The organism is Salipiger abyssi (assembly GCF_017311415.1).
GTDB classification, from domain to species: domain Bacteria; phylum Pseudomonadota; class Alphaproteobacteria; order Rhodobacterales; family Rhodobacteraceae; genus Salipiger; species Salipiger abyssi_A.
Genome location: NZ_JAEKIS010000001.1, coordinates 563660 through 619537 on the forward strand (window position 1 = coordinate 563660; position 55878 = coordinate 619537).

A 55878-nucleotide genomic window follows, 5' to 3' on the forward strand; every position below is an offset into this window, starting at 1 on the left:
ATCGGCCCTCCTTTGAAATCGCGGAGGGCCGGACCCGACCCTGCCGCAGTGGCAAAGCAAGGTCCCGGCGTTCAGGACGGATGGAACGGGCGTGCCTTGCGCGGCACCGGCGACGCCATCGCCTGCCCGACATGGACGATGCTGCGTCGCGCGCGATTTGGCAAGGGGGGGCCTGCGGCCCGGCAATGTGCCGCGTGGCGGGACCGGACGCCTCCGGCGGGAGTATTTTCCGGAAACATGAAGGCGTGTCAGGGACGCCCGAACCAGAGCTTGTATTGCAGCCGGGCGCCTTCGCGTGCCGCGAGGCGCAGCTTGCTCTGGAACAGGATAAACGCCTTATGCGGGTCGCGGTGATCGTCCCAGTTCTCGCCGGGCGCATCGGCGCCGAGGATTTCCCAGGAAATATCGCGGGGCGGCTCGTGCATGGTGAAGGCCGCCGCCTCCATCAGCCGGATGCCTTCGCCATGCGTGAGGGCAAAGCGCGCCAGCGCTTCGGCCTGTTCGGGGCGCAGCCAGGGCGTGCCGCCACCGGTCCGCGCCGCCGCAAGCCAGGCGAGGAGCTGCTCCTCGCCCGGGGTCGGGTCGGGCGCGAGAAAATCCTCGCGCGCCGGGCTCATACGCTCATGCAGACGTATTTCATTTCAAGGAAATCCTCGATGCCGTGATGGCTGCCTTCACGGCCGAGACCCGACTGCTTGACGCCGCCGAAGGGCGCCACCTCGGTCGAGATGATGCCTGTGTTGACGCCGACGATGCCGTATTCCAGCGCCTCGGCGACCTTGTAGACCCGGCTCAGATCCTTGGCATAGAAATACGAGGCCAGACCGAAGATCGTGTCATTGGCGAGCTCGATCACGTCGTCTTCGGTCTCGAACTTGAAGAGCGGTGCCAGCGGGCCGAAGGTCTCGTCGGTGGAGAACAGCATGTCCCTGGTGGCGCCGGTGACGATGGTCGGCTCGATGAAATTGCCCGCGCCCTGAAGCACGTCGCCGCCGCCCAGGATCACCTCGGCGCCCTTGGATTTGGCATCGGCGATATGCTGCTGCACCTTCTCGATCGCCTCGGTGGTGATCAGCGGACCGAGGTCAGTGCCCTCTTCCAGCCCGTCGCCGACCTTCATCTTTGCGACCGCCGCCTTCAGTTTCTCGGCAAAGGCGTCATAGACCCCGGCCTGCACATAGATGCGGTTGGCGCAGACGCAGGTCTGACCGTTGTTGCGGAACTTGCACATGATGGCGCCTTCCACGGCGGCATCCAGATCGGCGTCGTCGAACACGATGAAGGGCGCGTTGCCGCCCAGCTCCATCGAGCATTTCATCACCTGATCGGCGGCCTGGCGCAGCAGGATGCGGCCCACCTCGGTCGAGCCGGTGAAGGTGATCTTGCGCACCTTGGGGTTCTCGCAGAATTCCTTGCCGACCTCGGAGGCGCTCGACGAGGGCACCACGTTGAACACGCCCGCCGGAATGCCGGCGCGTTCGGCCAGCACCGCCAGCGCGATGGCCGAGAGCGGCGTCTCAGAGGCCGGGCGCGCGACAAAGGCGCAGCCCGCGGCCAGCGCCGGGGCGGCCTTGCGGGTGATCATCGCATTGGGGAAGTTCCACGGCGTGATCGAGGCGGCGACGCCGATGGGTTGCTTGATCACGGTGATGCGCTTGTCGCGCTGATGGCCGGGGATGGTCTCGCCATAGATGCGCTTGGCCTCTTCACCGAAGAATTCGATGAAGCTGGCGCCATAGGCGATCTCGCCCACGGCCTCGTTGAGCGGCTTGCCCTGTTCGGCGGTCAGGATGATGCCCAGATCCTTCTGGTTCGCCATCATCAGGTCGAACCATTTGCGCAGCGCCTGCGCGCGTTCCTTGCCGGTCCAGGAGGCCCATTCCTTCTGCGCGGCATAGGCGGCGTCGATCGCGGCCCCCACCTGCGCGCGCGACAGGTCGGCAACCTCGGCGATCACGTCGCCACGGGCCGGGTTGGTCACCTCGAAAGTGCCGGTGTCGCCGTCGATCCAGGCGCCGTTCACGTAGCCTTGGGTCTTCAGGAGGCTCGGATCGTCGAGAAGGGTGGCAAGGTTTGTGGCGGTGTGATCCAGCATGAGATCCTCCTAGAATTTCTCTGTGGTACAGGGCAGACCATCGGATAAGACGAAAGTCTAGCGCAAGAGGGGAGAAAAACCATGGACCTCAGCGATACCTATGCCAACGCCCCGCATATCCTCGATGCGGATCAATACCCTCCGCGCTGGGCAGCGTCGGCCGCTGCCTATCGTGACGAGATGACCGCGCGCGGTCGGCTGCGCGCGGGGCTTCCCTATGGCGCGGGCACACGCGAGGCCTTCGATCTGTTCCTGCCCGAGGGTCGGGCAAAGGGGCTCGCGATGTTTGTGCATGGCGGGTTCTGGCTGGCCTTCGGGCGCGAGGACTGGTCGCATCTGGCGGCAGGGCCGGTGGCGCGGGGCTGGGCGGTGGCGCTGCCCTCCTACGATCTTTGCCCGGCGGTGCGGATCTCGCAGATCACCACCCAGGTCGCGCGGGCGGTGACGGCGGCAGCGGCGGAGGTGGCGGGGCCGATCCGGCTGGCCGGGCATTCGGCGGGCGGGCATCTGGTGGCGCGCATGCTGGCGCCGGGGATGCTGCCCGAGGCGGTGGTGGCGCGGCTCGCGCATGTCATGCCGATCTCGCCGCTGTCGGATCTGCGGCCGCTGATGCAGACGGGCATGAACGAAAAATTCGGCCTCGACGCGGCGGAGGCCTGGGCCGAGAGCCCGATCGCGATGCCGGCGCCGGAGCTGCCGGTGACGGTCTGGGTCGGCTCGGAGGAGCGCCCGGCCTTTCTCGATCAGGCGCGCTGGCTGGCCGAGGCCTGGGGATGCGGGCTGGTGGAAGAGCCCGGCCGGCATCATTTCAACGTCATCGATGGGCTGACCGACCCCGAAAGCGCCATGACCGGCGCTTTGCTGGCATAGGTGCGGCACGCTTTCGCAAATCTGTAACCGGTCTGTCACGCGGACGTTACCCTCCGGGCTCAAGGCGATGCCGGAACCAACAGGGGGACCCTCATGACATTCCGCACGATCTGCCTCACCTCGGTGCTGGCGCTGTCGGCGCACGCCGCCGCCGCCGAGATGAGCTTCAACCGCATCGCGTCCTTTGCCACGCCGCGCAACATGGCGCCGGGCGAAGACACCGCCCGCGTGACCTCTGCCGAGATCATCTATGCCACCGAAGACGGCAATACGCTGGTCTATACCGACAGCCCGCTGGGCGTGATCGGCCGTATCGACATCACCGACGCCGCCAACCCGCAGCCGCTGGGCAATGTCGACATGGGCGGCGAGCCGACCTCGGTCGCGATCTCCGGCACCACCGCCTTTGTCGGCGTGAACACCTCGGAAAGCTACACCGCGCCCTCGGGCAAGCTGGTGGTGCTCGACGCGCTGTCGGGTGAGGTTGCTGGCGAATGCGATCTCGGCGGCCAGCCGGATTCGGTGGCGCTGGCGCAGGACGGCAGCTTTGTCACCATCGCCATCGAGAACGAGCGCGACGAGGATCTGGGCGACGGCCGCGTGCCGCAGATGCCCGCCGGCTATGTGGCGATCCTCGATGTCGCCGACGGCATGGCGCAATGCGACAGCCTGGTCAAAGCCGATGTGACCGGCCTTGCCGAGATCGCGCCGGAAGATCCCGAGCCGGAATTCGTCGATGTGAACGGTCTGGGCGAGATCGTCGTGACGATGCAGGAAAACAACCACATGGTGGTGCTGAACAAGGCGGGCGAAGTGCTGTCGCATTTCTCCGCCGGCAGCGTGGACCTGACCGGGATCGACGCCACCGACGAGCGCGGCGCGCTGATCTTCACCGAGAGCCAGGAAGGCCGCCTGCGCGAGCCCGACTCGGTGCAGTGGATCGACGACGACCATTTCGCCATCGCCAACGAGGGCGACATGGATGGCGGCTCGCGCGGCTTCACCATCTTTGCCAAGGACGGCACCGAGGTCTATGAGAGCGGCAACAGCTTCGAACACGCGGTGATCCAGGTCGGCCACTATCCGGACAAGCGCTCCGACGCCAAGGGCGCCGAGCCCGAAGGCATGGAGTTCGCCACCTTCGGCGATACGCCCTATCTCTTCGTGATGTCCGAGCGCGGCTCGGTTGTCGGCGTCTATGACGCGACCGATCCGGCCAGCCCGGTGCTGACCCAGATGCTGCCCTCGGGCATCGCTCCGGAAGGCGCCGTGGCGATCCCCAGCCGCAATCTCTTTGTCACCGCGAACGAGGAAGATCTGGTCGAGGATGGCGGCGTGCGCGCCCATGTCATGCTCTACGACTATGCCGAAGGTCCGGCGCAGTACCCGACGCTGACCTCCGAGGGTGCCGACGAGCTGATCGGCTGGGGTGCGATCTCGGGCATGGTCGCGGGCGATGACGGCATGCTCTATGCGGTCAATGACAGCTTCTACGGCTATCAGCCGACGATCTTCACCATCGACCCCTCGGCGACCCCCGCACGCATCACCGCCGCCACCCGCGTCACCCGCGCGGGCTATCCGGCGCAGAAGCTCGATCTCGAAGGCATCACCACCGACGGCGAAGGCGGGTTCTGGCTGGCCTCCGAAGGCCGCACCGACCGGGTGATCCCGCACGCGCTCTACCATGTGAACGCCGAGGGCGAGATCCAGGAAGAGGTGGGTCTGCCCGCCGAGCTGATGGCGGTGGAAAAGCGCTTTGGCTTCGAAGGCGTGACCATGATCGACGGCACGCTCTGGATGGCGGTGCAGCGTGAATGGGGCGACGATCCGAAGGATCACGTCAAGCTCGTCTCCTACAACCCGGCCAGCAAGGAATGGGGTGCCGTGCTCTATCCGAAGGCCGCGCCGGCCAAGGGCTGGGTCGGTCTCTCCGAGATCGTCGCGCATGGCGATTATGTCTATGTGGTCGAGCGCGACAACCAGATCGGCGCCGATGTGGTGACCAAGAAGATCTACCGCATTCCGCTGGCCGAGATGGCGCCTGCGGCGCTGGGCGGCGAGCTGCCGGTGGTGTCGAAGGAAGAGGTCCGCGACCTGATCCCCGACCTGCAAGGCTGGAACGGCTTTGTGGTCGACAAGGTCGAGGGTCTGGCGATCACCGGGGACGGCACCGCCTATGTCTCGACCGACAACGATGGCGTCGATGACAGCTCGGGCGAGACCTTCTTCTGGTCGTTCAAGCTGGACTGATCGTCTCAGAGCCATGACACCGGAGCGCCCCGCAGGATCCCGCGGGGCGTTTTGCGTTGGTGCATGTGCAGAGCGCGAGGTCCCGGGTCAAGCCCGGGACAGGGAGAGCCCACCGCCCCGGACCTGATCCGGGGGCTCACCGCAAACCGCCCCGCACAAACGAAAAAGCCCCGGCAGCGCGCCGGGGCTTCGCGGTTGACCGGGACGGGGTCAGTTCACCGTCTTGGCGTCCACCACATCCTTTTCGACACGCGGCTCCTCTCCCCGCGCGATGGCGATGCGGCGCGGCTTCAGCGCTTCGGGAATCTCGCGCTTGAGGTCGATATGCAGCATGCCGTTCTCATGCGTGGCGCCGGTGACGCGCACATGATCGGCCAGCGTAAAGCGGCGCTCGAAGGCGCGGGTGGCGATGCCGCGATGCAGATAGGTCTTGGCCTCGTCCTCACCCGCCTTGCGGGCGGAGACGACGAGCTGATGCTCCTTCAGCTCCACCGACAGGTCGGCATCCGAGAAACCGGCCACGGCGATCGAGATGCGCCAGGCATCGTCGGCGGTCTTTTCGATATTGTAGGGAGGGTAGCTGGGCTGGGCGACGTCGCTGGACAGGGCCCGGTCCATCAGGTCGGCGATCTGGTCGAAGCCGACGGTTGCGCGGTAAAGCGGTGCGAAATCAAAGTGACGCATGGGTCATCCTCCATTGAGCGATACCATATGTGATGCGCCTTCCCGGCATGGGACAGGCGGCTTTGCCTTGACCGGAGCCCTGCTGAGGCACCCCGGGTGCGATTTAGGTGGGGAGGGGTTTCGGGGGTTTCAAGCCCCGCCCGTCAGGGCCGGACGAAGCGCGCGCCGATATCCTGCCTTGCGCCGCCGCCCACGGTGATGCGCCGTGCCCCGGCGGTGACCTTGGGGCGGGCATCCTCGCGGTTCAGCCGTCCGGAGAGTTCGGGCACGAAGGCCTGTAGGCTGGGCCCGAAGGCCTCGCCCGCATCCGTGCCCGACGAGATCACAGACAGGATACGCAAACGTCCGTTCTCGCGTACGAAGACCGGGGCGCCAGACGAGCCGAAGGTCACGTCGCAATCGAAGCCCAGGATATCGCCGCGATAACGCTGGGTCATCTGACAATCGGGCTCGCGCGAGAGCACTTCCTCGCGCCCGCGCCCATAGGAGACGACGCTGACATCGGTGCCCTCGGCGGGCACCTCATGCACCCGGAACGGATCCGCTTCGGCGCTCGCCACCGGCGCTTCGAGTTTGAGCAGCGCGACATCGCTCGAGACTGCCTCGGTTCGGGTGGCCGAGCCCTTGCTGCGCATCACCGCCTCGTAGCGCTCCGGCACCACCCAGCGCAGCACGCGCCGGGCGGTGATCTCGGAGCCGCGATGATAGCCGGCGCGAAACACCATGCCCCGGGCGGGCCGTGGTGCGCCGGTTTTGGCATCGAAGACGCAATGCGCCGCCGTCAGCACCAGATCGCGCCCGATCAGCGCGCCGGTGCAGAAGCCGCCGGGCAGGTCGAGCCGCCCGACCGCCTCCCAGCCGAGCAGCTCGCCGCGGTTGTCCATGACGTCGAAGGCCGTGCGCTGCTGCGCCTCGGCGGCGGGCAGCGCGGCGCAGAGCGCGAGGCCGAACGCGGCGAGATATCTCAGGGACGGATGAATTTCGCCCCCGTTTCCCGCCGCATCCCTGCGGCGACCGTCTCGCGCACCGATTCCACCGACATGGCGTCGCGCAGCGTGGCGAGCGAGCTGTCGAGCTCGGCCCCCAGCGAGACCGGCATGCCTTCGGCATCGGCCTTGGCCGAGATCACCGAGACGATGCGCGGCGTGCCGTCCTCGAAGGAAAAGACCGGCGAGCCGGAGCTGCCGAAATCCACCTGACAGGAGAGCACGAAGGCGCGTTCCTGCCGGTCGAGCACATTACAAAGGCCCTGGAGCGAGGGCGCCTCGGAGCGGTCATGCGCGTAGGAGACCACGCTGACCTCGGCGCCGCGCCGCGGATGCGGGCCGGTCTGGAACGGCGTGATCGTGGTGTTGCGGATCGGCAGTTGCAGCTCGATCAGCGCGATATCCCTGCCGACGCGGTCGGCGCTGGCGGGCGCGTTGAAATCATAGTCGGGATGCGCCATGGCGCGGCGCACCCGGCGATAGGCCGAGGCGCGACCGCTGCGCCAGCCGGCGAGAAACTGGATGTCCTCCACCGCGACCGGCGCGCCGCTGGCGCTGTCATAGAGGCAATGCGCGGCGGTCAGCACCAGGTCGGGCGCGATCAGCGCGCCGGTGCAAAAGGCCTTGCCCGCCAGTTCCAGCCGGCCCACCGCCTCCCATTCGCGGCCGTCCTCACGGCTCTGCATCGAGAACAGCCCGCCATCGGCATGCGCCGCCGACGTCAGGCAAATCGCCAGAATTGCCAGAAATACCCGCACCGTCTTCCCCTCTGTCGTGCGACGGGGATAAAGGCGAGATTTGTCAAAAATTGGGCAGATGCGCCGCTTTCGGGTCTGACGCGGCGTTATCCCGCCGCGCCGAGCGCGCGCGGTTTCGGCCCGCCGGTCGCCCAGTCGAGCAGCTCGACCGTATGCACCACGGGCACGTCGGTGCCAGAGCCGATCTGCATCATGCAGCCGATATTGCCCGCCGCGATTATATCCGGGGCCTTGGCCTCCAGCGTGCGGATCTTGCGGGTTTTCAGCTGCCCGGAGATTTCGGGCTGCAACAGATTGTAGGTGCCGGCGCTGCCGCAGCAGAGATGGCTGTCGGCGGGCTCCACCACCTCGAATCCCGCGCGTTTCAGCAGGGTCTTGGGGTGGGTCTTGATCTTCTGCCCGTGTTGCAGCGAGCAGGCGGCGTGATAGGCGACGCGCGTGTCCTTCGCGGCGCCCTCCGGCAGCTCCAGCGTCATCAGCAGTTCGCTGATATCCATGGCCCGCTCGGAGACCCGCGCCGCGTCGGCGGCGAGCGGCTCGTTGCGGAACATATGGCCGTAATCCTTCACCGTGGTGCCACAGCCGCTGGTGTTGATGACGATGGCGTCGAGCCCCTCGCCGTCGATCTCGTCACACCAGGCGCGGATATTGCGCGCGGCGGAGGCGTGGCTGTCGTCTTCCTTGCCCATGTGATGGGTCAGCGCGCCGCAGCAGCCGGCGCCCTTCGCCACCACCACCTCGCAGCCGAGCCGGGTGAGCAGCCGGATCGTGGCGTCGTTGATATCGGTGTTGAGCGCCTTCTGCGCGCAGCCGGTCATCAGCGCCACGCGCTTCTTGCGCGGCGCACTGGGCGCAAAGCTCTGCGGATCGTCGTTGCGGCTGACCGGCGGGATGGTCTTCGGCGCCATATCGAGCATGGCGCGCAGCCGCGCATCGGGCATCAGACGCCTGAACGGCTGGCCGAGCTTGGCGCCCAGCAGCGCCAGCCGGAACCGCCCGGGATAGGGGATGATCCGCGCCAGCAGCCAGCGCAGGGCGCGGTCGCTCCACGGGCGCTGATAGCGTTTCTCGATATAGGCGCGGGCGTGATCGACCAGATGCATGTAATGCACGCCCGAGGGGCAGGTGGTCATGCAGGCGAGGCAGCTCAGGCAGCGGTCGATATGTTTGACCGTCTTCTCGTCCGGATCGCGGTCGTTCTCCAGCATGTCCTTGATCAGGTAGATGCGCCCGCGCGGGGAATCCAGCTCGTCGCCCAGCACCTGATAGGTCGGGCAGGTGGCGGTGCAGAAGCCGCAGTGCACGCAGGCGCGCAGGATCTCGTTGGCGCGCGCGATGCCGGGCTCTTGCAGTTGCTCTTCGGTGAAATTGGTCTGCATCTCGGCTCTCAGGACATCAGCATCCGGGCGGTGGCGAGCCCGAACCAGGGAAGGGTGGTGACCAGCAGGCCGATGATGGTGACGCCGCGCCGCAGCTGGGGCACGCGGCGGTGCAGGGTCAGCGCCAGCATGGCGATGGCGAGCACCCAGGCGAACCAGAGCAGCGCCAGCGCGGCAAAGAGCATGCCGCCCGCCTGCAACCAGATCGCCGCCAGTGCCGCGGCAACGACCCCCAGCGCCAGCGACAGCAGCAGGGCCAGCGACTGGCCGAGCTGGAGGATCAGCGCAAAGAGCAGCGGCCCGGCGACAAAACAGAGGGTGAAGACGGTGAGGGTTTCCGGCGTCATGCCATAAGCCCCGGATTCAGCACGCCCCGCGGGTCGAACCGTGCACGCAGGCCCTGGCTCAGCGCCGCCACCGGCGCCGGTTCGGGCTGGAAGACCGGGCTTTCGCCCTCGCCGCGCACCCTTGTGGCGTGGCCGCCGAAGGCGCCCAGCCGGGCTCGGGCATCGCTGCCCTCGGGCAGCAGCGCCCAGATCAGCCCGCCGCCCCAGTCGAAGAGCGTGGCCTCCGCCCCGAGCCGCGCCGCCAGTTCCGGCCCGTCCGAAGGTTTGCACGAGATCCGCCAGACATCGCCGGCGCGGGTATGAAACGGCGCCACGTCACGGATATCGCGCCAGAGCGCGGCGTTGCGCTCCGGGTCGGTCTCGATCCGCACCGCGCTGCCGGCGAAGAGATCGCGCAGCCGCCCGGCGCGATAGGCGACCGACTCGGCAAAGCCCTCGACCCGCAGCAGCGTCAGCGGCGCGCCCTCCGGGCCCTCGGGCAGATGCGCCGCGCCGGAAATGTCGAAGGGCGATCCCAGCGCCCGCGCCATCGCGTCGGTGGCCGCCCCTTGCGTCAGCCCGTCCAGCAGCACGCTCGCCACCGCCTCGGGCTTCGGCAGCACCTTGAAGGCGACCTCGGTCAGCACCCCCAGCGTGCCCCAGCTTCCGGCCATGAGCTTGACCAGATCGTAGCCGGTGACGTTCTTCATCACCCGCCCGCCATTGCGCAGGATCTGGCCAGCCCCGTCGACAAAGCGCACGCCCAGCATGTAATCGCGGCAGGCGCCGGCCTGCACCCGGCGCGGCCCCGAGGCATTTGCCGCCGCCATGCCGCCCACGGTTGGCGCGCCTGTCGTGCCAAGCAGCCCGCGATGATCCATCGGCTCGAAGGGCAGGCGCTGGCCCTCGGCCTCCAGCGCCGCCTCGATCTCGGCCAGCGGCGTGCCGGCCCTGGCCACCAGCGTCAGCGCGCCGGGCTCGTAAAGCACGATGCCCGACAGCCCGCCGGTTTCCAGCACCTCGCCGGTGCTCCACCCGATGGCCCGCGTGCCGCCGCCGCGCAGCCGCAAGGGCCCCGATGCCGCCTTGATCGTCTCGGCCAGCTCTGCCTCTGTCTCAGGTCTCATGTGTTTCCATTGGCTCTAAATATCCCGGGGAGTCCCGGCCCCGGCCGGGACGGGGCAGCGCCCCAAATCTCACTCCGCTGCCACCACGCGCCGCGCCGCCGACACGTCCAGCGGAAACACCTTGGCGGGGTTCAGCAGCCATTCGGGGTCGAACACGTCCTTGACCGCCATCTGCACCTCCAGATCCGCCGCGCCGTATTGCACGGTCATCAGGTCGCGCTTTTCGATCCCCACACCGTGCTCGCCGGTCAGGCAGCCGCCGACCTCGACACAAAGCTTGAGGATTTCCGCGCCGAAGCGCTCGCAGAGCTCCAGATCGCCGGGCTTGTTGGCGTCGAAGAGGATCAGCGGGTGCATATTGCCATCGCCCGCGTGGAACACATTGGCCACGCCCAGCCCGAACTCCGCCGACATCTCGCCGATGCGCCGCAGCACAAGCGGCAGCGCCGAGACCGGGATCGTGCCGTCGAGACACATGTAATCGTTGATCTGGCCCATGGCGCCGAAGGCGCTCTTGCGGCCGAGCCAGATCCGCGCCGCCTCGTCGGCATCCTGCGCTTCGCGCAGCTCCACCGGATCGTGGCGGCGGGCGATTTGCAGGATCAGCCCGAGCTGTTCGGCGATCTCGGCCTCCGAGCCCTCGACCTCGACGATCAGCAGCGCCTCGCAGTCGGGATAGCCGGCATGGGCAAAGGCCTCGCAGGCCTCGATACAGGGGCGGTCCATGAATTCGATCGCCACCGGCAGCACGCCGGCCTTGATGATGTCCGACACGCATTCGCCGGCCACCTCGTTCGAGCCGAAGCCCATCAGCACCGGGCGCGCGCCCTCGGGTTTGCGCAGGATGCGCAGGGTCGCCTCGGTCACCACGCCGAGCTGGCCTTCGGAGCCGCAGACCACCCCCAGCAGGTCGAGCCCGCCGGCATCGAGATGCGCGCCGCCCAGCTCGATTACAGTGCCGTCCATCAGCACCATGGTGACGCCCAGCAGGTTGTTGGTTGTGACGCCGTATTTCAGGCAATGCGCACCGCCGGAATTCATCGCGATATTGCCGGCGATGGCGCAGGCGAGCTGCGACGAGGGGTCGGGGGCGTAGAAGAATTCCTCCTCCTCGACGGCGCCGCTGACCGAGAGGTTCGTGCGCCCGGTCTGCACCCGGATGAAGCGGTTGGCGTAATCGGTTTCCAGCACCTCGTTCATCCGCGCCACGCCCAGGATCACTGAATCCGCCGTCGGCAGCGCGCCGCCCGCCAGCGAGGTGCCCGAGCCGCGCGGCACCACCGGCACGCCCTCCTCGTGGCAGATCGTCAGCACCGCCGAGACCTCTTCGGTGCTTGCAGGCAGCACGGCGCAGAGCGGCGGGCAGCGATAGGCGGTGAGCGCGTCGCATTCATAGGCGCGGGTCTCGGCGGGGTCTTCGATCACCGCGTCATCCGGCAGCACGGCGCGCAGCCGCGCCACGATCTGCGCCTTGCGCGACAGCACGCGCGTATCCGGTTCCGGCATCTGCATCGGATGGCCCTCCCTGCGAAATTGGTAAAATCATATAACCAATTCGACCCGGATGCCAGAGCTTTTCCCCTGCGCGCCCGCGCCGCCTTGCGTCTTGCCGCGAAAAGATAGCACTACTGGCGCATGGACTGGGTTAAGATCATTCATATTCTCTGCGTCATGGGCTGGATGACCTCCATCTTCGCCGTGCCGCGCGCGCTGATCTACTGGAAGCGCGAATACACGCGGCTGGACGAGTTCGGCCCGCTGGGCGACCTGACGATCCGGCTTTACCGGTTCTCCGCCGGGCTGGCGGTGATCGCGGTGATCACCGGGCTGTGGCTCGGCTGGTTCTGGGACTGGGCCGGCTGGGTGCATCTCAAGATCGCGCTGGTGGCGCTTCTGGCGGTGCATTACGTCTGGACCGGCCGGATGGTGATGCGGGCCCGGCGCGGGCTCTTCCGGGAATCCGAGCTGTTCCTGCGCATCTTCAACGAAATCAGTGTGCTCGGCGTCATCGCGGTCCTCTGGGTCGTGGTGGTCAAGCCGTTCTGAGCCGATGGTCTGGCTCGATCAGCTTGGCTATTTCACCCCGCTCGACCTGGTGGCGACGGTGCTGCTGGCGATAAGCTGGCTCGGCTGTTCCTTTGCGGTCGAGAACCCGCTGGCGAAACGGCCCTCGGTGTCGCGGCTGATGGCGAATTACCGGCGCGTCTGGATGCACGAATTCGTCACCCGACAGCCGCGCATCTTCGACGCGCAGATCGTCGCCTCGCTGCGCCAGAGCACCGCCTTCTTCGCCTCCGCCTCGATGATCGCCATCGGCGGGATCTTTGCGCTGCTCGGCAATGCCGATCAGTTGCGCGGCGTGGCGGGGGATCTGGCGGCGGGCGATGCGCCGGTGGTGGTCTGGGAGGTCAAGCTCATGCTGACGCTGCTCTTTGCCGCCAACGCCTTTCTGAAATTCGTCTGGTCGAACCGGCTTTTCGGCTATTGCTCGGTGATGATGGGGGCTGTGCCCAACGAGCCGACCGAGACCGCCTATGCCCGCGCCGCCAAGGCCGCCGAGCTCAATATCTTTGCCGCGCGCAGCTACAATCGCGGGTTGCGGGTGGTCTATTTCGGCATCGCCTCGGCGGCTTGGCTGGTCGGAGCCGAGGCGCTGATCGCGGCGACGCTGGTCACGCTGGTGGTGATCCTGCGCCGCGAATTCGCATCGCAGTCGCGCGCGGTGCTGCTCGAAACCGACGCAGAGGGCTGAGCGTCGGGGCAAAGCGCTTGCAAATCCGCGGCAAAAGCTTTGCTCTCGGCGGGAGCCGCCTTGCAAGGATGCCCGCCATGACCACCGATCCCTTCTTTCACCCGATCTCTGGATTCGAACTTCCGCGCTACGCGGGGGTGCCGAGCTTCATGCGGCTGCCGCTGCTTCCGCCCGAGCATGAGCGTTTCAGAGAGGTGGAGATCGGTATCGCGGGCGTGCCCTGGGACAGCGGCACCACCAACCGCCCCGGTCCCCGCCACGGGCCGCGCCAGCTCCGCGATGCCTCGACGATGATTCGTGCCGAGCATCCGGTGACCGGGCTGCGCCCCTTCGAGGCGAAGGCCTGCGCCGATCTCGGCGATGTCGGGCCGAATCCGGCGGATATTCTCGACAGCATGGAGCGGATCACCGCGTTTTACGGCAAGCTGATGCGCAACGGCACGCGACCGCTGACGGCGGGCGGCGATCACCTGACCTCGCTTCCGGTGCTGCGTGCGCTGGCGCGCGAGGAGCCGCTGGGCATGGTGCATTTCGACAGCCATACCGATCTCTACAACTCCTATTTCGGCGGCACGATGTATACCCACGGCACGCCGTTCCGCCGCGCGGTGGAGGAGGGGCTTCTTGACCCGAAGCGCGTGGTGCAGATCGGCATCCGGGGCAGCATGTACGACCGCGAGGACCGCGATTTCGCCGCTGCCAACGGCATCCGCATTGTCCCGATCGAGGAATTCCACGCCCGTGGTGTGGCCGATGTGATGGCCGAGGCGCGCGATATCGTCGGTTCCGAGCCCTGTTACGTCAGCTACGATATCGACTTTGTCGATCCGACCTTTGCGCCCGGCACCGGCACGCCCGAGGTCGGCGGGCCGAACAGTTATCAGGCGTTGCAGGTGGTGCGCGAGCTCGACGGGCTCGACATCGCCGGCGCCGATCTGGTCGAGGTCTCGCCGCCCTTCGACGCCAGCGGCGGCACCGCCTTTCTGGGTGTTTCGATCATGTTCGAGCTGCTTTGCGCGATGATCGGGTCTAAAGCGGCGGCCTGAGCCCGAGCGAGCGGCTTACTCGATTGGGCGGATTAGCTTGCGTTCCAGCACGCGCAGCACGGTGCGCAGATCGTGTCCGCGTTTCAGCACCTGCCCGTCCATGCCGATCACCGCGTATTCGCCCTGTCTGCTCCGCAGCTTGGGGCGTTTCTCGATGCGGTAGAGCGGGTTTTCGGCGGTGCGCCGGAAGACAGAGAACACCGCCACGTCGCGCAGCGAGGAAATCCCGTAATCGCGCCATTCCCCGGCCGCGACCATGCGGCCGTAGAGCGACAGGATGACATTCAGCTCAGTCCGGTGAAAGGCCACGACATCGCTCGTGCCCCCGCGCCCCGGAAAAGGAGTAAGGCTGTTCATACTGGATAAGCTGCGCTCGTTGCCGCCGCAAATCAAGAGTCTGGCGCGAAACTCGCTGTTTTCCCGGGCTGTGGCGGCTCGGGTGCCTCTGCCGTCCGCGCGACGCCGCGGGCGCATTCGCGGGCGTGGATGCCGAGCATCATCAGGGCCGGCCAGAGCAGATAGGCCTCGATCTCGATATTCTCGCCGAAGGATAGCAGCACCAGCACCATGCAGAGCCCCAGGGGCAGGCGTCCGCGCGCCCCCTGTGCCGCATCCTTGAGCGCGAGGCCGATCTGCCAGATCAGCGGCACGGCAAAGGCCAAGAGCCCCACCAGCCCCTTGACGAAGAGCAGGCCGAACCAGGTGTGGTGGCTGCCGATGGGCATGTATTCCACCAGATGCGGGCCGGGCTGCACGGTGCCGTGGCCGAACCAGACCGCCTCTTCCTGCCAGCGCTCATGGGCAATGCGTTGCAGCGTGGCGCGCACGCGGGTGCTGTCGGAGCGGGCGGATTTGAAGCCGTCGATGCCGGCGCCGATGGTCCGCGCGAGCCACGGCCCGGTGATCGCAAGCGAGGCGGTGAGCCCGGCCAGCACCGCCCAGGCCCAGCTGCGCAGCACCAGCGGCATCATCCGCGGCCCGATCGTGCAGGCGACGAGCCCCACCAGCCCCATCCGCGATTTCGATGCGAGGATCATCAGCGTGCCGGCGGCGATGCCCGCCGCGCGCCAGCGGTTCTCTTTCTCCTCCAGCGCGAACAGCACCATCGTGACCCCCAGCAGCGCCGCAAAGGGCGACCAGGGCGCGTAGAACTGCCAGCGCGGCGTCCAGGAGGCGGGATCGTAGGTGAAGAAGAACACCGAAAAATATTCCGGCCCCGGCCCGCCCACCGCCTTGAGCGGCGAGGTCCAGATGCGCTCGGGCAGGCCGATATAGGGCGCGATGAGCAGCGCGGGGGCGATGCAGAGGGTCCAGAACCCCAGGCGACATTGCGCCCGGATCAGTACCTCGCGCCGCACCGGCAGGATCGCCCCCGCCAGCGGAAAGAGCGCCAGCAGCGCCCAGCCCTTGGCCCAGCCGATGGAGGATTTGATCGTCTGCTTGAGCCCCAGATCCCAGTTCAGATGCCCGGCCCAGAGCGCCACCAGCATGACCAGCATGCCGAGCATCCAGGCCCAGATCACCGGCGGCACCGTCCCGGTGGCGCGCAGATCGTCGCGGATCGCCGGGCCGAGATAGAGCGACAGCACCACCAGCCCCGCCAGCAGCCAGGCCAGCACCGGCCCGACCACGTAAAGCGCGCCGATCCCGTAGAACGGCCAGGTCCAGAGGATCGTCTTCCAGACCATGGATTCGGCGGGGGTCTGCGGCGCAATCATGCCAGACGCCCTTTCTCGGAGAGCAGACGCTCGATCAGCGCGCGGCGGATCCAGCCCAGCGACAGGGCGAAGAACAGCAGGAAACTGGCGGCGCCACCGGCGGCAATGGCGAGCTTTTTGCGCGGCGAGGTCGGGCTGTCGGGCAGGGTCGGGTCTTCGAGCACCTGCACCAGCGGATAGGAAGCGTAGATATCGGCCTTGCTCGACTGCGCCCGCGCGATGGCGGAGGCAAAGACCGCCTCGGCGACGTTGAAATCCCGTTGCAGGTCTTCCAGCCGCGCCGCAAGCGGCGCCAGACGCTCCAGCCGCGCGGTCTGAATGCTGAGCAGCGCGCGCAGCTCTGCCAGCTCGGCCTCAAGCCCCGCACGTTCCGATTCCTGCCGCACCAGCTCGGTCAGAAGCGCCGCGCGGGCACCGTCGGAGGAGCGTTCCAGCGCGCCGGACAGACCGGTCAGCGCCGTGGCGCGGGCCTCGGCCTTGTCGCGGGCGGAGGCCATGGCCGAGGCCGCCTTGACCACCTCCGGGTGACGCGCGCCATAGCTCGCGCGCGCCTCGGCCAGATCGCTGGCGGCCAGCGCCATCGCCTCGATCAGCGCGATATAGGCGGTGTCGCCATTGAGCCGCAGGATGCGGGCGGCGGTTTCCGCATCGGTGCCGAGCCGCGCCTCCAGCCCGCGCACGGTGGCGAGCTTGCGCTCGTATTCGGCGGCGGCGGTGTCGATGCGGCCGCGCAGGTCGTCGGCCTCGTCGAGCTGGCGGTTGTATTGCGCGACCGAATGCAGCCCGCTCTCGTCGCGCAGCCGCGAGATTTCGCTCCGCGTCGCGGCAACCGAGTCGCGATATTCCCGGATCGCGTCGAGCCCGCCGGTCTGGCGGCTCTCCAGCTCGTCGCCGCGCAGTCGGTCGATCTCGACGAAAAACGCCTCGAGCAACGCGGCGTTGCGCGCCTGCGCCGCATCGGGATCGGGCCCGGTGATCTTTACGTGCATGAAGGCGGTCTGGTCCACGAGCTGGACCTGCGGCTTGCCGAACGCCTTGGCGTCGATGTCCAGACGCCGCGCCGCATCCTTCAGCACGCGGTCGGCGGCGAGCAGGCGCTTGTAGGTCTCGGTCGGGCTGATGGAATTGCTGGAAAAGGCCGAGTTGGCATGGCTCGACGCCTGCCCGATCTCGGCGAGATTCACTGAAGAGGCAGAGCCCGAGCCCGGCAGGATCAGCGACATATGGCTGGCAAAGACCGGCGCGGCGGTCTTGAGATAGCCGGTGATCGGCGCCCAGATCCCGGCCAGGCCCAGCGCACAGATCCACACATAGCGCGGCAGGCGGCGGCGGTCGGTCACCGACCCGCCGATCAGCGCGCGGCGCAGAAAGCGGCGGCGTTTTCCGGGCGTTGCCTTGGCGGCGGGCAGCTCTGTCGTGGCGGTGTCTTGCAGGGTCATCGGCGGGTCTCCTTCGCCGCCGAAACTACTCTGCCTTGTGGTCGCGCGCTCTCGCGCAACGGTGGGGAGAAAGGAGGCGTTTACCCCGCCGCCTATCCTTTCGGGTATGCGCTCAGAACAGCCCCGCGTCGCGCGCCACAATGGCCGCCTGGGTGCGGTTGTTGACCTCCAGCTTGCGATAGAGCGTCTTCATATGCAGCTTGATCGTCGGCTCGGTGAGATCGAGATCGCGGGCGATCTCCTTGTTCGACTTGCCCTCGGTGAGCCCCGCCAGCACCTCCATCTCGCGCTTGGTCAGGCGCTCGGCCATGGGGTGAGTCTTGGTCTCTTCCGGCGCGGTCATAAAGCCGATGGGGGCGTATTGCTCGCCCATGGCCATGAACTTCACCGCATTGACCAGCGATTTCGCCGGCAGGGTCTTGGGGATGAAGCCGGCGGCACCGAGGCTCAGCGCCTGTTCCGCCACTTCGCGCGTGGCCTGGCCGGAGATCAGCGCCACGCGCTGGCCGCCCTTCATGCCGATCGCCTCGGTGAGACTGTCCAGACCGTTCATGCCGGGCATCTTGTAATCCAGCAACACCAGGTTGTACGCCTCGTCCTCGCGGATGCGCTCGCAGGCCTCGTCAAAGCTTGCCGCGCTGCCCAGTTCGATATCGTCCTCGGCGCCCAGAAACGCGATCAGCGTATCCCGCAGCAGGTCGTGGTCGTCGGCAATCAGCACTCTCATCTGGCGCGATCCTTTCTTGAACTGGTCGGCAAAGCTACCGCCGGTCTCTGACCATTTTAAGGCATTGCTAACCAAGTGTAACCGAGAACCCGGCTAGGGCCTATATCCCTTCGGATAGGCGCTGCGCCGCCCGCATCGTTAACCGCAGCTTTCGGAGCGCGGGGGGCGCCGCCGCGTCCGGACGGTCGCGAATGCGTGCCGCGCCCATCCCGGCGCGAAATTGCGAGAATCGGGGGTGGCGGCGCACGGATAGGGCGAGTTCAACACCTGCCCTGGAGCCCCCGATGAAACATCAGCCGACCCTCGCCTTCCGTGACGCAACCCTTGTCGCCGATCTGCCGAAACGCCCGATCCTCGGGCTGCCCGTGGTGAATGCCACCACCGAAGCGACCGTGAACGCCCTGCTCTCGGGCGCGGCGCGCAGCGTGTTTTTCCTCAATGCCCATTGCGCCAACCTGCGCGCCGGCAATCGCGAGTATGCCGATGCCCTCACCCGAGCCGATATGGTGCTGCCCGACGGCATCGGGGTCGAGCTGGCCGCGCGTATGACCGGCGGCGGGCTGACCGAGAATCTCAACGGCACCGATTTCACCCCCGCCCTGCTGCGTCAGGCGGCGCGGCACGGGATGTCGGTCTTTCTCTTCGGCGCGCAGCCCGGCACCGCCGAAAAGGCCGCGCTGACGCTCGCCGCAAAGATCCCCGGCCTGCGCATCGCCGGCACGCTCGACGGCTACGAAGGCGCCGCCGATCCCGAAGCGGCCATCGCGCGAATCAACACCTCCGGCGCCGATATCCTGCTGGTCGCCATGGGCGTGCCGATGCAGGAGCTGTGGATCGACCGCCACCTGCCCGAGCTGCGCCCCCGGCTGGTGCTGGGCGTCGGCGCACTCTTCGATTTCCTCGCCGGCAATGTCCGCCGCGCGCCCGCCGCCGTGCGCAAGGCTAGGCTGGAATGGGGCTGGCGACTGATGCAGGAGCCGCGCCGGCTGGCCAAGCGCTATCTGATCGGCAACGGCACTTTCCTTGCCCGCGCCTCGGTGCATGCGCTGCACGTCGCCGGGCGCGAGGCTGTGGCCAAGCGCGCGCTCGACATGGCGCTGAGCGCAACGCTGCTGGTCATGCTCGCCCCGGTTCTGCTGCTCGTGGCGGCGCTGATCCGGCTGGAAAGCAAGGGCCCCGCGCTCTTCCATCAGCAGCGGGTCGGGCGTGATGGGCGGCCCTTCACCATCCTCAAGTTCCGCACTATGCATACCGATGCCGAGGCGCGGCTGGCGGCGATCCGGGCGCAATCCGACCGGCAGGGCATCTGCTTCAAGTCGCGCCACGATCCGCGCGTGACGCGGGTGGGCCGGTTCCTGCGCCGCTATTCGGTGGATGAGCTGCCGCAGATCCTCAACGTCTTCAAAGGTGACATGTCGCTGGTCGGCCCGCGCCCTGCGCTGCCCTCCGAGGTCGCGGCCTATCCCGCCGCTGCGCTGGAGCGGCTGAAGGCGCGGCCCGGCATCACCGGGCTCTGGCAGGTCTCGGGCCGTGCCGATATCGGCTTCGACAAGATGGTCGACATGGATGTGGCCTATGTCCGCTCGCGCAGCGTGCTGCTCGACCTGATGCTGCTGGCGCTGACCGCGCGGGCGGTGCTGTCGGGGCGCGGCGCCTACTGAGCGCGACGGGACAGGCACCTATCCCAACGGATAGGTGCCCGATCCTGATGTCCGGCTGCTTTTTGCCCCGCAACATGGCAGTTTATCCCTAACACAACATGAGGCCCGACCGATGCTCTTCCCCCGCCTTGCGACCGCCGCTCTTGCAACCGCGCTTTTCGCGCTGCCCGCCGGGGCCGAAACCCTGCCCATGCCCACCGGGCCGGTGATCCTGACGATCTCCGGCGAGATCGAGAATACCAATGGCGACGGCACCGCCGCCTTCGATCTCGACATGCTGCGCGCCCTGGGCGAGAGCGAGATCGTCACCGAAACCATCTGGACGCCCGACACCCATACCTTCACCGGCGTGCGGCTCAAGACACTGCTCGACCATGTCGGCGCCGAGGGTGACGAGATCACCGCCATGGCGATCAACGATTACGGCGTGACGATCCCGTTCGAAGACGCGACCGAAACCGGCCCCATCGTCGCCTACGAGATGGACGGCGCGCAGATGTCGCGCCGCGACAAGGGCCCGCTCTGGGTGATTTACCCGTTCTCCTCTTCGAGTGACTACCGCACCGAAGTGATCTATTCCCGGAGCATATGGCAGCTCGACCGGATGACGATCGAAGAATGACCGAAGCCTTTTCGAACCGTCGAAAAGGTGATGCTTCCCTGTGGCGCCGCGGCCGGCTCTTGCTGGCTGCGGTCGGTCTGCTTTGCGTGATCGCGATCACCTTTCTGGTGTCCGAGATCGTGCAGGAGATGCGCTTTCTCAATTCTGCCAGCTCCGACAATGTCCACTGGGTGCTGTCGCAGGCCGAGGTGGAGTTTCTGGAGTTCCACAACGCCATCGACCTCGCGCGGCAGAGCGACGACCCTGAGACGCTGAACGCGGTGATTGTCGAGTTCGACGTGTTCTACAGCCGCATGATGACGCTCGGCACCGGCTCGCTCTATGCCGATCTGCGTGCCATCGGGAATTTCGGCTATCCGGTCTCGGTCATCCGCGAAAAGCTCGACGCGATGATCCCGCTCATCGACGGCAGCAGGCCCGAACTGCGCGCCGGGCTCGGCACGCTGGCGGCGGAGGCCGACGAGATCCGCCCGCTGCTGCGGCGGGTGGCGACGACCGGGCTCCAGTTCTTTGCCGAACGCTCGGACGAAAGCCGCAGCTCGGTGGCGGTCACCATGCTGCGGCTGGCGCTGATCACCGTGGCGCTGGTGCTGGCGCTGGTCGTGCTGCTGAGCCACACGCGGCGCGTCAGCAACCAGACCGAGCGGCGCGGTCAGGAACTGGCGGATGCCTATGCGCGGCTCAACACGATCCTGCAAACCTCGCTGGATGCGGTGGTGGTCTCGGACCTTCAGGGCAAGATCCTCAATTTCAACGCCGCCGCCGAGCGGATCTTTCAGTACAGCCGCGACGAGGTGATCGGCCGCAACATCGCCGAGGTTCTCATCCCCGACGATTACCGCGCCGCCCATGCGGCAGGCATGGCGCGGATGCGCGAAACCGGAGAGCACCGGGTCGTCGGACATGGCCGCATCCGGCTCGAATCGAAACGGCGCAACGGTCAGATCTTCCCGGTCGAGCTGGCCATCGAAAAGGCGCAGGCGGGCGAGGAAGAGGTGATGGTCGCCTTCCTGCGCGACATCTCGCACCGCGTCGCCTCGGAAAAGGAGCTGGTCGAGGCGCGCGACAAGGCGCTGGCCGGGGAAAAGGCCAAGGCCGAATTCCTTGCCATGATGACCCACGAGATCCGCACACCGCTGAACGGGCTGCTGGGCAATCTCGCGCTGCTGGACAAGACCCCGCTCTCTTCCGCGCAGGGCCGCTATGTCCGCAATATGCAGATCTCGGGCGGCGTGCTGATGCACCATGTCGACACGGTACTGGATGTGGCGCGGTTCGAATCCGGCGTCTCCGTCGCACGGGAAGAGGTCGTGCATATCGGCGAGCTGTTCCAGAACATCGTGGATTCGCAGGCCAGCGCCGCCGAGGCCAACGGCAACCAGATGCTCTGGGGCTGGGTTGGCGAGCCGGCGGACTGGGTGCGGATCGACGCCTCGCGGCTGCGGCAGGTGCTGCTCAACCTCGTGGGCAACGCGACCAAGTTCACCCGCGACGGGCGCATTCTGATAGAGGCGGAGCGCTCTGCCGAGACGACGGGAGAGATGCTGGAGATCCGGGTGATCGATTCCGGCATCGGCATTTCCGAAGAGGATCAGGAGCGGGTCTTCAACGATTTCCAGACGGTGGGCGACGCGAATTTCGCCGGACAGGCCGGCACCGGGCTGGGGCTTGGCATCGCGCGGCGCTTTGTCGAGGCGATGGGCGGCGAGATCGGCGTGGAAAGCACCCCGGGCGAGGGCAGCGTGTTCTGGCTGCGCCTGCCGCTGGTCCTTGCCGACGGTCCCGGAAAGCCGGAGGAACACTCCGCAGCAGCGCCTGAAGCGCCCGGTCGCGACATCCTTCTGGTGGAGGACAACGAGATCAATCTGGAGCTGGCGCGCGAGATGCTGACGGGCCTCGGCCACCGGGTGACCGAAGCCCGCGACGGCGAGCAGGCGGTGGCCGCCGCCAGCGGGCACCGGTTCGACCTGATCCTGATGGATATCCGCATGCCCCGGCTCGACGGGCTCGGCGCCACCCGCGCCATCCGTTCGGGCGCCGGCGCCAGCCGCGACGTGCCCATCGTGGCGCTCTCGGCGAATGTGCTGCCGGAGGCGCGGGACAGCTTTACCGAGGCCGGCATGACGGGCTTTCTGCCGAAACCGCTGACCGAGGACGGGCTGCTCCAGGTCATCGCCCGCTTCTGCTCCGGCGCAAAGCCGGCGCCCGACCCCGCGCCTCAGCCGCCTGAACCGGCAATCAGCCCGATGGACAGGCTGCGCCGCCGCTACGAGGACGAGACCCGCACGCTCTTCGACTGGCTCGCCACCGGTCCTGCCGACCGGGCAGAGATCGCCCATCGGGCGCATCAGGTGGCGGGCAGCGCGGCGGCCTTCGGGCAATCGGAGCTGCGCGAGGCGCTGGTGGCGGTCGAAATGGCGGCGGATCGCAATGCACCGGAACTGGGAGCCACCATCGCGGCGGCCCGCACCGCCTGGGAAAACGCGCCCGCGCCGACGCTCTCCTGACTACTGCCCGAGCACCGTCCCCGCGGCGGCCACCGCCCCCACCACACCGGCGGCTTCGGCCAGGTTGGTGACGCTGCTGTCATAGCAGGCGATGGAATCGCCGGGCAGCAGATAGGGGTCGTAATCGTCGCGGTCGGCGCGGCGCAGCATGTCCTCGATATTGCGCTCGATCACCGTCGAGACGCCGGTCATCGGGTTGCGCGTGAACAGGATCGCCGAGCGATGCGCGCTGGTCGCCCGCGCGCCGCCCACGCAATTGGTGTCGATCACCGCCTGCATGAATCGCGTGCCATAGGGCATCTCGCGCACCTCGCGCCCGATGGCCGAGGGGGCGTTGCCGGTGGCGGGCTGGGTCAGGTTGGAGAGGAACAGCGACACGCCCGGCGGGCTCACCGGGCCGGGGCGCATGAGATCGTCCTGAAAGCACTGGCGCGAGGGCACGGTGATCTCGTCGCCGGTCAGCAGCATCACGTCCACCGCATGCTGCCCCTCGAACACACCGCGCATATCAAGGTGATAGCTTTTGCCGCCGCGCCGCAGTTCGACCGCCGAGAGATCCGCATCGGGCCGCACCCCGCCGACCGAGCGCAGCGCCGCCGAGAGGTTGCGCGCCTCGGTGGAGGCGCCGAGCGCATTCTGGCGCAGCGTGTCGCGGTCGTCGGCGCCGCTATTGCCGATCTCGATCGCATGCGGCTCGAACACCGCGCCGGAAACCGCGACGCTGATGCTGGCGAAATCCGCCAGCCGCACGGAAATGCGCGGCGCCTCGTCATAGAACCCCTCGCTCACCAGCAGCCGGGCCAGCGCGGCCTCGACATCCTCGGGGCGCTGCCCCTGCGCGGGGATCGGCGGCAAGAAGGGCAGTTTGAGGCTGCCATCGCGCGACACGACGTAATCGCCGTTGAAGGTCTCGTCGTCGCTGACGCGGATATCCACCAGATCGTTGCGCGAGAGCCGCTCGCCGCGCAGCGCCGTGGCGACAAGCCCGCCGCCCTTGCCGCCGGCGCGGTCCACGGGGCGGCATTTCTCGGCGTTCATCCGCTCCGAGAGCAGCAGTGGCTCGGATTGGGTGGAAGTCACCGGGTCGCGATACTGCGCCTGATAGCCACCGCCCGCGCGGATCTGGCCGATATTCTCGGGCGAGGGCGCGGGGCCGCAGCCGGCGGTGAGGCCGAGGCTCAGACAGGTGCCGAGCAGAATGGTTCGAGCAGACGCCATGGAGATCCCTTGCAAACTCTCCTCATGGTTTAGCGCGATCCGGCGCCCGTGACTATTCGCGAGCGCGGTTGAGACCCCTACCCGAAGGGATAGGTCGCAATTCCTTCGCGGCCTGTTGCCCTCCTGCCGCGTCCGGGACAGCGGCGGCCGCTGCGGAATATTGGTTAGCGGAACCTTTAGAGGACGATGACCCGTGCCCAAACCCGCCACCTCCATGCTGAGCCACCTGCTGGCCTACGGCGCCTCCGAGATCGCGACGAAGCTGTCGCGTCTGGGCGTGGTGATCGCCGTGGCGCGCACGCTCGACGCCGCCGAGATCGGCGTGGCCGCTGCCGCGCTGGCCACCGGCGACCTGCTGAAATCGCTGACCGAAAACGGTGTCGGCCAGCGCATCATCGCGGCCTCGCAAGCCGAGCTCTCGGCCACCTGCAACCGCGCGCACGGGCTGTTCTGGGTCTGGTGCGGGGGGCTCTTCGCCGTGCAGTCGCTGATTGCAGGCGCGGTCTGGATGCTCACCGGCAATCCCGCGCTCGCCGCGCTGATCCTGGTGCTGGCCGGCGAATACCTCTTCATGCCGGGCGGGCTGGTGCAGACCGGGCTGGCGCTGCGTGCCGGCAAGCTGAAACAGACCGCCGCCATCGCCGGCGGTCAGGCGGTCATGGCCAACCTGATGTCGGTGGCGCTGGCGCTGGTCTGGCCCTCGGCGCTGGCGCTGGTGCTGCCGCGCCTGCTGACCGCGCCGTTCTGGCTGCTCTCGATGCGCCGCCTGCACCCGTGGTCGCACGACCCCGAGGCCGGCAAGGCGCCGATCCGCCCCTTCCTCCGCTTCGGCGCCCCGATCCTCGGCACCGAGATCGTCAAGACCGCGCGTCTGCATGCCGACAAGCTGATCGTCGGCGCGCTGCTCGGACCGGAGATCCTCGGGCTCTATTTCATGGCCTTCAACGCCGGCCTCAGCCTCGCCACCTCCTTCTCCGCCGCCTTCGCCGCCGTGCTCTTCCCGCATCTCTGCACCGGGGCCGACCGCGCCGCCGCCATGCGGCAGGGGCTCGCTGTCTCGATCGGCCTCGTCGCCCCGGCGGTCATCCTTCAGGCGGTGCTGGCGCCCTGGTACGTGCCGCTGCTGCTGGGCGAGGGCTGGGACGGGCTGGCCGAGCCGGTGTCGATCCTCTGCCTCGTGGCCATCCCGACCATGCTCTGGACCGCCACCGCCGGCTGGCTGCGCGCCGAGAATCGCCCGCTGGCCGAGCTGCGCGGCACCGCCATCCTCACCGCCGCGATGATCGCGAACACTGTGATCGCCGCGCCCTACGGTCTGACCGCCCTCGCCTGGGGTTACCTCGCGACCGCCTGCGTCACCATGCTGATGCTGTCGCGCCCTGCCCTGTCCCTCGCCCTCTTCCCCGCAAACCGGAGTGCCTGAGCCATGCCGCTGATTTCCGTGATCATCCCCGTCTACAACGCCGCAGAGATCCTGGAGCAGACCATCGCCGCGCTGCAAACCCAGAGCTTCACCGACTGGGAGGCCATCCTCGTCGAAGACGGCTCCAGCGACGAGAGCTTGCAGGTGGCCGAAATGCTGCGGGACGAAGACCCCCGCCTGACGCTGCTGCACAACCCCGGCAAGGGGCCGAGCACCGCCCGCAACTTCGGCGCGCTGGGTCGCGCCAGGGGCGAGATCCTTGCCTTCTGCGATGCCGACGACCTCTGGGAGCCGGGCAAGCTGGCCGATGTGGCCAAGGCGCTGACCGAGGGGTCCGCCGATGCGGTCTTCGGCGTGACCGGGTTCTTTCGCGACGACCCGGCGGAAATCCGCAGCCGCTCCACCATGCCTGCCGGGCCGGTCACCGTCTCGATGCTGATGGGCGAAAACCCGGTCTGCACGCTGTCGAACCTGTCGCTGCGCCGCTCGGTCTTTGCCGCGCTCGGCGGGTTCCGCGAGGACATGGTGCATAACGAGGATCTGGAATTCCTGATCCGTCTGGTGGGCCGGGGTCGCCGGCTCGAAGGGATCGACGCCGATCATGTCCGCTATCGCCTCAGCCCCAGCGGCCTCTCCGCCGATCTCGACGCGATGCGCGCCGGGCGGGAAGAGGCGCTGCGCACGGCGGCGGCCTTCGGCCATCCGCCCGAGCCGCGCGCCGAGGCGATCCACCTGCGCTACCTCGCCCGCCGCGCGCTGCGGCTGGGCGCCCCTACGGCGCTCGTGCGCCGGCTGGTGATCGAGGGCTGCCGCGCCGATGTCCGCGCCTTCCTGCTGCCCGCCCGGCGCGGCGCGCTCATCGCGCTGGCCGCCACCCTCCTGCCCGTCCTGCCGCGCCCCCTGCGCCGCGCCCTGTTCTCGAACTGAGGAAGCCTCCGATGCCCTACGCCTCCATCGTCGTCCCCGCCTACAACGCCGCCCGCACCCTGTCGGAAACGCTGCGCTCGCTCAGCGCGCAGAGCTTCCGCGATCTGGAAATCGTCGTGGTCGATGACGGCTCGACCGACAGCACCGCCGGGATCGCCCGCCTGCATGCGGCGCAGGACCCGCGCATCCGGCTGGTGCGCCAGTTCAACCGGGGCCTTGCCGGCGCGCGCAACAGCGGCATCGCCGCCAGCACCGGCGCGCTGATCGGGTTTTGCGATGCCGACGATCTCTGGCTGCCGGGCAAGCTTGCCGCCCATGTGATGCATCTCGACGGCGCGCCGGATGTCGGGCTGAGCTATTCCGGCTCGGCGCTGATCGACGAAGACTCCCGCCGCATGGGTCACGCACAGCGCCCGCGCCTGCGCGACGTGACCACCGCGCATGTGTTCAAGCGCAACCCGGTGGGCAACGGCTCGGCCCCGGTGATCAGGCGCGAGATGCTCGACGCCGTCGCCTGGCGCCCGGCGGTCGAGATCCAGCGCGACTGGGTGTTCGACGAGACCTTCCGCCAGTCCGAGGATATCGAGTGCTGGCTGCGGCTCTGCCTGCGCACCGACTGGATGATCGAGGGCGTGCCCGGCCTGCTCACCGAATACCGCATCAGCGGTGGCGGCCTCTCGGCGAATGTCGAGGCACAGTTTGCCTCCTGGGAGCGGATGGTAACCAAGCTGCGCCCGCTCGCGCCGGAATTCTTTGCCAAGCACGAGCCCGCCGCCCGCGCCTATCAGCTGCGCTATCTGGCGCGGCGCGCGGTGAGCAGCGGCGACGGTGCCGCCGCCTGCGATCTGATCGCCCGCGCCTTCGCACAATCCCGCACGCCCATCGCCGAGGAGCCCCTGCGCAGCCTCACCACCTGGGCCGCGGCCCATGCCACCGCCCGTTTCGGCAATGCACCGATGCGGCTCGCCCGCGCGGTGCTGTCCGCCGCCCGTACCTGATTGCCCTCCGAGGAGACCCAAGCCATGACCGACATGCCCCGCATCCTGCACCTCGTCGACGATGCCACCCCCGGCGGCGTCACCCGCGTGCTCAACCATATCCGCAGCTGCCCGCTGATGGCGCAGACCGCCCGGCACGAGCTCTGGACCGTCGCCCGCAACGCCGCGCTGCCGCGTTGCGAGGCGGACATGATCGTCTCGCATCTGAGCCTGAGCTGGCGCGGCCTGCCGGCGCTGATCTCGCTGCGCGCGCGTCACCCGGGCACCCCGCTGGTGCATGTGGAGCACAGCTATACCGAGGCCTTCACCGCGCTCAACGTCCGCGCCAAGCTGCGGTTTTTCACCATGCTGCGCACCGCCTATGCGCTTTTCGACCGGGTTGTCGCGGTGAGCGAGGCGCAGGGCGCATGGCTGACCCGCCGCCGCCTCGTGCCCGCCGGTGCGTTGCGGGTGATCCCGCCGGTGGTGGATCTCGCGGGTTTCCGTGCGCTGCCCGCGCCGCAGGGCGCGCCGCGTGTCATCGGCGCCATCGGGAGGCTGCATGGCCAGAAAGGGTTCGATGTGCTGATCCGGGCGTTTCGCGACCTGCCGCGCGACGATATCGAGCTGCACATCTTTGGCACCGGCCCCGAAGAGCAGGCGCTGCGCGCGCTGGCGGCGGAAGATCCGCGCATCCGTTTCTTCGGCCATGCGGACACTCCCGAGGCCGCGATGCAGGCGGTCGACATCGTGGCGATGCCGTCGCGATGGGAAGCCTTCGGACTCGTGGCGCTCGAAGCGCGCGCGGCGGGGCGCCCGGTGATCTGCACAAAGCTCGATGGCCTGCCGACCAGCGCTGGCGCGTCGGCAACCTATGTGCCGGGCCATAGCGTCAGGGACTGGACGCTGGCGCTTCAGGCGCAGCTGGGAGCGAAGCCGGGCCCCGGCACTGCGGCGCGCGCCGGACGCGCCGAAGCGGCGTTTGCGTCGGCCTGGGCAGAGATGATCGCGGGCGCGGTGTTCGGGGCCGCGCCTTCGCAGGCGGCGCAAAGCGGTGCGCTCAGCCTCGCCTGACACGATTGCGGGGCGATGCAGGCGGTCCGCGGCCCTGCGATATCCGTCCCGAAGCCCCTCAGTTCGGCGGCAATTTGCCCAAGCTCTGACCGGCGACGCCGTTTGGACGGTTGCCGGCCCGACCCGGACAAAGCACCGCGTGCAGTCCGGGTCGTTCTCGCCTAGGTCGTGTTGACAAAAGGGATTCCGCTCGGCGGGTAGGGCATGATTCAAGCTGACATCTGCGATGGAGACCAGCTTGGCACGAGACCTTATGCCGGACGAGGAATGGGCGTTCTTTGAGCGCTTCATCCTCGCCGTCCGCGCCCCGAACGGACGCAAAGCCACCAACCACCGCCTCGTCCTTGATGGGATTTTCTGGATTGCCCGAACCGGGGCTCCGTGGCGGGACCTACCTGGCGAGTTCGGCAAATGGTCAAGCATTTACCGACAGTTCCCGCGCTGGACACTGGCGGGCCTCTGGGAGGACATCATGGATGCCCTGAACCAGAGCGGAGCCGTGCCAAGCGCCCTGCAAATGAACGACAGCACCGTGATCCGCGCCTATCATCCACTGCCAGGCGGTGAATTGCGAAGCAATGTTCCGTGTATGGACGCCCCCGGGGCTGCAAGCGATTTTTTGACTTTGGCAACAGCATTGCGGTCGAGTTCCTTCGTGTATCCGGCCTCTGGTTGCGACCTTCAATGCCGCGGGCCCTCATGGTGAGTTCGAGGAACAGGTCCAAAACGAGAGGCCGTAGTACAAGCTACTCGGGACATTACTGGTTTTCCCATTCCTGATCTCGTCGACGCTTTGCCATGACCTCCATTCAGAACCACCGCACCCCAGCCTGCCTTCGCGCTCAGGCGTTGGCAGGGGTCTCGTAGACGCCGCCATGAGCCATGATCGCCCAGGCCATCCGCGCCATCTTGTTTGCCAGCGCAACTGCAACCAGCATTTTAGGTTTGCGAGCCAACATACGGGCCAGCCACGACCCATCTGGCGCGCCGCCGCGTTTTTGCGCGGCTTGGATCGCGGACATTGCACCGATGATCAGCAAACGCCGCAGGTCGCGCTGACCCATTTTTGATATCTTGCCCAGCCTTGTTTTACCGCCCGTAGAATGCTGGCGTGGTGCCAGCCCGATCCAGGCTGCGAAGTCGCGCCCCTTGCTGAACATCTCTGGCGGTGCCGCCAGCACGGCAATCGATACCGCCGTCACCGGGCCGATCCCCGGCATGGTCATCAACCTGCGCGCCACATCGTCCTGTCGGGCAATCTGTCGAAGTTGCCGGGTCAGCGCGTCAATGCGCGCGCTTAGCCCGGCGATGAGATCGAAGAATATTTGGCAAAGGCCGGTGACTTCGGGCGGCAATCGTTCTCCATTCTCAGCCACAGCCTTTTCCAACCGAGGCAGATGCTGAGGGCCTTTCGGCGCGACAATCCCATGTTCAGCCAGATGCCCTCGCAATGCGTTGATCGCCTGGGTACGTTGCCCTGTCAAAAGATCGCGGGTCTTGAGTACCATCGACTGACCTTGTTGCTCGGTTGTCTTGGTCGTCACAAAGCGCATGGTCGGTCGGGACGCTGCTTCAGCGATGGCTTCGGCATCATTCGCATCGTTCTTTTGCCGCTTCACATAGGGTTTGACGTATTGCGGGGCGATGAGCCTGACATCGTGGCCAAGTCTGGAAAGCTCCCGGCTCCAGTGATGCGCACCCGCGCAAGCCTCCAAAGCGATGGTGCAAGGCTCAATCTGACCGAAAAACTCTAGCACCCGCCCTCGCGGCAACGCCTTGCTAAAGACCTTAGATCCATTTGCCGCCGCGCCATGCGCGTGAAACGAACTCTTGGCAATATCCAGCCCTACAATGCTAACCTTCTCCATGGACGCTTCCTCCTCGTAGCGAATTTCGACACCGCTACCTTGGCACAGCGATGCCGTGAGGGGGCGTCCACACCATCAAGAGGGGTCGACTGCACCTGCTTCTTGGACGCGAAGGCTGGAAGGTGAACTGGAAGAAGCTCTACCGGATCTACCGAGAAGAAGGCTTAACAGTCCGTAAACGGGACGGTCGCAAGCCGGCCCCGGGGTCCAGGGCGCCCATGGCGATCCCGCAGGGGCCGAACCAGCGCTGGTCACTGTACTTCCTGTCAGACAGCCTTTCGGATGGTCGCCGCTTCCGGGTGCTGTGCGTCATCGATGACTTCAGCAGAGAATGCCTTGCCTGTGTGGTCGATACATCGCTGTCGGGTCAGAGAGTAGCGCGGGAGCTCGACAACATCACCCGGGTTCGCGGCTAAGGGTGTTCAATCTACGTGTTTTTGCCGGAAGGTCGCGGGTCACGCTCCGAGTCCCGACCGTCCGGTCAGATTTCAGTCAAGCCGATGCAGACCCGGCTTTGGCCATACGGCGCACCATGGCGCCGGTGGTTCTGAAGGACGAATGCCAGTCGAAGGCTTCTTCCAGGACATGAGGGGTCTGGCCGCCCCGCCTGCAGGCGCGTTCGAAATAATCGCTCAGCGTATCGCGCCAGTCCGGATGCGCGCAGGTGTCGATGATGATGCGCGCACGTTCGCGCGGCGCCAGGCCGCGAAGGTCGGCCAGACCCTGTTCGGTAACCAGCACGTCCACGTCATGTTCGGTGTGATCGACATGACTGACCATAGGAACGACAGAGGTCACGAGACCGCCCTTGGCCTGGGATTTCGTAACGAAGATGGACAGACCTGCATTGCGGGCGAAATCGCCCGACCCGCCGATGCCGTTCATCATGTGGCTGCCCATGACATGGGTCGAATTCACGTTGCCATAGATGTCGAATTCCAGCGCCGTGTTGATCGCGACGATGCCGAGGCGGCGCACGATCTCGGGGTGGTTCGAGATTTCCTGCGGGCGCAGGACAAGACGGTCCTTGTAGTGATCGAGCCGACCCATGACGTCGGCATGCCGGGCCGCGCTCAGCGTGATCGAGGAGGCCGATGCAAAGTCGAGCTTTCCACAATCCATCAGGTCGAACGCCGAGTCCTGAAGCACTTCGGAATACATGGTCATGTTGGAGAAGGGCGCATCGGTCAATCCGGAAAGCACGGAATTGGCGATGCTACCGATTCCCGCCTGGAGCGGCGGCAGCGACGGCGGCAATGCGCCGCGTCTGACCTCGCGCTCGAGGAAGGCTGTGATGTGATGCGATATGGCGCGCGTGTCGTCGTCGGCATCTCCGAGGTTGGCATAGCTGTCCAAGCGGTCGGACAGGACGATCGCGGCGATCCGGTCACGGTCCACCCGGATCACGGATGTGCCGATACGGTCGTCCGGATTGCGAAGGAACAGCGGTTCGCGCGCGGGTCTGTCGGAAGGAATGAAGATGTCGTGCATGCCTTCAAGGGCCGTTGGCGCGCATGTGTTGAGCTCGACGATCACCTGCTGCGCCTGGGTTGCGAAGCCGGCGGAATTCCCGACGGAGGTGGTCGGGACGATGCCCCCATCCTCGGTGATCGCCGCGGCTTCGATCACCGCGATGTCGGGCTTGGGAAACTGCCCCGATCGCAGCTGTTCGACCGTCTCGGACAGGTGTTGATCGAGGTACATAACCGAGCCGTCGTTGATCTTGGCCCGCAGGCGCGCATCGGATTGAAACGGCAACCTGCGCTGAATCACGCCGCTGTCTGCCAGAAGCCCGTCCAAATCGTTGCCGAGGGACGCACCGGTGATCAAGGTTATGCCGACCGGATCGGTAGCAGCCCTGCGGGCGAGCGCTAGCGGCACCGCCTTTGCTTCGCCCGATCTGGTGAATCCCGACATGCCGACAACCATTCCGTCGCGGATTAGACCTGCCGCCACATCCGCCGAAACAATGCGGGTCAGAAGAGAATGGTCACGGATGCGAGGGTGCGCTTCATCGGATTGGGGGCTGGTCATCGAACGTCTCCACATGGGTTTGCAGCCAGAGCGTCTGGCACATAAATAATGCATTTTTTTATAAATAAAGAGCTAAATTTCAATCGAAAATCGCTATTATTGCGCCAATATCAGCGATTCACTAACATACATGTCATTTATAGTGCATTATTTTGCGCATAGACCTGATCGTGTCGTGGTTTGTGTGGGCGCCGGCCAAACAAAATGGCGACCCTGCACGTTGGCGGGGCCGCCATTCTTGAACGTCGAGGCTGGCCCTGACGAGCCGCCCGGCAGATTAGCTTGCAGCGCTGGCCTTGCGCGGCTTTGCCCAAAGCGCGACCTCGGGGTCGGACTGCACGGCCGCGCCCTGATCGATGATTTCCGCGATCCGGTCGTCCGAGAAGCCAAGCTCTTGCATGATCTGGGTCGAATGCTCGCCAAGCAGCGGCGGCGGTAGGGAGCCTGCCACATCGCCCAGCAACGGACCCAGGGGCAGCTCGGGCGTCTGAAATTCGTACCCGGCAAAATCGAACCCGGACACCTTCTCTCCGGCCTGCGCCTGGGGCGCGTCGAGCACACGATCCAGCGGCAGCACTTCCGTATAGCCGACACCGGCGGCGTCGAGCCTTTCAGTAAGCGCGTCGAACCCGAAACCCGCGACAGCCTGGCTGACGATCCGCTCGACATCGGGGCGACGCGCCCGCCGCTGGCGCAGAGTCGCGAGCTCGGGGTCGGGGGAGAGGCCGACGGCGGCTTCGAACTTGCGCCAATGGTCATCGGTCAGCATGACCAGGTAGATCCAGCGCCCGTCCTGCGTTTCGTAGGCGCCATAGCCCGGAATCGAGAATTCGGCGGAAGGTTCCTGCTCGGGCCGCCCCAGGAGCTGGGATTTCAGCTGGACGCCCAGCAGGTCCCGCGCCGCGATGTGCAGCCCGGTTTCATACAGGCCGATCTCGATGTTGCGGCGCTCTTCGGATCGGTCCGACTGCAACGCGGCGAGAATTGCCATCACCGCGTAACACCCCGCGAACTGGTCGTGATACGATGGTCCGAGTCGCGCGGGTCGGCCATCGGGGCGGTTGTAGTACATGACACCCGTTGCGGCTTCGGCGATCGGATTGGAGGCGACCTGTTCCTCAAGCGGCCCTGCGCCGTATCCCTTGATATGACAGAAGATGATGTCGGGATTGATCGCGTTGCAGTCTTTGAACGTCACTCCCAGCTTGCGCGCGGCCGAGGGCGACAGGTTCTGAAGGACAATGTCCGCGCTGGCAATCAGTTTGCGGAACGCGTCTTTCCCATCCTCCGATGTCATGTCGAGGCAGAGACTGCGTTTCCCCCTGTTGAACGCGAGATAGCTCCCGCTGGGCCCGCCCCGGACGAGTTTTCGGGTCGTTTCACCTGCCGGAGGCTCGATCTTGATCACGTCTGCGCCAAGCTGATTCAGCAGATGCGCACCATAGGGCGCGGCGATCATGCTGCCCAGCTCGACCACGGTTTTGCCGGCGAGAACACCAGTTTTCATGCATTTTCTCCTTGCCGAACGGCGCTGGACCGCGCCGATTTCGGGAACTTCAAATTTTTCCTTGCCATACGGAGAATGCATAATGCATTATCTAGGCGTCAAGAGCATTCTTGGTTCGGAGTGGGCTGGGGCTATGGAGGATCGGCCCCACTGGCTGCGCAAGATTGCTGGCCTGTGCCTGGGGGTGATTGAGTTGGGTGACGTCCTGGCCGCAGCCAGCAGGGGTTATTTGCACATACGTCTCAGGGAGGAGGCACAATGTACAATAAGAAATGGAAACAAGCGGCGCTCGCCGTTGTTGCAGCAACGGCGCTATCCACGGGGCCGGCACTTGCTGAATCCGGTGTCGACCTGGAAAACAAGGTTGTCACGATCGGGGCGTTTACCCCCGTGACCGGCCCGGTGCCGTTCTACGCGGTCCTGACCCACGCGGCCGAAGCCTATTTCAAGACGATCAACGAATCCGGCGAAGTCGACGGCTGGACGTTCAGCTACGTTACCAAGGATGACGGGTACGATCCGGCGCGCAGCGTTGCGGTCGCCCGCAGCCTGGTCGAGGACGACAGCATCTTCGCCCTGTCCGCGCCGATCGGAACCGCGACCAACGTGGCGGTTCTGCCCTATGCCAAGGAAGCCGGCGTTCCCGTCATTGGACCGGTCGGCGGATCCAGCCAGTTCTTCGAAGTCCCGACCGTCTTCCCGCTGTTGCCGGACTACGGGTGGTCCGCCGCATCCGCGGCTGAATACGCGGCCAACGGCCTGGGTCACCAGAAGATCGCCCTGCTGTGGGAAAACGACGAGCTGGGCAAATCCGCCAGGCGCGGATTCGATCTCGTGATGGAGGATCTCGGCCTTGAGCCTGCGGAATCCATTCCCTTCGACGTCAAGACGACCAGCTTCAGCGCACATATCCGGCGCATCCAGAATTCCGGCGCGCAAACGGTGTTGCTCTACGGGTCGAACGCCAACCTCGCGGCGGCCCTCAAGGCGGCTGACCTGCAAGGTGTCGATGTCGCCTGGTTCGCGCCCTTCTTCACCGCCGACCCGTCGACCCTGAAACTGGCAGGCGACCTGCTGGAGGGCGTCTACTTCTCGTCCTGGCTGCTGCCCGTCTCCAGTGACGAGCCGGAGGTGGAGGCATACCGCGAAGCCGTCGCCGAGTATTTTCCGAATGACCCGATCGGCGTTCTGGGCCTGAACGGCTGGAGCAACGCCGCCTTGTTCCACAAGGGTTTCCAGCTGCTTCTGGACAGCGGAGACGAGATCACGCGGGACAATCTCGTCAAGGCGATGAACACGATGACCGACGCGGCCGTCGGAGGTGCGCGCGGCGTGACCTTCAGCGCGGAGGATCACCGCGGGACCCGTCAGGAAGGCATTATCCAGTACAAGGATGGCGACTTTGTCCTCGTCCGCGGGTTCCAGCCCTATCCCGACGTCGCCTTCAACGCCGCCGAGGGCGGGTAACGAAGGCGATACGGCCCGCTGGCCTCCCGTCGGCGGGCGAGTGTTTTTCAACTTAAACAATCGGGGATCTCTATGCCCACCATCCCAATCAGCGCGCCCGCACGTCTTGATGGCAAGATTGCGCTTGTCACTGGCGCAGCAGGGGGAATCGGCCGTGCTACGGCCCTTGCTCTCGCAGAGGCCGGCGCGACGGTTGTCGCCACCGACATCGCGGACCATGCCGAGTTCGAGTCCGACAAGATCATCTATCGCCGCTACGACGTCACCTCCCGGGACGAAACGCGGTCGATCATTGCCGAAACCAAAGCCGAGCATGGGGCGATCGACGCGCTGATCCTGTGTGCCGGAACGATCTCTCACAAGCACCTGGTCGACTCGACGGATGAAGAATGGCGGTCGATCCTGGACGTGAACCTCATGGGGGTCGTCAACCCGGTGCGGGAGGTCTTTCCGGTGATGGCCGAGCAGGGCATGGGAAAGATCGTCGCTCTGGGCTCGATTGCCTCCAAGATCGGGGGCGTGGCCTCTGGCCCGTCCTACGTCGCGGCCAAGTCGGCGGTACACGGGCTGATGAAATGGGTCGCAAAGAACGGCGCCGACAAAGGCATCTATGCCAGTGTCATCGCTCCCGGCCCCGTGGAAACCCCGATGTGGGAAACCGTGACGCAGAGGGCCGCGCCCTCACCCAATGGCAGCGTCCCTCTTGGCCGGTTCGGCCAGCCTGAAGATATCGCCCAGGCGATCCTCTTCCTCGCGTCGCCTGCCTCGAACTGGATTACCGGCACCGTTCTCGACGTGAACGGCGGCATGTTGATGGACTGAGGGGATAACAATGGCCGACATTATCGGATTTATCGGACTGGGCGTCATGGGCGGGCCGATGTGCCGTAACATCGCGATCAAGCATCCGGGCCGTGTCCTCTGCTTTGACCTGTCCGACGCTGCGCGCGCGGCTCTTGCCGACACCAAGGCTGAACAGGTGGACAGAGTCGAGGCGCTGGCGAAAGAGGCCGACATCATCTGCATGTCGTTGCCGGGAGGCCCTCAGGTTCTGAAGGTGGCCGAGGCGATCGCAGAGTCCGCCCGGCCCGGGACGGTGGTCGTCGACTTGTCCACCACTACGGTGGCTGACGCCCGCAAGGCTGGCCAGCTGCTTGCAGAACACGAGATCGCATTTGCGGATGCTCCGGTCGCTCGTACACGGCAGGCCGCGCAGGAAGGCAAGCTGAGCATCATGGTTGGCGCGACGCCCGAGCTTTACGACCGCATCAGGCCGGTGCTCGACTACATGGCTTCGGACATCACCCATGGCGGCGACATCGGCGCGGGGCAGGTGCTCAAGCTGGCCAACAACATGCTGGTTTTCGCCAACACCGTGGCCCTGGCCGAGATGATCGTTCTGGGCGAGCGGGCCGGGGTGAAGGCCGACACGCTGCTGGAAGCCGTCTCGAAAGGGTCGGGCGACAGTTTCGTGCTGCGCAACCACGGCATGAAGGCCATGGCGCCGCGCGAGTTTCCCGCGCACTCGTTCCCGGCCGAGTACGTGCTCAAGGACATTTCCTACGTTTTCGATCTGGCTGACGAAACCGGCACCCCCATTCCAGCGGCCAACCAGGCCCGCGCCTATTATGCAACCGCAGTCGAGCGGGGATTCGGAGACAAATACTTCCCCTCGGTCATTCAGCTGGTTGAGTCAGATGCGATGGAGAAACCCCAATGAGCTTCTGGGACTCGCTTCTTTACGACCTCTTTCCATTGATCTGGTCAGGCATGATCACCGGCTGTCTCTACGCGCTCGGTGCGCTCGGTCTGGTCATGATCTTCAAATGCTCGAAGGTCGTCAATTTCAGCCATGGCAACGTCGCCGGCCTCACCGCTTTCCTTGTCTATGGCCTGTCGTCCGGAATGCTGATGTCCCTATCCTGGGGCGCGGCCGTTCTGGTCGCCTTGCTTGCAGCCGTCGCCATCGCGTTCCTGATCTACTCCATCATCTCTCCGCTGGTGTTCGAGAGCGATCTCACCTCGACCATCGCAACGCTCGGTTTCGGGCTGATCGCCCAGGGCGTGACTCTGCTGACCTTCGGGGCTGATATCGTCGCGCTCGACCTGCCGATCCCGCGCTTCGCCTTTTCGGTGCTGGGGCTGCTGATCACGGGTTATGACCTGACCGTGCTGGCCGTGGCGGTGGTGACCATCGGCGCCTTGTTCATCATTATCGACTACACCAAGCTGGGCATTGCCTTCCGCGCGATATCGGAGAACCCGTTCGCCGCCGAGGTCTGCGGCCTGAACCTCCGCTCCGTGCATTATTTCGCATGGATCACGGCGGCCATTCTGGGCGTGGTGGGGGCGCTGCTGATCGTGCCGACGACGTTCCTGTCGGTGACGACCGTGGCGACCTTCATGCTCCAGGCCTTTGCGGCAGCCGTGATCGGGGGCTTCGCGTCCCTCCCCGGAGCACTGGTCGGCGGCGTCCTGGTCGGCGTGCTGATGAATCTGTTCACCTTCTACGTGTCGCCCGAGTTCTCGTCGACATTCCTGCTGGCCGTCATCCTTGTGGCGCTGAACATCTTCCCCAATGGCATCCTGCAAAAGGTTGGAGGTTCCCGTGTCTGATCAGGCGACGCATATCATACCGGGCCAAAGCGTCGTGTCGCGCCTGTCCGGCATGGCCACCTCCGGCCTGACAACAGCCGTCGTGGTGGCGGTGCTGATCTTCATGCCCCTTCTGCTTGGCGGGTCATGGACCTTTACGCTCGGCCTCTGCTTTGCCAACTCGATCGGTGTTCTCGCCGTTTCGCTGCTGGTCCGCTACGGCGGAGAGGTCTCGATCGGCCACACGTTCTTTACGGCACTCGGCGCCTATTCTGTCGGGGTGCTGGACACCCGGTACGGCATCTCGCTTTGGGCCTCGGTGCCGCTGGCACTGCTGCTTGGCGTGGTGTTCGGTCTGCTCTTTGCCTGGCCGTCCCGCAATCTCCACGGCATTTACCTGGCGGTGACGACGCTGGCGCTGGCGCTGGCGGTGCCCGAGATGATCAACAATTTCGACGTGCTCACCGGCGGTTACGAGGGGCTGTATGTCGCGACCCCCTTCATTCCCGGGATCGAGATGGGGCTACAGCGGTACTACGTGGCGCTTTTCATGCTCGTGATCGTCTGCCTGGCGGTTGCCCGCCTGCGCCTGTCGCGCCAGGGTATGGCGCTGCTGCTCGCCAAGGCGCATCCGGCCGCGGCCGATGCCTTTGGCACCCGCCGGGTCTGGGCGCGTGTCTCAATCATGGGGATCTCGGGCGGGATCGGTGCGATCTGCGGCGCGACGCTGGCGTTCTCCGGTTCGACCGTTTCGCCCGGAGGCTTCACCTTCTGGCAGGCGATCTTCCTGCTTGTGGGCTCTGTCGTCAGTTTCTACGGCCTGTCCCTGACCCGCGTGTTGATCGGCGGAGCGTTCGTTACCCTGGTTCCGCAACTGCTGTCCGCATCCGGAGCATGGATTCCCGTGCTCTATGGCTTGGCCCTGCTCGGGATGATCCTTTTGGGCCACTACATGCCGCGCATCCGCAAGGCGATGAACCGTAAAGCGGAGGCCAATTGATGGACCAGACGACCAATGCCCTGCGCGGCGAAGGGATCGCGCTTTCCTTTGGTGGGATCAAAGTGCTCAGGGGGCTCGACGTGGAGTTCCGCGCCGGAGAGATCACCGGGCTGATAGGGCCCAATGGTGCCGGCAAGACCAGCCTCTTCAACTGCCTGACAGGGGCCTATTTGCCGCAAGAGGGGACCATCTCCTATGCTGGCGATCCGCTGAACGGCCTGCCGCCCGCGGCCCGCGCCAACAAGGGGATCGTCCGCAGCTTTCAGCATGTGGCGCTCTGCCCGGACCTGACTGTCCGCGAGAACGTGATGATGGGCATCGCCCGCAATGGCTCGGCGGGATGGCTCTCTGCCTTCCTGCCGCTTCCGGGCGGCACCCGCGAGCGCGAGGAGATGGCCCGTTCGGCGGACGAGGCCCTTGCCGATCTCGGATTGCCCGATGTCGGGGACAAGCTTCCCGGAGAGCTTCCCCCCGGCATGCAGCGCCTGGTCGAGATCGCCCGTGCCGTCGTTGGCAAGCCTTCGGTGCTGATGCTGGACGAGCCGGCGGCGGGTCTCAACAACTCGGAAACCCGCGACCTGACGAAAGTGCTGCGCAAACTTGCGTCGACTGACCTGGTGATGGTCGTGGTCGAACATGACATGGATCTCGTCATGTCGATTTGCGACCGGATCTACGTGCTCAATTTCGGTGAGTTCGTCGCTGTCGGATCGCCCGAAGAGGTTCGCAGCAACCCGGACGTGGTCCGTATCTATCTGGGGAGTGATGACGATGAATGACCTGCTGAGCGTTGAACACCTGTCTGTTGCCTATGGCGCGGGAGCCCCGGCTGTGAGCCGCGTGTCCTTTTCCGTCGGTCACGGGGCCGTCGTCGCCTTGCTGGGGGCCAACGGAGCCGGGAAATCTTCGATCATGAAGGCCGTCTCGGGCCTGACGCCAGCGACAGGCAAAATTCTGTTCGACGGCGAGGATCTGGGCGGATCGCCGGCCCGGACCCGCGTCGCGAAGGGCGTCGTCTACGTCCCCGAGGGCCGCGAGATCGTCGGCGACCTTACCGTACGAGAAAATCTCGTGCTGGGCGGTTACCAGAAACCGGCCACCGAGCGGAAGAGGCGGATGGAGATGGTTCTCGACCTCTTTCCCGAGATTGCCGAGAAGGTCGACCGGCATGCGTGGCGTCTGTCGGGCGGCGAGCAGCAGATGCTGGCCATCGGCCGCGGGCTGGTCGCGGACCCCAAGTTATTGTTGCTCGACGAGCCATCGCTGGGTCTCGCGCCTTTGCTGGTGCGCCGTGTCTTCGACAGGCTGGCCAAAATCCGGGAGGAAAGCGACTTGGCCATCGTGCTCGTGGAACAGAACCTCGCCGTCACGATGCGCCTGTGCGACGAGCTGCACTTCCTGCGCGGCGGACGGATCGTCGGATACCGCAGCGCCGAGGATCTCAGGGATGAGACCGCCCGCCAGGAGGCGATCAATGCCTATCTCGGCGCAGCCGCCGCCTGAGGGGATGCCATGAAGACCTGGGAAATCTACGCCATCAGACACGCTACGAACGAAACGCGCACCCGTGGGGTCAACTTCATCTCGGACCCGGATCCCACGGCGCCCCTGACGCTCGATTTCTTTTGCTGGGTGCTCAGGAGCGGTCGGGAGGTGATTATCGTGGATACCGGGATCGATCCCGCAAAGGGCGAACCGAACGGTCACAGGCAGGTCATGTCCCCGCCCGACGGCTGGGCGGCGCTTGGGATCGACCCTGCCGAAGTGTCGACCGTTCTGCTGACCCATGCCCATTACGATCACCTCGGCTATCTCGATGCGTTGCCGAACGCGCGGTTCTACATGCAGGCCGAAGAAATGGCGTATGTCACGGGGCCATGGATGCAGAAACCGACGTTCCGTCATGCCTACAAGGCGGACGAGATCGCGCGGTTGGTGCATCTTCTGCATGACGGACGCCTGCACCTGCATGGCCGGGACTTCGACGTGACCGACGGGATCAGCGCTCATTGGGTCGGGGGCCATTGCGCGGGGCAGGAGGTCTTGCGCATCCGGACGGAGCGCGGCTGGGTCGTGCTCGCCTCGGATGCATTGCATTACTACGAGGAGTTCGAGCGCGGTATTCCCTTTACCGTTGCGTTCAATATTTCCGACATGATTGCAGCCCACGACCGGATTCGGGAATTGGCCGACAGCGACGATCACGTGCTTCCAGCTCATGATCCGAAGCTTCTGGACAAATATGCTGCGATAAGTCCGGAAATGGCCGGCCACGTCCTCCGACTTGACCAGGCTCCGGAGACTGGGGCATGAGAGTATGCATTGTGCACTCGTGCAACACCATTCGGGGGCTAATTGGTGATGGAAAGCCAGGCGAAGCATCAGACCAAGGAAGAATACGTCGCGGATTTCCTTCGGGAAGGCATCATCTCGGGTCAGTTCCCGCGTGGTTCCAAGCTCAAGCAGGCGCAGATCGCCGAGATGATCGGCACGTCGATCACCCCCGTTCGAGAGGCGATCAAGCTGTTGGAGGCCGAGGGCTTTATCCTGGGCACGTCGCACCGCGGAGCGATCGTGGCTCCCTTCGACATCAACGCGACCGAAGAGATCACCGATTTGCGGGTCACGCTGGAATGCAAGCTGGGGCTCAAGGCGGTCAGCCGCCTGACCTCGCAGGACATCGAGGAGCTGCGCGTTCTTCAGGACCAGATCGAGGACGCCGCGGCGCGCGGCGACAAGGACGCGGTCCGCACGATCAACTACCGGTTTCACGAGCTGATCTACATCGCGGCCGAGCTGCCGCAGACCCTGCGGTTCGTCCGGGCGCTCTGGGCACGTTATCCGTTCGACCTCATCAACCGTCTGGAAAACCGCATCGACCGTGCTTCGCAGGAGCACCGGGACATGCTGAGCGCCATCATTGCCCGCGACGAAGTCGCCTTTGTCCAGGCCCTGCGATCGCATATCCGCTCGGCCTGGGACGAGTTCAAGGTCAGCTACTCCGAATAGCCCCCGCGCCCTTTCCGGCCCGGGGACGAACCCTAGCCTGAAAGGATTGCACAATGGCATCTGACTCTATCCTCCTTGTCATGGACATGCTGAACGACCTCGTTCATCCCGACGGGATGGGCGGCAAGAGCTATGTCCCGCTCATGCAGGATCGCGGCGTCTATGACGCGACAGAACTTGCGATCAGCAAGGCCCGTGCGGCGGGCGTGATGGTCGGTTACGTGCGTGTCGGGTTTTCCCCGAATTACGCGGAATGCCCGCCGGGATCGCCGGTATTCTCGAAGGCGCGCGACAACGGGGTGTTCAAGCTTGGCGACTGGGGAACCGAGGTGCTGGACCGGTTTGCCCCCCAGCCCGGCGACCCGGATATCATCAAGCACAGGGTCAGCCCGTTCTACGCGACCAAGCTCGAACCTCTTCTGAGAGCGCAGGGCATCCGGCGCCTGGTCCTGTCCGGAGTGTCGACGAACGGCGTCGTTTCTGCGGCGGTCCGCGAAGGCCACGACCGCGACTACGAATGCGTGCTGCTTGAAGACTGCTGTGCCGGCGCGACCGCCGATGAGCATGACCACGCCCTGTCCGGGCTGCGCCGCTTTGCGCAGGTGACGAGCGCAACCGACGTGGCCTTCTAAACGAAACGCCAAATGAATGCATCATAATTGTCCGGCGAGAGCCGGATTCGGGGAGGTTTGTCCGAAATTCAGCGTAAGTCAGGACTTAAGCCTGCAAAATGCGCGCTTGACCGTCGCAAAAATAATGCATTATATGAAAAATAGCCGCGCAAAATGCGCATGACACCACCGAACGCCAGACTGATAGGGAGACCCTGAAAGTGACCACCGCTGAAAAGACCAAGGAAGACGACGCCAAGGGCATGGGCGGCGCGCCCGCCGAGGGCAAAATCACCGATGAGGCGATTGCCGCCGCCGAAAAGATGGTCGGGCTGCAACTGCGCCCCGAAGGTCCGTACCTTCAGGATGCGACCGCCGACACGCTGCGCAACTGGTGCAACGGCATCGGCGACCTCAACCCGCTCTACCGTGATCCCGGCTACGGCGCGGCGTCGCGCTACGGCACGCAGCTCGGCCATCCGATGTTCCCGATGGCGCTTGGCTGGATTGGCCGGACCCGCTGGGGCCTGCCGGGCGTCCATGGCTTCTACGCGGGCAACGACTGGGAAATCTTCCGCCACATCCGCCCCGGCGACCGGATTAACGCCATCGAGCGCGTGATCGGGATCGACGTGAAGGAAAGCAAGTTCTCGGGCCGGCTGGTGCTGCAATATGTCGAGGCGACCTATTTCAACCAGCATGGCGACATGCTGTCTCGCGCCCTGGGCACCTGCACCCGCCACGAGCGCAAGGCGGCGCGCGATGCCGGCAAGTACAAGGACATCACCACTTACGACTACACCCAGGAGGAGTTCGAGGCGCTCGACGCCTGCATCATGGAGGAGCCGATGAAGATCCGCGGCTCCAAGGTGCGCTACTGGGAGGACGTCACCGAAGGCGAAAGTCTCGACACCATCGTGCGCGGCCCGCTGTCGCTGATGGATACCATGGGCTTCCTCGTGGGCTCGGGTCGCGGCCATACCCATGGCGTGGTCTTCCAGAACGCGATGAAGCACCCGGGCCACTTCTTCCGCAACCCCGAGGCCGGCGGCGGCATCGAGTACACCGGCATCGGGCACCACCGCGAAAGCACAGCCAAGGAGGTCGGCGTGCCCGGCGTCTACGACTACGGCCCGCAACGGTCGTCGTGGATGGCGTCGCTCGTCACCAACTGGATGGGGGATGCGGCCTTCCTCAAGCGCGTCCGCACCGAGATGCGCCGCTTCAACACCATGGGCGACAGCACCTGGTGCAAGGGCAAGGTGACCAAGAAGTACATCAAGGACGGCCACGCCCTGGTGGACATCGAGATCTGGGGCGAGAACCAGCGCGGCGAAGTCACAACGCCGGGCATCGCCACCGTCGCCCTCCAGTCGCGCGACCCCGAGCTTCGGGTGTTCCTCGACTGCGGCAATCTCGAACTGGACCTTCCGGTCGTTCGCTGAAGAAAGGGGGTCGGCCATGACTGACAAGCCTCTATCCGGCCTTCGCGTCATTGAACGTGCCACTGGCGTGGCCGCGGCGCAGGCGGGGCGCCTGATGTGTCAGATGGGTGCCGAGGTCATCATGGCCGAGCCTTCCGGAGGCAGCCCGCTCAGGGAGGCGCCTCCGCTCCTCCCCGGGGGGCAGAGCGCGCTGTTCACTTACCTGTCCCTCGGCAAGCGCAGCGTCGTTTGCGATCCGGTGGGACCGGATTTCCAGAAGGATCTGCACAAGCTCCTGGCGGAGGCCGACATATTCATCGACGACACACCGGTCGCGGATCGCACCGGGTTGGCGCTCGATGAAGCGACCATCGCAAGGGAGCACCCGCACATCGTGCACCTGTCCGTCCTGCCATTCGGCGCTTTCGGGCCCAAGGCGGGCTGGAAAGGTGACGAGATCAACCTGATCCACGCCGGAGGGGAGGGGTTCCTGTTGCCGAACGGGCTGACGGCCGACCTCTTCCCGGATCGTCCGCCGCTGAAGATCGCTGGGCATTTCGCCGAGATGCAGGGCGGCACGACGGCGGCGATGGCGGCGCTGGCCGCGCTCTGGGCCGGGCAGGGCCAGTTCGTCGATGCCTCCGTTCAGGACGCCAACGTTGCCGTCGGCGCTTTCGCGATCCAGCGCTTTGGCGACGGATCGGTGGAACACCGCCTGACCCGGTCGTTCAAGTTCGGCGGCGTGATCGAATGCGCGGATGGCTACGTCGAACTTCTGACACTGGAAACCCGCCAGTGGCTTGGACTGATCGAGCTTCTCGGTGCCGATGACTGGGCGCAGGACCCGGAACTTGCCGACGAGGTCGGGCGCAGCGCGCGCGGCGCCGAGATCAACCAGCGCATCCGCGACTGGGCGCGTCACCGCAAGGTCGAGGATCTGGTCGCGCAAGCCCAGACACTCGGCGTCCCAATGGCGCGCTACAACGCGCCGGAACAGGTTCTGACCGGCCTTCAGGAAACCGCGCGGGGCATCTTCGCGACGATCGACACCCCCGATGGGCCGGTGCAGGTACAATCGCTGCCGTTCCGCTTCGGGCCGGACGCGCTGCCGGTCCGCGGCACGCTTGCCAGCCTCGGCGCGGACCAGTCGATCCTGTCCTGCCAACCCGGTCGGAGGGCTACCGCATGAAACCTCTCGCAGGTCTTCGCATCGCCGATTTTACGGTCCATGCCGCCGGGCCTTTCTGCACCCACATGCTCAGCCAGATGGGGGCCGAGGTCATCAAGGTCGAAACCGCGTTGCGGCCCGACATCTTCCGAAAGCCGCATGCCGTCTATGGGCGCCAGGGGCCGGCGACCTTCGATCAGGTGTCCTCGAACAAGCTCTCGGTACGGCTGAACCTGAAACACCCCGAGGGGGTCGCTCTGGCGAAGAAGTTGGTCGGCGTCGCCGATGTCGCCGCCGAAAGCTTCCGCGCGGGTGTGATGGCACGTCTCGGGCTCGGCTACGACATCCTGCGCGACGTGAAGCGCGATATCGTCATGGTGTCCGTGTCCTCTTCGGGTCAGACCGGCCCGGAAAGCCATTTCGCCGGCTACGCCCCGCTCTTTGGCGCATGGGGAGGGCTGGGCTATCTCTCGGGTCATGCCGACGGACCACCGGTCGAGATGCGGCACGTCATGGACCACTCGGTCGGAATGCACGCGGCGCTTGCCACGCTGGCCGCCCTGAACCGTCGCCGCCGCACCGGCGAGGGGTGCCATGTAGATATCGCCGCCCGCGAAGTCGCCTCGTCCCTTGTGGGCGACTTCCTGACCGCGGCCTCCGCGGGGGTGTCCGTCGGACGCATGGGCAATGACGATATGGCGCGCGCGCCCCACGGGCTTTTCCCGACCGCCGACGCGGATCGCTGGCTGTCGATCTCCGTGTCCAGCGACGCCGAATGGAAGGTGCTGGCAGGCATCATCGGGCAGCCGCAGTTGGCCGATGATCCCCGCTTTGCCACGCAGGCCGAGCGGCACGCGAACCGCCGCGCGCTCGACGCGCCGATCGGCGCCTGGTCCGCCAGGCAGGGGGGCGAAGCCGCGGCGGAACGGCTCCAGGCGGAGGGGATTGCCGCGCACCTGTCCTGGGCCGCCTCGGACATCGTGGCGGATCCACACATGCGGGCACGGGGCGCGATCCTCGACATTGCCGAAACCGATGGCAAGATTCGCGCCGCAATCGGCCACCCCGCGCGGTTCGCCGGGGATGACGCCCCGGGCATCACGCGCGGCACGCCCGCGCTCGGTGGCGACGAGGACTACGTTTACGGGGAACTCCTTGGCCTTAGCCGGGCGCAGATCGGCGCTCTGGTCGAGGACGAGGCCATCTACTGAAGGGCCAAAGATGACATCCACACCTGATTACTCCGATGCGGTCGGCCGGACCGAACGCCATGTTCAGACGATCTCGGCCGACCGCGCCGCGGGCTTGGCTGCGACGCTGGACATGGATCACGCGCCAGCCGACGGCGACCCGCTGCCGCCGGGATGGCATTGGCTCTATTTCAATCCGTTCGTGCAGCGACGGAACATCGGGCCGGACGGACATCCCAAGCGCGGCGGTTTCCTGCCCGCCGTCACCTTGCCCCGCCGCATGTGGGCCGGCGGCCGCCTCACGTACCACGCGCCGCTCACGATTGGTCGCGAGGCCGAGAAGGTCAGCGAGATCATCGGCGTGAAGGCAAAGTCCGGCCGCGCGGGCCAGCTGGTCTTTGTTACGGTGAAACACAGCCTGTCACAGGACGGAACGCTCTGCGTCGAGGAAGAACAGGATATCGTCTACCGCGAGGCGCCCGCACCCGGCGCGCCCAAGCCCGTGCCGGCCCCGGCCCCCGAGGGCGCCACTCGCTCGGAAGAGATCACGCCCGATCCCGTGTTCTTGTTCCGCTATTCCGCGCTGACCTCGAATGGCCACCGCATCCATTACGACCGGACCTATGCCCGCGAAGAAGAGGATTACCGCGATCTTGTCGTGCATGGCCCGCTCACGGCGACCCTGCTCCAGTGCTTTGCCACGGCGGCCGGCGCGGGGCGACTGACCCGGTTTGAGTTCCGTGGCATGGCGCCGCTCTTTGGCGACCGCCCGTTCACGCTCGAAGCCGGGGAAGAGGCCGATGGCGCCATGCCGATCTGGGCAAAGGGCCCGGACGGGGAGCTTGCCATGCAGGCCAGCGCCGTGGTCGCGCCCGCGTCATGAAGACCCCGCGCAGCTACCTCTTCGTTCCCGGCCGCATGCCCGGCAGGTTTGCCAAGGCGGCGGGGTCGGGGGCCGACGCCATCATTCTCGACCTGGAGGACGCGGTCGGCGCCGAAGCGAAGCCCGAAGCGCGGGATCATGTCGCCGACTGGTTCGGCAACGGCGGGGCGGGCCTCGTGCGGATCAACGGCGCGGATACGCCCTGGTTCGACGACGACTTGGCGGCGCTGGCCTCTTGCGATGTCTCGGCGGTCATGGTGCCGAAAGCCACCCCCGAAAGCCTGTCGGCGGTGGCCGACAAGCTGCCGGGGCGCGCGCTGGTCGCGCTGATCGAAACCGCCGAAGGTCTCGCCGCGCTGCGCCGCTCGGTCACTTGCCCCGGGGTGACCCGGTTTGCTTTCGGCAACCTGGATTTCGGCGCGGATACCCGGATACCCGGCACCGGCCCCGTGCTCGATCCCGCCCGGTTCGAAATCGTCCTTGCCTCGCGCCTTGGCGGCCTGGTTCCGCCGGTGGATGGCGTGACACCCGAGCTGAAGGACGGCGGTATCCTTGCGGATGAAGTGGCAAGGTCACGCATGCTCGGCTTTGGTGCAAAGCTCTGCATTCACCCCGCACAGGTCGGCTTTACGAACGATGGGTTCACCCCGTCCGAGGCCGAAGTCGACTGGGCAAGCCGCGTGTTGTCGGCCTTGTCGGCCGCCTCGGGGTCCGTGGTACAGGTCGATGGCAAGATGGTCGACCGACCGGTGATCGAACGCGCAAGACAGGTTCTGGCCGACGTCGGGCAGGCCCCGCAGTAAGACGGCCCTGCCGGCTCCGGCTGGCGTCGTGCAGGAACGGGAGGAGATCGGCCAGCTGGAATCTTTTCTGGTCGAGCCCGGAAATCCGGGCAACAAAGGCAACCAACGTCTTAGGGAGGAGACATAATGAAACACGCAATTGCCGGCACCATACTGTCCGCCGGGCTGATCGCCGCAGGCGGCGCGCATGCCGAAGACATCCTCTTCGGATCGACCTCGGCCTCGTCCAGTCACTACGGCTATATCGTTGCCGTCGGAAAGCTGATCAACGAAAGCGATGCGGGCATCAATGCCACGGTTGTCGAAACCGGCGCCGCGATGGACAATATCCGCCGGATGGAGCGGGGCCAGATGGACCTTGGCATCATCACGACGAACGTGGTGCAGCATGCCGTCTCCGGGACACATGAATTCGAAGGCAAGCCGCAGGATCTCCAGATGCTCTGGGTCTATGCGCCGTCGCCGCAGAACGTCATCATGCGCGCGGATTCGGGCGTCGAGAGCCTTGAGGGGCTGAGCGGCGTGCGCCTCAACCCCGGGATCAAGGGATCGGCGACGGAAACCACGACCGAAGCCGTCTTCGACGTGCTCGGGATCAAGCCGGAGTATGTGCGCGGGTCCACCACCGACATCATCGACTCGATCAAGGACAACCGTCTGCCCGGCTATGTAAAGTCCGGCTCGCCGACCGCCCTCGATAGCTCGACCATGGATCTGAGCACGGCGACGGACATCAAGATCCTCGGGCTGACGCACGAGCAGGCCGAGAAGATCCAGGCAAACATGCCGGATATCTCGATCATGGACGTGGCCGCCGGCGTGGCAGAGGGGATCCCGGCCTACACGATCTGGAGCTTCGGTGTCGGCATCGCCGCGCCCAGCACGATGTCCGAGGAAACCGCCTATCAGATCGTGAAGGCCGTGATGACCGACGAGTCCGTGCAGGGCAATGCCATGGCCAGCGTCAAGGGGGCGGACCTGGCCCAGATGACGCTCGACTATTCCACTGTTCCGCTGCATCCGGGCGCCGTCCGCTGGTTCGAGGAAAACGGCCACACCGTTCCCGACAAGCTGAAACCGGCCAACTGATACGGCGGACAGGATGCGATTTCCGGACCCAGCGAAGACCCTGGCGCTGATCGTCGGTGCCTTCGTATTCTATACTGCGGCCACCGGTCCGTTCGAAAGCCTGATCCAGCGCGGGATATTTCTCGCGCTGGTGATCTGCCTGGGCTTCGCGCTCTACCCGCTTGGGAAAGGCAAGCCCTGGCGCCCGGTCGGGCTGGCAGTGGACCTGGCGTTGATGGCGGTCAGCGTGGCGGCCTGCGGCTACATCATCCTGAACTACGACAGGATCATGACCGAGCTGCCCTGGGCGACGCCGCTCGACATGGTGCTGGCAGCGGGCCTTGTCCTTGCCGTACTGGAACTTGCGCGCCGCACGGTCGGCCTGATCTTTCCGATCCTGGTCCTGGTCGGGCTGGCCTATGCCCGGTTCGGCGCCTACATGCCCGGCCCGATGCGGCATCGGGGGTTCGACAGCTACTACATCACCGAAACCGTGTTCCTGGGCGATCTCGGGATCTGGGGCATGCTCACCGGCGTTGCCGCAACGGTGATCGCGGCCTTCGTCCTGTTCGGCACCTTGCTGCTCCACACGGGCGGAGGTCAGGCCTTCATCGACCTGGCGATGCGTCTCGGCGGACGGCAGGTCGGCGGCGCGGCCAAGATCGCAACCATCGCCAGCGGTCTCTTCGGCATGATCTCCGGCTCCTCCGTCGCCAACGTTGCGACGACCGGCAACTTCACCATCCCGATGATGATCCGCCTTGGCTATCCCCGCCCTTTCGCTGCGGCGGTCGAGGCGGTCGCCTCCACCGGTGGTCAGATTGCGCCGCCCATCATGGGCGCGGCCGCCTTTGTCATGGCCGAGATCGTCGGCATGCCCTACACCGACATCATCCGCGCCGCGCTGTTGCCCGCCGTCTTCTTCTACCTTGCCGTTTTCGTGACGGTGCATTTCGTATCCGAGAAACGCGGCCTGGCGCTTGTCCCATCCGAGGAATTGCCGGCCTGGGCCAATATCCTCGCGCCACGCCGCATCGGGCCGGTGGTCGCGGCGCTGATCGGGCTGGGCATCGGCTTTTGGCTGGGACGTTCGGTGGCGACCTCGGCGTTCTACGGGATCATGGGCCTGCTGGCCGCGTTCATCGTTACGCAGGCCGGGCGGAAGCCGCTGCGCGACATGGCCCGCATGGTTCTGGCCGGCGTTGAGGATGCCGGGCGCGGCCTCGTGATCATCGGGGTCCTGCTGGCAGGTGCGCAGGTGTTGGTGTCGATGGTCAACCTGACAGGCGCAGGCGTCGCGCTGTCGTCGGCCATCGTGTCGCTGGGCGGCGATTCCACCGTCATGATCGCCCTCATGGTCGCACTGGTCTGCCTGATCATGGGCATGGGCCTGCCGACGACCGCCGCCTATGTCCTGGTCGCTGCCGTTCTGGCACCGGCGCTGACCGAAGTCGGCGTGCCGATTCTGACGGCGCATCTGTTCGTGTTCTACTTCGCCACGATCTCGGTCATCACGCCGCCGGTCTGTGTTGCGGTCTTTGTCGGGGCCGGGATCGCGCAGACAAACTGGGTGCCCGCCGCGTTCGAGGCCGTCCGGCTTGCCGCCATCACCTATCTGCTCCCCTTCCTGCTGCTGTTGTTTCCCGGCATGGTGTTGGAGGGGGGTGCTCTTTCGATTGTCGATGCGGCGCTGGCCGGGCTTATTCTGGTTTTCGCGATACCCGCGCTGCTGACCCGCATCCCGATCACCCACAACCGGCTTCTTGACCGGGTGGTGCTGGCAACGGTGATCCTTCTTGCCATTTGGCCACATCCCGCCACGCCCGTGCTTGCGGCGGCGATACTGCTGACGGTCTGGAGCGGGGTAAAATACACGCAAAGGGTGTCGCGATGAAAATCCTTCGCATCGGCACCGGAGCGGGCTTTTCCGGCGACGGGATCGGGCCGGCGGTCGATTTGGCCCGATCCGGAAAGCTGGACTATTTGGTCTTTGAATGCCTGGCGGAACGCACCATCGCGCTGGCGCAGCTTGACCGGCTCGGCGATCCCGCCGCCGGATATGACAGGCGGTTGGAGCAGCGGATGCGGGCTGTGCTGCCGGACTGTCACCGTGCCGGGACGCGCATCATCACAAACATGGGCGCCGCCAATCCGCTGGAAGCGGCGCGGCGCACCGCGGAGATCGCCGCCGAACTGGGCCTGACGCTCCGGGTTGCGGCTGTGCTGGGTGACGACGTGCTGGACCGGATCGGGCCTTGTGTCCTTGAGGAAACCGGGCGTCCGGCCAGCGACCTTGGTGACCGTCTGGTGTCGGCGAATGCCTATCTTGGCGCCGAGGGGATTGTCGAGGCGTTGGCGCGAGAGGCCGATATCGTCATCTGTGGCCGTGTGGCCGATCCGTCGCTCTTTGTCGCGCCCATGATCCACGCATTCGGGTGGCCTTCCATCGAGGACCATCGGCTGATCGGCCAGGCCACCGTCGTCGGGCATCTGATGGAATGCGGGGCGCAGGTGACGGGCGGATACTTCGCCGACCCCGGGGCCAAGGACGTGCCTGACCTTGCCACTGTCGGTTTCCCGATCGCCGAGGTGTCGCAGGACGGCACCGCAGTCATAACCAAGCTGCCGGGAACCGGCGGGCTGGTGTCGCGGGCGACGTGCATCGAACAACTGCTCTATGAACTGCATGATCCGGCGCGGTATTTCCAGCCTGACGTCGTCGCGGATTTTTCCGGTGTGGATTTTGCCGAAATCGGACCGAACCGGGTTGCCGTCAGCGGCGGGGCAGGGACTCCGGCAACGGGACGTCTTAAAGTGTCGGTTGGGGCGCGGGATGGCTGGATCGGACAGGGAGAGATATCCTATGCGGGGCCCGGTGCCGTGGCCCGGGCGCGGCTTGCGGGAGAGATCACGACCGAAAGGCTCGCTCCTCTTGCCAATCTGATTGAGGATATGCGGGTCGATATCATCGGCCTGAACGCGATATCGCCTGTGGACCCCTCTGCGCCTGAGCCGCGCGAGGTCCGCCTGCGCGTTGCTGCGCGCTGTGCCGAAATCGAGGCCGCGCGCGCTGTTTCGGACGAAGTGGAAGGGCTCTATCTCAACGGCCCTGCGGGTGGTGGTGGCGTCGCCACGATGGTGCGCGAGGTCATCGGAATTCGGTCGGCATATCTGCCCAGGGCAGAGGTTGAAACCCATGTTCACATGTTCGGAGAGCCAGCATGAAGCTCCACGAGATCGCCCATGGCCGAGCCGGAGACAAGGGGACGACCTCGAACATCTCGGTCATCGCCTATCGCCCCGAAGACTGGCCGCGGATCGAGGCCGAGGTGACCGCCGAGCGGATCGCCGCGATCTTCGGGCCGGATGTACAGGTCGACCGCTATGTGCTGCCGCAGCTCTTCGCGCTGAACTTCGTTTTGAAGAACGCGCTGAAAGGTGGGGTGACGCGCTCGGTGGCACTGGATGCGCACGGCAAGGGTCTCGTCTACGCGGTGCTCGACATGCGCCTCTAGGACGGCCTGGCAGACGGCACGAGCCCGATGGACCAGATAGGAGACTGGAAATGAACGATAAGGCCCCGACTGCAAATCCTCTTATTCGCGTTGTGGCGCGCCCTGCGGATGCCAGTTTGCGGGGAGATATTTTTGGTGGTTGGGTTATTTCACATATGGACATTGCGGGAGGCATCGTTGCCGCCGAAATCGCAGGCGAGAAGCTCGCGACCGTCGCAATTGATGCGATGCGGTTCCTAAGGCCCGTGAGGGTTGGTGATATCTTGTCGATCTATGGGCAAATCGAGCGGACCGGACGCACGTCTATCGCGGTTCACCTCGAGGCTTGGGTGAGGCGCGGCCGAATTGGGGACGACGAAAAGGTCACCGAGGGTAAATTCACTTTTGTTGCTCTTGATGATGCTGGCCGACCGAAGCTGGTAGCGATCCCCAAGGAATAATTGTTTCACTAGACGCTTTACTCCCTGGGCTTGAGACAAATCAGATTGACCCGTCCCGCGTTTGCCAGAGGCTGGTTGTCATTCGTTGCGCGTCGAATGCTCTGTCCCCTTAGGTGTTTGATCCCATGGTTTGATGGTGCGATCCATTCGCTGGAATGTAAGAAAGCACTATGGGACAAGTTCGTTACGGCAGCGCCACTGCTCCAAGTGCTGCCACGAGCGGGGTGTCTTCGCCCGGATCATGGCGGGGTTGGCGGCCGAGCACGGTGAGGAGACGACCGTGATGATCGACGCAACTCATCTGAAAGCCCATCGTACGGCGTCCAGCCTGGGCGTCAAAAAAGGGGGGGCGCAGGGGGCTGATTGGCCGAACCAAAGGCGTCATGAACACGAATCTGCACGCCATTTGCGACAGATGAGCCATGTCGCGCCGCATGGCCGTCGTGATGCACCGGATGTGGATGATGGAACGGCCTTCAGGATGGAGGTTGCATCGCCCAATTGATCCTAACCGCTTCGCCAGCCTGACCGCGGGCTCTCGAGGTTCCGAAGGGACGCGGTTCTGGTGATGTCGGGGTCTGGACCGTAGCCAGCGTTGCTGAGCACACCTATGAGATGGACACATCGGAACTGCATCGAACCAGCATCATGTCGGCAGCCCTCGCGGCCGACCACAGACCGAAGCACGTTCTCCAAGGATCTCAGGACAGAGCCGCAAGATGCCGGGTGGATCGATTGAGCCGCAACAAGCCGTTAGAGGGGACAAATAGCTTGCCCGAAATCACTTGACGAAGCGGGACCCGTTAACGAAGTCCAGAGCCTAAGCACTGGGGGCCGCCTTGCCGCAGCACTGAATTGCAAAGGATCGACCATGACGAAAATCTATCTCGCCGGCCCCGATGTCTTCGCCGCCGATCCGCAGGCGCTTGGAGCGCGAAAAATGGCGCTTTGCGCGCAGCACGGGCTCGAAGGGGTCTTTCCAATGGGGCTGGTGGCGCTCGACACGTCGCGGGCGAAGCGGGAGCAGGGTCTGCAAATCTTCGACGTGATGGAGCGCGCCCTGTCGGATTGCGACGCGATGATCGTCAATCTGACGCCGTTTCATGGCCCCAGCGCCGATGTGGGCACGGCGGTGGAGATCGGTTTCATGCGGGCACAGAACAAGCCGATCTTTGCCTATTCCAATTCGGACGACCATTTTGCCGACCGGGTGTCGCGCTTCTGGGAGGGTGACGTCACGCAACGCGAGAGCGGAGCATTGCAGGGGGCGGACGGCATGGAGATCGAGGCGTTCGACATGTGCGACAACCTGATGGTGCATGGCAGTGTCGAACGCTCGACCGGCGTGCTCGTCACGCGGGATGTGCCGCAGGGCGCGGTCTATGACGATCTCACCGCTTTCGAGGCCTGTGTCGTGAAGGCCGCGGCATGGCTTGCGGAGCGCGCCGAAGCCTGAGCGGCGTGGCGATCGTCCGGTACGGCCCGCCGTCCGGTGGCGGGTCAGAGTGAGCGGTTGATCATTAACATGCCGAGTGCGCCGAAGAGGGTGCCGAACACTGCCTCGCTCATCTGCTGAAAGCGCGTGTAGAGGCCGCGCGCCCGTCCTGTGGAAAACAGCAGTCCGTAGCTGCCGTAGATCGCAAATATGATCAACGCGGAACCGGTGGTGAAGACCAGCAGCCCGCCCCAGGACTGGATCGCCGGGCCGACGAAGGTCGAGAGCGTGGCCCAGAGCAGCGCCACCTTGGGGTTGGTCGCCGTCACTGCGAGCCCGTGCAGGAAATCGTGCCTCAAGCCGGCGCCGGCGACCGGTGCGATCTGGCCGCCGCTGCCGGTCAGGGCCGAGCGCCATCCCTTGATTCCGAGCCAGACGAGATACGCCCCGCCGATCGCACCCAGCAGTCGCAGCAGCCCGGGATAGAGCGCAAAGATCTGGCCCAGCCCGACCGCCGTCAGTATCGCCCAGGCAAAAGCGCCGCAGGCGAGCCCGGCGGCGACGGTCAGCGCCGGTAACCGCCCGGAGCCGAGCCCGCGCGAGGCCACCGCCACCATATTCGGGCCGGGAGAGATAGCGGCGCTGGCAAGCGCGACCCAGGCGGTTGCGATCAGCGGCATCATGAATGCGCCTCCTTGCTGTCATCCGGGGCTTCGTCGCGCTCGAACATGCCATAATCCCGCACGACGCTTGCAATCCGGATGCGGTAATCGTCGAAGATTCCCTTTCTGCCCTGCGACTGCGCGCCGCGATGGGCACTGACCGTCCTCCAGCGTGCAATCGCCGCCTCGTCCTCGAAAAAGGACAGCGACAGGAGCTTGTTGGGGTTGGTCAGACTCTGGAACCGCTCGACCGAGATGAAGCCCTCGATTTCCTCAAGCAGTGGCCGCAGCCCGGCGGCGAGGTCGAGATAGTCCGCCCCGCGCCCCTCCGCCGGCTCGACCTCGAAAATCACCGCGATCATTGTGCCGCTCCGGGGCCGTGCGGGGCGGAAGCGAGCTTGAGGAAGGTCCGGTCCTCGCGCAGCAGGAATTTCTCCTTCATGGCGAATTCGTAGTTTTCGCGCCCCAGCGGATCGGCGGCGAGTCGCGCCCGGTAGGCCTCGTATTCCGCGAGGCTTTCCAGATTGTAGATGCCATAGGCCAGCGTGCTGGAGCCCTCATGCGGCGCATAATAGCCGATCAGATCGGCGCCGCAGCGCGGGATCGCCTGGCCCCAGTTGCGGGCATATT

At 65.8% G+C, this 55878-nt stretch carries 53 protein-coding genes and 3 pseudogenes (1 of these 56 running past the window's edge); 36 read left to right on the top strand and 20 right to left on the bottom strand.

Translation table 11 applies throughout. The features are described 5' to 3' along the window. Positions 1 to 248: 248 nt before the first annotated feature. Both I6N89_RS02650 and I6N89_RS02655 read right to left on the bottom strand, forming a co-directional pair. Complete coding sequence (locus tag I6N89_RS02650) at positions 249 to 617, bottom strand: hypothetical protein (RefSeq protein WP_207016664.1); 369 nt, start codon at positions 615 to 617, stop codon at positions 249 to 251. Next, on the bottom strand, positions 614 to 2095 hold the full coding sequence (locus I6N89_RS02655) for an NAD-dependent succinate-semialdehyde dehydrogenase (RefSeq protein ID WP_207016665.1): 1482 nt from the start codon (positions 2093 to 2095) through the stop codon (positions 614 to 616). The genes I6N89_RS02650 and I6N89_RS02655 overlap by 4 nt, the downstream gene beginning before the upstream one ends. Before the next feature lie 81 nt (positions 2096 to 2176). Between I6N89_RS02655 and I6N89_RS02660 the strand changes: the two genes are divergently transcribed. After that, positions 2177 to 2965: an alpha/beta hydrolase gene (locus I6N89_RS02660; RefSeq protein ID WP_207016666.1), complete on the top strand. Its 789-nt coding sequence runs from the start codon at positions 2177 to 2179 to the stop codon at positions 2963 to 2965. A gap of 93 nt (positions 2966 to 3058) precedes the next feature. Continuing rightward, entirely contained in the window at positions 3059 to 5218 is a 2160-nt protein-coding gene (locus I6N89_RS02665; protein ID WP_207016667.1) for an esterase-like activity of phytase family protein, read from the top strand. A gap of 210 nt (positions 5219 to 5428) precedes the next feature. Here the strand turns inward: I6N89_RS02665 and I6N89_RS02670 are convergent, their stop codons facing one another. The 7 genes from I6N89_RS02670 to I6N89_RS02700 all read right to left on the bottom strand — a co-directional run bounded on the left by I6N89_RS02670 (position 5429) and on the right by I6N89_RS02700 (position 11990). Continuing rightward, on the bottom strand, positions 5429 to 5902 hold the full coding sequence (locus tag I6N89_RS02670; protein WP_207016668.1) for an Hsp20 family protein: 474 nt from the start codon (positions 5900 to 5902) through the stop codon (positions 5429 to 5431). Between the two features lie 143 nt (positions 5903 to 6045). Then, positions 6046 to 6786 carry a trypsin-like serine peptidase gene (locus tag I6N89_RS02675; RefSeq protein ID WP_207016669.1) on the bottom strand — a complete coding sequence of 247 codons (741 nt, stop codon included), beginning with the start codon at positions 6784 to 6786 and terminating at the stop codon, positions 6046 to 6048. An 80-nt stretch (positions 6787 to 6866) separates the two neighbouring features. After that, positions 6867 to 7646: a trypsin-like serine peptidase gene (locus I6N89_RS02680; RefSeq protein ID WP_328805833.1), complete on the bottom strand. Its 780-nt coding sequence runs from the start codon at positions 7644 to 7646 to the stop codon at positions 6867 to 6869. Between the two features lie 86 nt (positions 7647 to 7732). After that, a complete protein-coding gene (glcF, locus tag I6N89_RS02685; protein ID WP_207016670.1) occupies positions 7733 to 9025 on the bottom strand; it encodes a glycolate oxidase subunit GlcF in 1293 nt (430 codons plus the stop codon). An 8-nt stretch (positions 9026 to 9033) separates the two neighbouring features. Next, positions 9034 to 9372, bottom strand: a complete 339-nt coding sequence (locus I6N89_RS02690) for a hypothetical protein (RefSeq protein WP_207016671.1) — start codon at positions 9370 to 9372, stop codon at positions 9034 to 9036. Continuing rightward, the gene (locus I6N89_RS02695) at positions 9369 to 10478 is read right to left on the bottom strand and encodes an FAD-binding protein (RefSeq protein ID WP_207016672.1); all 1110 of its coding nucleotides are present in this window, start codon (positions 10476 to 10478) and stop codon (positions 9369 to 9371) included. Before I6N89_RS02695 ends, I6N89_RS02690 begins: the two co-directional genes overlap by 4 nt. 69 nt (positions 10479 to 10547) lie before the next feature. Beyond that, positions 10548 to 11990 carry an FAD-linked oxidase C-terminal domain-containing protein gene (locus tag I6N89_RS02700; protein WP_076698658.1) on the bottom strand — a complete coding sequence of 481 codons (1443 nt, stop codon included), beginning with the start codon at positions 11988 to 11990 and terminating at the stop codon, positions 10548 to 10550. Between the two features lie 123 nt (positions 11991 to 12113). On the opposite strand from I6N89_RS02700, the gene I6N89_RS02705 reads away from it, so the two are divergent. From I6N89_RS02705 to speB, 3 genes are all read left to right on the top strand, one after another. Beyond that, positions 12114 to 12524 (top strand): CopD family protein, encoded by a 411-nt coding sequence (locus I6N89_RS02705; RefSeq protein ID WP_207016673.1) that lies wholly within the window; start codon positions 12114 to 12116, stop codon positions 12522 to 12524. Positions 12525 to 12528: 4 nt separating this feature from the next. Continuing rightward, positions 12529 to 13230: a DUF599 domain-containing protein gene (locus tag I6N89_RS02710; protein WP_207016674.1), complete on the top strand. Its 702-nt coding sequence runs from the start codon at positions 12529 to 12531 to the stop codon at positions 13228 to 13230. Between the two features lie 77 nt (positions 13231 to 13307). After that, a complete protein-coding gene (speB, locus tag I6N89_RS02715; protein WP_207016675.1) occupies positions 13308 to 14276 on the top strand; it encodes an agmatinase in 969 nt (322 codons plus the stop codon). Between the two features lie 15 nt (positions 14277 to 14291). Here the strand turns inward: speB and I6N89_RS02720 are convergent, their stop codons facing one another. The 4 genes from I6N89_RS02720 to I6N89_RS02735 form a co-directional block, all read right to left on the bottom strand. Then, the gene (locus I6N89_RS02720; RefSeq protein WP_207016676.1) at positions 14292 to 14633 is read right to left on the bottom strand and encodes a DUF2794 domain-containing protein; all 342 of its coding nucleotides are present in this window, start codon (positions 14631 to 14633) and stop codon (positions 14292 to 14294) included. 32 nt (positions 14634 to 14665) lie between these two features. Then, entirely contained in the window at positions 14666 to 15994 is a 1329-nt protein-coding gene (locus tag I6N89_RS02725) for an O-antigen ligase domain-containing protein (RefSeq protein WP_236016380.1), read from the bottom strand. Then, positions 15991 to 17433 carry a GumC family protein gene (locus I6N89_RS02730; RefSeq protein WP_207016677.1) on the bottom strand — a complete coding sequence of 481 codons (1443 nt, stop codon included), beginning with the start codon at positions 17431 to 17433 and terminating at the stop codon, positions 15991 to 15993. The genes I6N89_RS02725 and I6N89_RS02730 overlap by 4 nt, the downstream gene beginning before the upstream one ends. Before the next feature lie 112 nt (positions 17434 to 17545). Further along, complete coding sequence (locus I6N89_RS02735) at positions 17546 to 18160, bottom strand: response regulator transcription factor (RefSeq protein WP_207016678.1); 615 nt, start codon at positions 18158 to 18160, stop codon at positions 17546 to 17548. A 284-nt stretch (positions 18161 to 18444) separates the two neighbouring features. Between I6N89_RS02735 and I6N89_RS02740 the strand changes: the two genes are divergently transcribed. The 3 genes from I6N89_RS02740 (at position 18445) to I6N89_RS02750 (ending at position 22950) form a co-directional block, all read left to right on the top strand. Continuing rightward, positions 18445 to 19821: a WecB/TagA/CpsF family glycosyltransferase gene (locus I6N89_RS02740; protein WP_207016679.1), complete on the top strand. Its 1377-nt coding sequence runs from the start codon at positions 18445 to 18447 to the stop codon at positions 19819 to 19821. Between the two features lie 112 nt (positions 19822 to 19933). After that, a complete protein-coding gene (locus tag I6N89_RS02745) occupies positions 19934 to 20443 on the top strand; it encodes a molybdopterin-dependent oxidoreductase (RefSeq protein WP_207016680.1) in 510 nt (169 codons plus the stop codon). Continuing rightward, complete coding sequence (locus I6N89_RS02750; protein WP_207016681.1) at positions 20440 to 22950, top strand: PAS domain-containing hybrid sensor histidine kinase/response regulator; 2511 nt, start codon at positions 20440 to 20442, stop codon at positions 22948 to 22950. Before I6N89_RS02745 ends, I6N89_RS02750 begins: the two co-directional genes overlap by 4 nt. Here I6N89_RS02750 and I6N89_RS02755 read toward each other — a convergent pair whose 3' ends face one another. Further along, positions 22951 to 24168 carry a polysaccharide biosynthesis/export family protein gene (locus I6N89_RS02755; RefSeq protein WP_207016682.1) on the bottom strand — a complete coding sequence of 406 codons (1218 nt, stop codon included), beginning with the start codon at positions 24166 to 24168 and terminating at the stop codon, positions 22951 to 22953. It lies immediately after the preceding gene. A 214-nt stretch (positions 24169 to 24382) separates the two neighbouring features. Between I6N89_RS02755 and I6N89_RS02760 the strand changes: the two genes are divergently transcribed. The 5 genes and pseudogenes from I6N89_RS02760 to I6N89_RS02780 all read left to right on the top strand — a co-directional run. Then, a complete protein-coding gene (locus tag I6N89_RS02760) occupies positions 24383 to 25591 on the top strand; it encodes an oligosaccharide flippase family protein (RefSeq protein ID WP_207016805.1) in 1209 nt (402 codons plus the stop codon). Positions 25592 to 25594: 3 nt separating this feature from the next. Further along, the gene (locus I6N89_RS02765; protein WP_207016683.1) at positions 25595 to 26518 is read left to right on the top strand and encodes a glycosyltransferase family 2 protein; all 924 of its coding nucleotides are present in this window, start codon (positions 25595 to 25597) and stop codon (positions 26516 to 26518) included. Between the two features lie 11 nt (positions 26519 to 26529). After that, positions 26530 to 27516 carry a glycosyltransferase family 2 protein gene (locus I6N89_RS02770; protein WP_207016684.1) on the top strand — a complete coding sequence of 329 codons (987 nt, stop codon included), beginning with the start codon at positions 26530 to 26532 and terminating at the stop codon, positions 27514 to 27516. Positions 27517 to 27540: 24 nt separating this feature from the next. Then, on the top strand, positions 27541 to 28569 hold the full coding sequence (locus I6N89_RS02775; protein ID WP_207016685.1) for a glycosyltransferase: 1029 nt from the start codon (positions 27541 to 27543) through the stop codon (positions 28567 to 28569). A gap of 226 nt (positions 28570 to 28795) precedes the next feature. Continuing rightward, a pseudogene (locus tag I6N89_RS02780) lies at positions 28796 to 29137 on the top strand (transposase); the annotation flags it as partial. 274 nt (positions 29138 to 29411) lie between these two features. On the opposite strand, the gene I6N89_RS02785 reads toward I6N89_RS02780, so the two are convergent. Further along, a complete protein-coding gene (locus I6N89_RS02785) occupies positions 29412 to 30437 on the bottom strand; it encodes an IS110 family transposase (RefSeq protein ID WP_007793130.1) in 1026 nt (341 codons plus the stop codon). Positions 30438 to 30523: 86 nt separating this feature from the next. Here I6N89_RS02785 and I6N89_RS02790 point away from each other — a divergent pair. Next, positions 30524 to 30850: pseudogene (locus I6N89_RS02790) on the top strand (IS3 family transposase); the annotation flags it as partial. Between the two features lie 79 nt (positions 30851 to 30929). Here I6N89_RS02790 and I6N89_RS02795 read toward each other — a convergent pair. Both I6N89_RS02795 and I6N89_RS02800 read right to left on the bottom strand, forming a co-directional pair. Continuing rightward, positions 30930 to 32471, bottom strand: coding sequence for a succinate CoA transferase (locus I6N89_RS02795; RefSeq protein WP_207016686.1), 1542 nt, complete (start codon positions 32469 to 32471; stop codon positions 30930 to 30932). 277 nt (positions 32472 to 32748) lie between these two features. Further along, positions 32749 to 33978 (bottom strand): CaiB/BaiF CoA transferase family protein, encoded by a 1230-nt coding sequence (locus I6N89_RS02800; protein ID WP_207016687.1) that lies wholly within the window; start codon positions 33976 to 33978, stop codon positions 32749 to 32751. A 258-nt stretch (positions 33979 to 34236) separates the two neighbouring features. Here I6N89_RS02800 and I6N89_RS02805 point away from each other — a divergent pair, with 258 nt between their 5' ends. From I6N89_RS02805 to I6N89_RS02910, 22 genes and pseudogenes are all read left to right on the top strand, one after another. Then, a complete protein-coding gene (locus tag I6N89_RS02805) occupies positions 34237 to 35445 on the top strand; it encodes an ABC transporter substrate-binding protein (protein WP_207016688.1) in 1209 nt (402 codons plus the stop codon). A gap of 72 nt (positions 35446 to 35517) precedes the next feature. Further along, positions 35518 to 36267 (top strand): SDR family NAD(P)-dependent oxidoreductase, encoded by a 750-nt coding sequence (locus I6N89_RS02810; RefSeq protein ID WP_207016689.1) that lies wholly within the window; start codon positions 35518 to 35520, stop codon positions 36265 to 36267. Positions 36268 to 36277: 10 nt separating this feature from the next. Then, entirely contained in the window at positions 36278 to 37165 is an 888-nt protein-coding gene (locus tag I6N89_RS02815; protein WP_207016690.1) for an NAD(P)-dependent oxidoreductase, read from the top strand. Further along, on the top strand, positions 37162 to 38061 hold the full coding sequence (locus tag I6N89_RS02820) for a branched-chain amino acid ABC transporter permease (protein ID WP_076706356.1): 900 nt from the start codon (positions 37162 to 37164) through the stop codon (positions 38059 to 38061). Before I6N89_RS02815 ends, I6N89_RS02820 begins: the two co-directional genes overlap by 4 nt. Further along, positions 38054 to 39040 carry a branched-chain amino acid ABC transporter permease gene (locus I6N89_RS02825; protein WP_207016691.1) on the top strand — a complete coding sequence of 329 codons (987 nt, stop codon included), beginning with the start codon at positions 38054 to 38056 and terminating at the stop codon, positions 39038 to 39040. Before I6N89_RS02820 ends, I6N89_RS02825 begins: the two co-directional genes overlap by 8 nt. Beyond that, positions 39040 to 39819 (top strand): ABC transporter ATP-binding protein, encoded by a 780-nt coding sequence (locus I6N89_RS02830; protein WP_207016806.1) that lies wholly within the window; start codon positions 39040 to 39042, stop codon positions 39817 to 39819. Before I6N89_RS02825 ends, I6N89_RS02830 begins: the two co-directional genes overlap by 1 nt. Beyond that, the gene (locus tag I6N89_RS02835; RefSeq protein ID WP_207016692.1) at positions 39812 to 40543 is read left to right on the top strand and encodes an ABC transporter ATP-binding protein; all 732 of its coding nucleotides are present in this window, start codon (positions 39812 to 39814) and stop codon (positions 40541 to 40543) included. Before I6N89_RS02830 ends, I6N89_RS02835 begins: the two co-directional genes overlap by 8 nt. A 9-nt stretch (positions 40544 to 40552) precedes the next feature. Continuing rightward, positions 40553 to 41353 carry an N-acyl homoserine lactonase family protein gene (locus tag I6N89_RS02840; protein ID WP_207016693.1) on the top strand — a complete coding sequence of 267 codons (801 nt, stop codon included), beginning with the start codon at positions 40553 to 40555 and terminating at the stop codon, positions 41351 to 41353. A 48-nt stretch (positions 41354 to 41401) separates the two neighbouring features. Further along, positions 41402 to 42049 (top strand): GntR family transcriptional regulator, encoded by a 648-nt coding sequence (locus I6N89_RS02845; protein WP_207016694.1) that lies wholly within the window; start codon positions 41402 to 41404, stop codon positions 42047 to 42049. A gap of 53 nt (positions 42050 to 42102) precedes the next feature. Next, a complete protein-coding gene (locus I6N89_RS02850; protein WP_207016695.1) occupies positions 42103 to 42681 on the top strand; it encodes a cysteine hydrolase family protein in 579 nt (192 codons plus the stop codon). 200 nt (positions 42682 to 42881) lie between these two features. After that, positions 42882 to 44105: an FAS1-like dehydratase domain-containing protein gene (locus I6N89_RS02855; protein ID WP_207016696.1), complete on the top strand. Its 1224-nt coding sequence runs from the start codon at positions 42882 to 42884 to the stop codon at positions 44103 to 44105. A 16-nt stretch (positions 44106 to 44121) separates the two neighbouring features. Further along, positions 44122 to 45273, top strand: a complete 1152-nt coding sequence (locus I6N89_RS02860; RefSeq protein WP_207016697.1) for a CoA transferase — start codon at positions 44122 to 44124, stop codon at positions 45271 to 45273. Continuing rightward, positions 45270 to 46463 (top strand): CaiB/BaiF CoA transferase family protein, encoded by a 1194-nt coding sequence (locus I6N89_RS02865; RefSeq protein ID WP_207016698.1) that lies wholly within the window; start codon positions 45270 to 45272, stop codon positions 46461 to 46463. The genes I6N89_RS02860 and I6N89_RS02865 overlap by 4 nt, the downstream gene beginning before the upstream one ends. A 10-nt stretch (positions 46464 to 46473) precedes the next feature. Beyond that, positions 46474 to 47325, top strand: coding sequence for an FAS1-like dehydratase domain-containing protein (locus I6N89_RS02870; protein WP_207016699.1), 852 nt, complete (start codon positions 46474 to 46476; stop codon positions 47323 to 47325). Beyond that, the gene (locus tag I6N89_RS02875) at positions 47322 to 48128 is read left to right on the top strand and encodes an HpcH/HpaI aldolase/citrate lyase family protein (protein WP_207016700.1); all 807 of its coding nucleotides are present in this window, start codon (positions 47322 to 47324) and stop codon (positions 48126 to 48128) included. The genes I6N89_RS02870 and I6N89_RS02875 overlap by 4 nt, the downstream gene beginning before the upstream one ends. Positions 48129 to 48254: 126 nt before the next feature. After that, positions 48255 to 49217 carry a TAXI family TRAP transporter solute-binding subunit gene (locus tag I6N89_RS02880; protein ID WP_207016701.1) on the top strand — a complete coding sequence of 321 codons (963 nt, stop codon included), beginning with the start codon at positions 48255 to 48257 and terminating at the stop codon, positions 49215 to 49217. A 13-nt stretch (positions 49218 to 49230) separates the two neighbouring features. Next, positions 49231 to 51090: a TRAP transporter permease gene (locus I6N89_RS02885; protein ID WP_207016702.1), complete on the top strand. Its 1860-nt coding sequence runs from the start codon at positions 49231 to 49233 to the stop codon at positions 51088 to 51090. Then, positions 51087 to 52421, top strand: coding sequence for an acyclic terpene utilization AtuA family protein (locus I6N89_RS02890; RefSeq protein WP_207016703.1), 1335 nt, complete (start codon positions 51087 to 51089; stop codon positions 52419 to 52421). Before I6N89_RS02885 ends, I6N89_RS02890 begins: the two co-directional genes overlap by 4 nt. Beyond that, the gene (locus I6N89_RS02895; RefSeq protein WP_207016704.1) at positions 52418 to 52711 is read left to right on the top strand and encodes a hypothetical protein; all 294 of its coding nucleotides are present in this window, start codon (positions 52418 to 52420) and stop codon (positions 52709 to 52711) included. Before I6N89_RS02890 ends, I6N89_RS02895 begins: the two co-directional genes overlap by 4 nt. A gap of 50 nt (positions 52712 to 52761) precedes the next feature. Beyond that, positions 52762 to 53151, top strand: coding sequence for an acyl-CoA thioesterase (locus tag I6N89_RS02900; protein WP_207016705.1), 390 nt, complete (start codon positions 52762 to 52764; stop codon positions 53149 to 53151). 217 nt (positions 53152 to 53368) lie between these two features. Continuing rightward, positions 53369 to 53564, top strand: a pseudogene (locus I6N89_RS02905) (IS5/IS1182 family transposase); the annotation flags it as partial. A gap of 458 nt (positions 53565 to 54022) precedes the next feature. Then, the gene (locus I6N89_RS02910; protein WP_207016706.1) at positions 54023 to 54607 is read left to right on the top strand and encodes a nucleoside 2-deoxyribosyltransferase; all 585 of its coding nucleotides are present in this window, start codon (positions 54023 to 54025) and stop codon (positions 54605 to 54607) included. A 44-nt stretch (positions 54608 to 54651) separates the two neighbouring features. On the opposite strand, the gene I6N89_RS02915 is transcribed toward I6N89_RS02910, so the two are convergent. The 3 genes in view from I6N89_RS02915 to I6N89_RS02925 are tightly spaced (each overlapping or abutting the next) and all read right to left on the bottom strand, a layout consistent with a single transcriptional unit that may run on beyond the window. Beyond that, positions 54652 to 55269 (bottom strand): LysE family translocator, encoded by a 618-nt coding sequence (locus I6N89_RS02915; protein ID WP_207016707.1) that lies wholly within the window; start codon positions 55267 to 55269, stop codon positions 54652 to 54654. Then, complete coding sequence (locus tag I6N89_RS02920; protein WP_207016708.1) at positions 55266 to 55610, bottom strand: antibiotic biosynthesis monooxygenase family protein; 345 nt, start codon at positions 55608 to 55610, stop codon at positions 55266 to 55268. The genes I6N89_RS02915 and I6N89_RS02920 overlap by 4 nt, the downstream gene beginning before the upstream one ends. Continuing rightward, positions 55607 to 55878, bottom strand: the 3' portion of a protein-coding gene (locus I6N89_RS02925) for an NIPSNAP family protein (protein ID WP_207016709.1). 58 nt of this gene lie beyond the right edge of the window; only the last 272 of its 330 coding nucleotides appear in the window; its start codon lies off the right edge, out of view — the gene reads right to left on this strand; its stop codon occupies positions 55607 to 55609. The genes I6N89_RS02920 and I6N89_RS02925 overlap by 4 nt, the downstream gene beginning before the upstream one ends.

Excerpts from the sequence above, each read along its gene's own strand:
- I6N89_RS02650 (WP_207016664.1), bottom strand. The coding sequence starts at position 617 with ATGAGCCCGGCGCGCGAGGATTTTCTCGCGCCCGACCCGACCCCGGGC.
- I6N89_RS02655 (WP_207016665.1), bottom strand. The coding sequence starts at position 2,095 with ATGCTGGATCACACCGCCACAAACCTTGCCACCCTTCTCGACGATCCG.
- I6N89_RS02660 (WP_207016666.1), top strand. The coding sequence starts at position 2,177 with ATGGACCTCAGCGATACCTATGCCAACGCCCCGCATATCCTCGATGCG.
- I6N89_RS02665 (WP_207016667.1), top strand. The coding sequence starts at position 3,059 with ATGACATTCCGCACGATCTGCCTCACCTCGGTGCTGGCGCTGTCGGCG.
- I6N89_RS02670 (WP_207016668.1), bottom strand. The coding sequence starts at position 5,902 with ATGCGTCACTTTGATTTCGCACCGCTTTACCGCGCAACCGTCGGCTTC.
- I6N89_RS02675 (WP_207016669.1), bottom strand. The coding sequence starts at position 6,786 with ATGGACAACCGCGGCGAGCTGCTCGGCTGGGAGGCGGTCGGGCGGCTC.
- glcF (WP_207016670.1), bottom strand. The coding sequence starts at position 9,025 with ATGCAGACCAATTTCACCGAAGAGCAACTGCAAGAGCCCGGCATCGCG.
- I6N89_RS02690 (WP_207016671.1), bottom strand. The coding sequence starts at position 9,372 with ATGACGCCGGAAACCCTCACCGTCTTCACCCTCTGTTTTGTCGCCGGG.
- I6N89_RS02695 (WP_207016672.1), bottom strand. The coding sequence starts at position 10,478 with ATGAGACCTGAGACAGAGGCAGAGCTGGCCGAGACGATCAAGGCGGCA.
- I6N89_RS02700 (WP_076698658.1), bottom strand. The coding sequence starts at position 11,990 with ATGCAGATGCCGGAACCGGATACGCGCGTGCTGTCGCGCAAGGCGCAG.
- I6N89_RS02705 (WP_207016673.1), top strand. The coding sequence starts at position 12,114 with ATGGACTGGGTTAAGATCATTCATATTCTCTGCGTCATGGGCTGGATG.
- I6N89_RS02710 (WP_207016674.1), top strand. The coding sequence starts at position 12,529 with ATGGTCTGGCTCGATCAGCTTGGCTATTTCACCCCGCTCGACCTGGTG.
- speB (WP_207016675.1), top strand. The coding sequence starts at position 13,308 with ATGACCACCGATCCCTTCTTTCACCCGATCTCTGGATTCGAACTTCCG.
- I6N89_RS02720 (WP_207016676.1), bottom strand. The coding sequence starts at position 14,633 with ATGAACAGCCTTACTCCTTTTCCGGGGCGCGGGGGCACGAGCGATGTC.
- I6N89_RS02725 (WP_236016380.1), bottom strand. The coding sequence starts at position 15,994 with ATGATTGCGCCGCAGACCCCCGCCGAATCCATGGTCTGGAAGACGATC.
- I6N89_RS02730 (WP_207016677.1), bottom strand. The coding sequence starts at position 17,433 with ATGACCCTGCAAGACACCGCCACGACAGAGCTGCCCGCCGCCAAGGCA.
- I6N89_RS02735 (WP_207016678.1), bottom strand. The coding sequence starts at position 18,160 with ATGAGAGTGCTGATTGCCGACGACCACGACCTGCTGCGGGATACGCTG.
- I6N89_RS02740 (WP_207016679.1), top strand. The coding sequence starts at position 18,445 with ATGAAACATCAGCCGACCCTCGCCTTCCGTGACGCAACCCTTGTCGCC.
- I6N89_RS02745 (WP_207016680.1), top strand. The coding sequence starts at position 19,934 with ATGCTCTTCCCCCGCCTTGCGACCGCCGCTCTTGCAACCGCGCTTTTC.
- I6N89_RS02750 (WP_207016681.1), top strand. The coding sequence starts at position 20,440 with ATGACCGAAGCCTTTTCGAACCGTCGAAAAGGTGATGCTTCCCTGTGG.
- I6N89_RS02755 (WP_207016682.1), bottom strand. The coding sequence starts at position 24,168 with ATGGCGTCTGCTCGAACCATTCTGCTCGGCACCTGTCTGAGCCTCGGC.
- I6N89_RS02760 (WP_207016805.1), top strand. The coding sequence starts at position 24,383 with ATGCTGAGCCACCTGCTGGCCTACGGCGCCTCCGAGATCGCGACGAAG.
- I6N89_RS02765 (WP_207016683.1), top strand. The coding sequence starts at position 25,595 with ATGCCGCTGATTTCCGTGATCATCCCCGTCTACAACGCCGCAGAGATC.
- I6N89_RS02770 (WP_207016684.1), top strand. The coding sequence starts at position 26,530 with ATGCCCTACGCCTCCATCGTCGTCCCCGCCTACAACGCCGCCCGCACC.
- I6N89_RS02775 (WP_207016685.1), top strand. The coding sequence starts at position 27,541 with ATGACCGACATGCCCCGCATCCTGCACCTCGTCGACGATGCCACCCCC.
- I6N89_RS02785 (WP_007793130.1), bottom strand. The coding sequence starts at position 30,437 with ATGGAGAAGGTTAGCATTGTAGGGCTGGATATTGCCAAGAGTTCGTTT.
- I6N89_RS02795 (WP_207016686.1), bottom strand. The coding sequence starts at position 32,471 with ATGACCAGCCCCCAATCCGATGAAGCGCACCCTCGCATCCGTGACCAT.
- I6N89_RS02800 (WP_207016687.1), bottom strand. The coding sequence starts at position 33,978 with ATGAAAACTGGTGTTCTCGCCGGCAAAACCGTGGTCGAGCTGGGCAGC.
- I6N89_RS02805 (WP_207016688.1), top strand. The coding sequence starts at position 34,237 with ATGTACAATAAGAAATGGAAACAAGCGGCGCTCGCCGTTGTTGCAGCA.
- I6N89_RS02810 (WP_207016689.1), top strand. The coding sequence starts at position 35,518 with ATGCCCACCATCCCAATCAGCGCGCCCGCACGTCTTGATGGCAAGATT.
- I6N89_RS02815 (WP_207016690.1), top strand. The coding sequence starts at position 36,278 with ATGGCCGACATTATCGGATTTATCGGACTGGGCGTCATGGGCGGGCCG.
- I6N89_RS02820 (WP_076706356.1), top strand. The coding sequence starts at position 37,162 with ATGAGCTTCTGGGACTCGCTTCTTTACGACCTCTTTCCATTGATCTGG.
- I6N89_RS02830 (WP_207016806.1), top strand. The coding sequence starts at position 39,040 with ATGGACCAGACGACCAATGCCCTGCGCGGCGAAGGGATCGCGCTTTCC.
- I6N89_RS02835 (WP_207016692.1), top strand. The coding sequence starts at position 39,812 with ATGAATGACCTGCTGAGCGTTGAACACCTGTCTGTTGCCTATGGCGCG.
- I6N89_RS02840 (WP_207016693.1), top strand. The coding sequence starts at position 40,553 with ATGAAGACCTGGGAAATCTACGCCATCAGACACGCTACGAACGAAACG.
- I6N89_RS02845 (WP_207016694.1), top strand. The coding sequence starts at position 41,402 with ATGGAAAGCCAGGCGAAGCATCAGACCAAGGAAGAATACGTCGCGGAT.
- I6N89_RS02850 (WP_207016695.1), top strand. The coding sequence starts at position 42,103 with ATGGCATCTGACTCTATCCTCCTTGTCATGGACATGCTGAACGACCTC.
- I6N89_RS02860 (WP_207016697.1), top strand. The coding sequence starts at position 44,122 with ATGACTGACAAGCCTCTATCCGGCCTTCGCGTCATTGAACGTGCCACT.
- I6N89_RS02865 (WP_207016698.1), top strand. The coding sequence starts at position 45,270 with ATGAAACCTCTCGCAGGTCTTCGCATCGCCGATTTTACGGTCCATGCC.
- I6N89_RS02870 (WP_207016699.1), top strand. The coding sequence starts at position 46,474 with ATGACATCCACACCTGATTACTCCGATGCGGTCGGCCGGACCGAACGC.
- I6N89_RS02875 (WP_207016700.1), top strand. The coding sequence starts at position 47,322 with ATGAAGACCCCGCGCAGCTACCTCTTCGTTCCCGGCCGCATGCCCGGC.
- I6N89_RS02880 (WP_207016701.1), top strand. The coding sequence starts at position 48,255 with ATGAAACACGCAATTGCCGGCACCATACTGTCCGCCGGGCTGATCGCC.
- I6N89_RS02885 (WP_207016702.1), top strand. The coding sequence starts at position 49,231 with ATGCGATTTCCGGACCCAGCGAAGACCCTGGCGCTGATCGTCGGTGCC.
- I6N89_RS02890 (WP_207016703.1), top strand. The coding sequence starts at position 51,087 with ATGAAAATCCTTCGCATCGGCACCGGAGCGGGCTTTTCCGGCGACGGG.
- I6N89_RS02895 (WP_207016704.1), top strand. The coding sequence starts at position 52,418 with ATGAAGCTCCACGAGATCGCCCATGGCCGAGCCGGAGACAAGGGGACG.
- I6N89_RS02900 (WP_207016705.1), top strand. The coding sequence starts at position 52,762 with ATGAACGATAAGGCCCCGACTGCAAATCCTCTTATTCGCGTTGTGGCG.
- I6N89_RS02910 (WP_207016706.1), top strand. The coding sequence starts at position 54,023 with ATGACGAAAATCTATCTCGCCGGCCCCGATGTCTTCGCCGCCGATCCG.
- I6N89_RS02915 (WP_207016707.1), bottom strand. The coding sequence starts at position 55,269 with ATGATGCCGCTGATCGCAACCGCCTGGGTCGCGCTTGCCAGCGCCGCT.
- I6N89_RS02920 (WP_207016708.1), bottom strand. The coding sequence starts at position 55,610 with ATGATCGCGGTGATTTTCGAGGTCGAGCCGGCGGAGGGGCGCGGGGCG.